Below are 57,671 nucleotides of genomic sequence, written 5' to 3' on the forward strand. Positions count from 1 at the left end.
AGTACTGCACCAATCAATATGATTACAAGTAGACCAGCGACGATGGAATATACCGTATAAGAGATAAAGAAGTTCAAATATTCCCTTCCGTGATAATCTACAAATTGGGATGAATCCTTCTTAACTAACCATATGACTAAAGGACCGACAAAAGCGGTAAAAAAGCTAATTACATATATTAGGGCAGCAAACACTCTTTCATCTTTAGTGGGCATGTGTTCTGTTCCTCCTTTCTTATATGAAATAATACGATTCAAAAAGCAATTAGTTTCATTTCTTACATGTTTTTTTAAAAAAAGTAAGTCTTTTTTCCCCCATCTTAAAACGTTAACGGATAAAAAACCGAATAAGTTGGCCCTTCCCACGCATACAGATTAAATAGTGGATTGTCCACGTAAGAATGGAGGGATATATTTGCTAAATGAATTCCAGGCCTTCATCCTTGGAATCATCCAGGGCTTAACTGAGTTTTTACCGATTTCAAGTACAGGCCATTTATATCTGGGGAGGCACATTTTCCATCTTGACGAAGCTGGCATCTTTCTAGATACTATGCTACACATTGGAACTTTACTTGCTTTATTGGTCGTTTACAAAGATGAAATCATATTCTTATTGAAAAATCCATTCTCAAAATTGACGCTTCTTCTGGTAATAGGAACGCTTCCGGCTGTTATTGCCGGTCTCCTTTTAAGTGATTGGTTTGACAGCCTTTCAAAAACAGGGTTGACGATTGGTTGGGAATTCCTCGTAACCGGAATGATTCTATGGTGGGCCGATGGAGTCAATAAAGGGAATAAGAAACTAGATGATATCTCCATAAAAGATTCCTTTATCATCGGTACCTTTCAGGCGGCTGCAATCATGCCTGCCTTATCACGTTCCGGATTGACCATCGCAGCTGGTCTTTTTTGCAGGCTTGACCGGGCAACAGCCGCCTATTTTTCTTTTTTACTTTCCATCCCTGCTATTTCCGGAGGAATCGTCTTTCAGATGAAACCCATTTTCACGGGAGAGGTTGAAAGGATCCCTTTCATGGCTCTTTTGATTGGGACCCTCGCTGCCGCAATCTTTGGATATATAGCCGTAGTCTGGATGATTGATTTCTTAAAGAAACGATCTTTGAAGGTATTTTCCATGTATGTCTGGGCACTCGGTACGATAATTTTATTCATGCAATTCACTGGACGATTTTAACAAAATAAAATAGCAACTTTTCTTAGTAAAATGCTGACAATCGGGCTCAAAATCAAGTTGAATGCTAACCAAAACCTTCCCAATTTCCACCTTCAAAAAAAAGTTAGAAATTGACGAAAAAAAAGGCAAAAAACCTATTCCCAAACCGTTTATTTTTTAGTATTATACCTTCGTAAGGTTCTTTAGATTTAAATACTTTCTGAAAATAAAAATAGGGAAGGCAAATGGTGCGCCACCGGTTTCCGGTTCTAGTGGGTTCGATTCCCACCCCGAAATTTTTTGATGAACGACTTAAAAAATTTCGAGGGTGGGCAGCGGCTACGCATAAGGACTGCCCTCAAACGGAGGGACGGAAATGTTAAAAAAGAGAGATTTTGCAGATTGTTTTTCTCTTTATGAACACATGACTCATCCAGATGTCTTCCCTTTCGTGCGCCATAAAGTAGATTCATATGAAGAATATGTATTCATTACTAAGCAAACGATTGAGGCTGAAGAAAAAGGTGAGCTCATTTCACGAACAATCTTAGATGAATGGGAAAATCCCGTTGGTTGTATTTCTTTATACGATATTGAAAACGGAGCTGGGTTCCTAGGTACATGGCTTGGAAAACCTTTTCATGGTAAAGGGTATAATGCCGTTGCCAAAGACGCCTTCTTCAAGGAATTATTTTTTGAGCTCGGCATGGAAACGGTTTTTATGAGGATTCGCAAAATAAATATCCGTTCCATTAAAGCAGCCGAAAAGCTTCCCTATGCGATCAAGGCAAATGAAACCAGAAAAGCTCTCTATGATCAAATAAATCAAAAGGAAGACATTTATGATTTATTTGAAATTCCCAAGGATTTATACACCTTGCATATCCTTAGACAGGATAATGATGAAGACCAGCAATTACTTGAAGCTTAATCTTAATAAAGGCATGCCAACTCTTTCTTACGAAAGAAAAGGTACCCTATCATTTATATACAGAAAACGGAAGCGTCCCGGATTTGGGACGCTTTTTTTATGTTTATTTACATTTCCCCCTCTTTTAGCCATATGGAGTACAATTTTTCTGGGCCGAATAAGCATATACCCTATTAATTTACTCAATCTTTTTCTATAATAAATACAATTGACCAATTACTAAATACATTCAAATAGTCATGGAAAGGATCTAATTATGAAAAAAATCATTCTTTTTATCATCCAGCTTTTCCTGTTGGTTATCATTTGTGAACTAGGGATTTATTTATCCAATTTCTTCAGTTTGCCCATTCCAGGAAGCGTAATTGGCATGCTTATATTATTCATTTTATTACAAACTAAAATTTTAAAAGTGGAGTGGGTTGATATTACATCAACCTTTTTAGTCAAACATCTGGCCTTTTTCTTCATTCCGATTTCTGTAAGCTTAATGACCATGGGTTGGCTCTTTCTAAAATACGGACTTCCCTTAGCCCTAACACTGCTAATCAGTTTGATTATCGGGTTCATCGTATCATCCCTGGTCGTCCAAAAGTTCTCCCGTAGAGAAGAGGTTAAACAGCGTGACAACATTCATCACACTTTATAGTATAATGATTACAATCATAGCCTATGCTATCGGTAGGAAAATATACAGTACACATCCTTCACCTTTTACGACGCCTGTTTTTTTTGGAACAGTCACTATTATTCTCGCGTTGCTAATAAGTGGGTTGGATTTCAATGACTATACCCCAGGCAAAGACATCATCACGTATTTCTTAGGACCGGCTACTGTTGCGTTGGCCGTTCCTCTTTATAAAAATAGAGCCATAATCGCAAAATATGCGATACCAGCAATCAGCGGCATGGTTCTGGGTCTTGCCGTGACATTAACCCTTGCCTTAACCATCGCCAAAGCCTTAACACTTCCGCTTTATATCCTTCAGGGATTGGCGGTTAAGTCCATTACAGTTCCTATTGCCGTGGAAATCACCAAAATTTATGGCGGAAACCCTAATATTTCTGCAGCTTTCGTCATTTTAACCGGTGTTTTAGGCACGATGATCGCACCTAAATTGATGGATAAACTGAACGTCACGATGCCTTTCGCCCGTGGCATTGCTTATGGCACAATTGCACACGGACTTGGGACTGCCCAAGCAACACAGGAAAGTGAATTTACAGGAGCGGTCGCAGGTGCGGCAATGGCCCTTTCCGGCATCATCATTTCATGCTTATTTCCACTAATTAATCATTTTCTCTAGCATGATAAAAAATCCACATCGTCATTTGCCGATGTGGATTTTTTATGAAAAGATTCTGACTGAGGACCTAGCCTATTTCCCATCATTCCCAGGCAATTTTGAACTTTTAAACGGATGGTAATCAAGTGTACCAGCGTTGGTCAGGTTAACTGTTATGTTAATTTGGTCAATTGAATTTCCCTTCAAATAATCATTTGGTTCCTTAAAGCCTTTAGCTTGCCAAAATTTCAATTCTTTACGGTATAGAGTTCTCCCCAGACCCAGTGGATCTCCATTCCGTTTTAAGCCTATTTTATATGTCTTTTCAATTTCTTTTCTTATATAGTCTTGAACTACATTTTCAAAGTTCTTTAAAGGTTCTGCATTTGACATTTCCAAGATACTCCCATTAATATGTATATCCAGGTTGTATTTAGCTTCATTATCTTTAATGAACGGTTTGATTTTCACTTTAGGGTGGGATAATGAGATGTAATTTGTGCCGTCACCTTTTTTAAATTCAAGTGGTGTTCTATTCGTATCTTCCGTTACCCAGCGCAATCCTTTTAAATCATCAATGGAATACCAATTTAACGATTTTTTATAATACAGGACAAAAGCTCCGTCAATCATGAAAGTCCTGCGCTTTTTCTTGTCCTCGGTCCAATCCTTTTCACTAAAAGAAATCGTCGGAAGGATCGTAGTTATCGAAACGTCCCTGTAAGTGGAAATAAAGGTTCTCAATGAAATCGGTTTAATATAGGAAATGTTTTCATAAACCGCTTTTGGAAAATGCAGCTCTGAATATAAAGGCGTTAAATTGAAAAAACCTTTAATAGCAAACAATTCCTTCAATGGCTTGTTCGTCGCAAAAATATTACTTGAATACCGAATCAAATTATATCTGAATGCGGCATCAATTATATCATTTATATTGTGCTTTAACGCCCTATCCGTCAACACAAAGGTCGAAACTTGACCAAGGTATAATCGTTGTTGTGCCGACTGATACAAATGGTTTATTGCCTCGGCAATGGATTTCCCTGAATGTTTCCCGACATACACCTTTCCCGGTTCTGTACTCTTGTTTTCTTGCTTGGCTACACCAGATAAGTCAACCAACTGTACATATACCTCATACTTGCCATCAAGATAATCCACTCCTAAAGTAGTCACGTAATGGATATCCTGAATATCCTTATAATCCCAACATCCCGTTAAAAGTGTAAAGGCCGATAAGATGAGAAAAAGCTTCGACAATCGTCGTGTCACTGTTTACTCCCCCTTTTCCGTTTGGTCTAGAGCGCCTTTAGTTCTTTTCTTAACATTCCATGGGATTTTTATAAAAGCATCTGAAACTTTCGAAAGACTTGGAGGTGAAAGTTCATTCATATAAGGTACTCCAAACGACTCGAGAGAGGAAACCCAAAAAGTGACGAATATAAATCCAATAAGTAAACCATAAATACCCAGAATAGAACTAAGTATTAAGATTAATAAACGGATGATTGATACGACCCCTGTCAAAGATTGATTAACCAAGGTGTAGGAAGCCACTGACGTGACTGCAGCGATGACAAGCATTGTTGGAGATGTCAATCCGGCACGAATGGCTGCGTCACCGACGATTAAACCACCAACGACTGCAACAGTCTGGCCAACTGCTTGTGGTAACCGTACTCCCGATTCACGGAACAACTCGAATAACCCTAGCATGAGAAACATTTCAAGCGCAACAGAGACAGGTAGTCCCAATCTGGAGATACTGACTGTTGCAAGTAAAGGAAAAGGCAATTGGTCTATGTTATACGCCGATAATGCCACCCAAAAACCTGGAAGCAATATAGAACACACCAATCCAAAGACTCGTAGAAGCCTTTCTAAAGAAACGAATATGAAAGGAAGGCTTGAATCTTCGGCCGCTTTAATCTGAAGCAATAATGTTGTCGGTGCTATGATGACGGTGGGTGAACCATTCATAAGTACAATGAACCTGCCTTGGTTTAATGATCCCACGCAAAAATCGGGTCTACTCGTATAATGAGTCAGTGGGAACAGCCTGAAATTTGCCTTTGAGATCAACTCCTCAAGCTGTTGATTACTAATCAATACATCAATATCAATTTCATTCAGTCTTTTCCTTACCAGCTTAACAAGTTCAGGATTTATTATGTTCTCTATATACATTAGGGCGACTTTTGTTTGGGTGCTCTTCCCAATGGTAAACTCTTCATAGGATAGCGAAGCTGTTCGCATCCTTTTACGTATGAGAGCCACATTCGTTGCAAGATCTTCCACAAACCCATCCCGTGGGCCCCGAAGAGAAATTTCAAATGATGATTCCTCCGGACTCCTGTTTGGAATGTCTGGTAAAGGTAATGCAAAAAGCTGCTGTGTAACTTGGAAAAAAATAAGGATTTCCCCGCTGAATACCCGTCTACTTATGTCCTCTTTATCAATCGGACTGCAAGAAAGCTCTGTCAAAGTCAAAGAAGGATGAAATGGAGGCTCGAGCTTTTCATGATCATCCTTTTGCTCCAGCATAACGTGAATGTATTGCAATACATTATTATTCAATTCAATTGTATCTACCATTCCGGGGTAATAAAATAAGAGGATGTTCGCTTTTTTATTCTGTTCACTTTCCATTACCCTAAATAAAATATCCGAACTATTCCTGAAAAGCTCTCGAAAAACTTCTTCCGTATAATAGTATGGTTTATCATGGGCGCTTTTGAATCGTTTCATCAGGAACCACCTTTCGTTTAGGTTTCATCTTGGCTGCCACTGTAAATAAAAGAATAAGAATAATGAGCAAAAAGAAAGTACCCAGAAAATAATAGTTCTTTAAGAATGTATAAAAATGAATATCGCTTAAGGGAATTACATTGATAATAATCATCATTATTGCCAGGACCAACAGGATCCCTTTCTTCATATTCGCTGTTTTTACTCTTAATAAATCCGGAAGTAAAAACATCGCCATTGATACCCGAATAAAGGCGCCAGCAATCCATTGATATATGGAAAAAAAGTCTGTATGGGCAATGTACTTCCCGATAGTCAACAAGCGCCATTGTTCATAAGCCGGATATCGCATTTCGCTAGAAAGAATTGGGCCGAACTCAATAATGGCACCGGTAAGCGGGCCAAGGATTAATACCGTGATGATGCCCATCATCCCCAATACCGTTTTCAGTTTAATGGCCTCTCCATTTGAAAGATGATGCTGAAATAATATAACGATAATCAACTCCAGATATCCATTTGCAATGAAGTACATTGATTTAATCCCAAAGAAATAACCCTGCTCAAATAGTGGAAAGAGAAAATCATAGTTTTTTTCGGGTATATTACCAGTAGCTACAAAGATACCTAAAACAATCACAATGGGTAATAAAATCGCTGAATTAATGGCAATGGTCTTAAGGTTAGAATACGCAAGCACGGCACATATACACGCAAAAGGTATAATAATGGCGATTGAAGGTGTTTCTGGCAAGGACGTGGTACGGACCCAGTCAACCATATCTTTAGCCGTCGTCAAGATGATCGTGATCAAATATACTGAAAGCACGAAACATATTACCTTTGTAAACCGTTTTCCCATTCGATTTGCCAACCAGGGAAAAAGATGCTCCGTTTTTTTCTTCTTTAAAATCCAATACAGAAGGAACGCCCAACCAATAGATAAAACACCTGTGAGAACAGCAAATATCCAAGCATCTCTTCCTGCCACATCCAATACCAAAGGAATGATCATAACGTGGTTCAGCAATCCTACCGAAAGGATGACTATCGGTAGTGACGAATTAAAATTAATCTTTGTCATATTTTAAACTCCATAAGGGAAAAGTTTTATCCATAACTATAAAGCATTCATTGTTTTGGAATAATAAATAGCATTTGCAGTGTAATAGGAATATATCCAAAAAGAAAAGTTATAGGGTCTATTTCTAAAAGACACTTCAAGAAAAAACATAAGGGAGCCGCAACGTAATACGTTGCGGCTCCCTTATGTTTTTTCGTTTTTATTGAGTTCATATAAACGTCTTAACTCATAGGTTTTATACAATTCTAACTTTCTTCGTTCAATAGGATGATAACTGATTCCTGCAGTTTTTAACTGCTGAATGAACCATCCTTTCGAGTATTGGTGAGCCATCCTTCCCCCTCCTCTTTTCGAAAAAAGATATGCTTGAGGAAGGGAAATAATAACCTACTTTTTACTTTTCATTACATTCGTCAACAATTCATACATTTCCGCCGCAGTTTTGAACGGACGCTTTTGACGCATTTTCGTTTGGTATGCGTCGGAATTATTGACTAGATCAAGAAGTGCCTGGTTAAAGACTTGATCTGATAATTCCTCTTCCTGAATCACCTTACAGAAGCCTTGCTTTTCAAAGCTTGCAGCATTTAAAATCTGATCCCCACGGGATGCGGCCGCACTAAGCGGAATAAGTAGCATTGGCTTTTGTAGGCCGAGGAATTCAAAAATTGAATTCGAACCTGCTCTTGATACAACAACATCAGCACACGCTAGCAAATCGAATAGTTCTTCATGTACGTATTCAAATGGGGCATACCCTCTTTGCTTAAGTTCCGACTTGACATTACCTTTTCCGCAAATATGAATAATTTGATAATCCTTTAATAATTGATCCAAGTTATCCGTTATCAAGTTATTTATTTTAACCGCTCCAAGGCTGCCGCCCATGACCAATAATACGGGCCTGCTATTCGTGAAACCACAAATGGTCTTGCCTTTTGAAGGTTTACCTGTGAATATCCCATCACGTAGTACCGCCCCAAGGTACATGGCCTTATCTTTTGGCAAGTCCTTTTCCGTCTCTTCAAATGTCGTGAATATTTTAGAAGCAAGCGGCATGGCAATTTTATTGGCTAGCCCTGGTGTATAGTCAGATTCATGAATCGCTATGGGGATTTTCAACATCCTTGCTGCCAATACGACCGGAACCGAAACAAATCCACCTTTTGAGAAAATGAAGTCAGGCTTAGTTCGTTTTAAAATCTTTCTTGCGTCAAAAATCCCCTTTATTACACGGAAAGGATCTTTTGCATTTTCTACAGAAAGGTACCGCCGGAATTTACCAACTGAAATCGTTTCATATCGAATTTCAGGAAATTCCTTTTCAATGATATCTTTTTCAATCCCTTTTTTAGAACCGATATAAGTAACATCCCACTCATGTTTTAAAAATTCCGGGATGATTGCTGCATTAACTGACACATGACCGGCTGAACCTCCACCGGTAAACACTACTTTCTTAGTCAAAATTTCCACCTTCCAAACTTAAAAAATCACTTTCCATCCATAGTACCACATTTCAAGGGTATATTTACTCGAAAATGCAAACAATGATATAGAATAACGTAATAAATGCAATGAGCGATTATTTTTTCATTTTCACTCTGAATATATTATAATCTTAGTATTCTACAATTCTACAGAATACATTGGAGGAACATTACATTGCAAGAAGTTTCTGAATCTCTTAATCAATTTGAAGGAATTGATGCATGGACACAACTAGGAATTTCTATCATTATTTTCCTTCTGGTCCTTTTGTTAAGGAAAGCATTCACTACTTATATTTTCAAATTTTTCCTTAAAATCGCAAAAAAAAGAAAAATTGAATTTGCCGCCAACCTAATGCTAGCCATTGAGCAACCAGTAAGATGGCTCATCGTTTTGATAGGAATCATCATTTCGATGCACTACTTTCCAATTGACATCCCATCAGAAATTATGAGGTCGAAGATATACCGTTCGGTCTTTGTCTTCTTGTTCTTTTGGACGATTTTCAATATCAGCTCGATTTTAACCATCTTGTTCCCTAAGTTAGTTAGTAAATTCGGACTGGAAGTCGATCAAATCGTGATGCCGTTCTTAACGAAAATCATTAAATTGATTATCTTGGCACTGGGAGCATCCATCATTGCGGAAGAATGGGGATTTAACGTCAATGGATTTGTTGCAGGTCTTGGACTAGGAGGTCTAGCCTTTGCCCTTGCTGCAAAGGATACTGTCAGTAACTTCTTCGGTGGAATCGTTATCGTTACCGAAAAACCTTTTACTATCGGCGACTGGATTAAAACACCAAGTGTCGAAGGGACGATTGAGGACATTACGTTTCGTAGTACGAAGGTTCGTACATTTGCGCAGGCTCTCGTTACGGTTCCGAATGCCACCCTTTCGAATGAACCAATCATCAACTGGTCGAAGATGGGCAAAAGGCAGATTGCTTTTCATTTAGGCGTGAATGTCACAACGCCAAAGGACAAGTTGGAAAATGTCATTAAGAGAGTTGAAAAAATGCTTACTGACCATCCCGAAGTCCATCCCGAAACCATACTGGTGAAATTTGATGAGTTCAGCCATACGGGTTTCAACATCTATTTGTATTTCTTCTCAAACGAAACCAACTATGGGGAGTATTTAGCCATCAAAGAAGATATCAACTTTAAGATTTTGGATATCCTCGAAGAAGAAGATGTCCAGATTGCCATCCCTTCTCAGGCATTCATCCTACAAACCGATTCGCATACAGCAGACATGAACGATTTTCAATCCATGCATGACTGACAAAAGGGACTGCCTAAATACCGGCAGTCCCTTTTTATATCTTGCCTTAAATAAAATCAAAATGTTCAAGGGATTTTATGATATAATTCTTTCATTGTGAAAAAATTTCATACACCGAGGTACATCGATGAATCAAACTTATAAAAAGTCAGAAAAGATCCGTTTGTTATTTTATATTTTGATACCTATCCTCATCACCCAAATCAGTCTCTATGCCATGACTTTTTTTGATGTGATGATGTCGGGCCAATACAGTACTGAAGATGTTGCCGGCGTCTCGATAGGAAGTTCGCTCTGGACTCCAGTCTATACGGGATTGAGTGGCATTTTGATTGCCTTGACTCCGGTCGTCTCACAGCTAATCGGATCAAGACGTACAAAATTGGTATCCTTTTCAGTGATGCAGGCCATATACTTGGCCATATCCTTAGCCGTCATAGTTTTAGTCGTCGGGTCATTTGTTTTAAACCCTATTTTGAATGCCATGGATTTGGATTCAACTGTCCACCGGGTCGCGCATGACTATCTGGTTGCCCTATCAATCGGGATTGTTCCATTATTCATATACAATGCCTTAAGATCCTTCATTGATGCACTGGGTCAAACAAGAATTTCGATGGTTATTACGTTGATCGCACTTCCGATAAATGTTGTGTTCAATTACCTTCTCATATACGGAAAATTTGGTTTTCCGAAACTTGGAGGGGTCGGTTCTGGTTATGCCACCGCGATTACCTATTGGTTAATCGCTATCATTGCCATCTTAGTCGTGGTGAAAATGAATCCGTTCTCTTCCTATCTCGTTTTCCATGAATTTTTCAGGGTATCTTGGATTGAATGGCGGTCCCTATTAAAGATAGGCGTCCCTATCGGATTGGCCATCTTTTTCGAAACAAGCATTTTCTCAGCCGTTACCCTCTTCATGAGTAAATATGATACGATCACTATTGCTTCACATCAAATTGCGATGAATTTCGCGTCATTGCTTTATATGATGCCGCTTAGTATATCTATGGCCCTAACCATTGTCATTGGATATGAAATTGGTGCTAAACGATATAATGACGCCCGTGAATACAGCAAGATAGGAATAATCATGGCTCTGTCGATGGCCCTCGTCAGTTCAGCTATCCTATTTTTCTTCCGGGAACCTGTAGCTGCTCTCTACACAAAAGATCACGCTGTAGTTGCACTAACTTCCCATTTTTTGATCTATGCCATCTTCTTTCAGATATCCGATGCCCTGCAGGCACCCATTCAGGGAGTATTACGTGGATACAAAGATGTCAATGTCACTTTCGCTATGTCACTTGTCTCCTATTGGGCACTCGGACTGCCTATAGGCTATCTATTTGCTAAGTTTACGGAAATGGGAGCTTTCGGATATTGGGTCGGTTTAATCTCAGGTTTGGCACTAGGAGCAATAGGTCTGGCCGCTCGTTTACGATACATTCAGCATATAAAATTCAATAAAACCGCTTAAAAAGGTGAAAAAAGGATTTATCCTTTCTTCACCTTTTCTTATCTTTATCTATCCTATTACTTCTTATTGATTTTACCTAGAATATCACTTCCGCCTGTGATTGGAATGACGCTTCCGGTAATGAAATCAGATTGATTTTCGCACAAAAAGGTAATGACTCGTGCAACGTCTCCTCCTGTTCCGGGTCTTCCTACCGGGACCAACTCATCCTTCTCCCCCTTGGCCATAAAAATCTCGGCTTCCTTCCATGCACCTACAATATCCCCTGGACAGACCATATTGACCGTGATTCCATTGGTTGCTTCTTCTAATGCCAATGTTCTTGTTAAAGAGGTCAACCCGCTTTTTGCAGCAGCAAAAGCCGAGCGGTAAATCCAGCCGGGTGCCGTCTCACAACGGTCAAAACCGAGCGTGATGATCCTACCCCATCTTCGCTTTCGCATATGAGGGATGATTTCCTTTGTCATAAAGAAAAAACCATTTAGATTACCGTTCATCATGTAATTCCATTCTTCACTGCTATACTCGGTCATGGATTTTCGTTCATGCAAATAAGGTCCTGCATTATGGATGAAGAAATCTATTCTTCCAAAAGTATCCATAACTACTTCCACCAGGCTCTTGCAATCTTTCTCAACTGAAGCATCGCCTTCAATTGCCAATGCTTTTACTGAGTAATTTTCCCTCAATTCTTGTACCAATGCTTTTGCTTCCTTTTGACTTTTCCGATAGGTGATGACTATTGACGCCCCCATACTTGCTAGGGAATAGGCAGTCCTTCTACCGATTCCCTTTGCTCCTCCCGTAATAACAGCTACTTTTTCATCCACAGGCATCCCTCTTTACCAAATGATTTTTATTTTATATTATACATAGGCACGAGTTATTTTCCTAAAAATTAACATATCGGAAAATGAACCCATGGGTTTGAGCCTGCATAAAATAACAAAAATAACCCTGTCACCAGAAATGCAGGAGAAAGGAATTCAATATGTTTCCTTGGAATTCACTTTTTTCTTTCCAGAAAAACTCAAATCAAAAGGACTTCTTAAAGAATATGCAGCAAAGTGATGTACAGACCTTTATTGAAAAGGTATTTACACAAGTCATACCAGAAAATATGCAAGGAATGACGAACCAAGCTAATAATCCTTTCCAAAAGGATAATAAGCCTTCAGAACACCCCTTACATTCAGAAGTTTTCGAAACGCATTCATTTGTCTTCATAAGAATACCCATCGAGGATGAAGCCTGGCTCAAACAAATGAAACTGAAACATACTTCTAATCAATCAATCGTTGAAGGTATACCAGAAGCATCGGATCGACATGTGATTACATTGCCTGCTCTCGTTAAGAAAAAAGGTGCTGCTGCACAATATAAAGACGGTACATTAGAAATCCGTCTGCCTAAAAGCTTTAATTCGCAGTATTCCGAAATCGATGTTTCAGAATTTTAATTCCTCTAGAACGATTACATGCAATCATTTCTGAACTAACGCAAAAAAGAGTGTACCTCAAATTTCAAGGTACACTCTTTTTATTCTATTAAACTTATTATTTACCGATGAATTGTTGAGTCCAGTAGTTACCTGATTCTACATATCCAACACCGATATGAGTAAAGCTTGCATTCATGATATTTTCACGGTGGCCTTGGCTGTTCATCCAAGCTTCAACCACTTCTTCTGGTGTTTGTTGACCTTGTGCGATGTTTTCTCCAGCTGATGTATAGCTAATTCCGAATTGTTTCATCATATCGAATGGAGAACCGTACGTGGGGCTATTATGATCAAAATAATTATTGTCTTTCATATCTTGAGACTTCGCACGGGCTACCTTGCTCAATTCTGTATCAATTTCAAGAGCTGCTAGACCTTGTTTTGCTCGCTCAGCATTTGTTAGTGTAACTACTTCTTGTTCAAAAGCACTTAATTCTGAGCTTGTCTCTTTTTGTTCCTCATTTGTTTTCTCTGTCGTTACTTCTTCTGTTGTCTCAGGTTTTGCTTCTGGCGCTGTTACTTCTTCTGTTGCTTCAGGTTGTGCTTCTGGTGCTGTTACTTCTTCTGTTGCTTCAGGTTGTGCTTCTGGTGCTGTTACTTCTTCTGTTGCTTCAGGTTGTGCTTCTGGTGCTGCTACTTCTTCCGGTGTTTCAGCTTTTGCTTCCGGTGTTAATTGTACTTGCTGTACTAATTGTTGGAATGCGAAGTGTGAAGTTGGCATTGCAATATTATACTTAGCTAAGTATTGTTCAAGTACTTTTTGTATATCTTCCTGATTGATAGATTTATATGTTACTTGTTTCACAGTTTCACAGCTTGCCGCTTCAGTTTGGCTAGCACCCGCTCCTGTAAAAATTATAGCTGCAGCAGCTGCTGCTGATATGAACATTTTCTTTTTCATTTGTATTTCCTCCCATTAATTCGTTGATGTGTCTTGGCTCTGGAAATATCATATCATGCATTTTTTGTAATAAAGGCACCATCAATTTCCAGAGCCCTATCCAACAACAATTGATTGGAAGGAATATTATCCTAGTTTCATAGTCATAGAGAAAAACCTTATTCTATCAATGTTTTGCTTTTTCTTACATATTCATATATTTTCCATGATTTTTTTGTCAATGGAAGATACTTATTACCATTACCATGGAATACTAATAACTTTTAGTTGACAACTTGTATAAACCCTTATTGATATGACTTTTTTTACTTTTATATTACAAATATTTCGTATGAAACACGTTTATAATGTTCCTTTTTCTTTCTTTTTTGAAAAATAATGATAGACTCAATTGAATTTAAAAAAGGTTCGAGTTTTACCGAACCTTTTTTCACTACGAGAAGTTGTGACAAAAAAATCATTTTCAATGATCACTTTCTTCATGATCCATCTCATCCATGTTTTTGGAACCACCATTTTCCTCGGGTGAGCTTGGAGTTCCGATTATGAATTCCTTCTTAGGCATATTGTGCATATCCCTGGCCGTTACATGGGCATATACATAATAAGTTCCTTCTTCATTAAAGGACTTTTCCAATTCATAGATTCCATTTCCTTTATGGGTGGCGGCTATTTTTTCATGATCCTCACTATTTGCCAGCCATATTTCAAAACTCACATCATCTGCATCCTTCACTTCTTCTTCACCATAGGTCACTTTTGCCTTGAATGTTACTGGCTCGTCCCTTTCACCTTTAGTAGGTTCGACCGTTAGATCTACATTCAGCAGTTTTGGAATCTCTTCTTCTTTACCACAACCAGCCAGTATGGCTAAAGCTACACACATTCCAATCATCATTTTTTTCATTGCCATTCCCCTTTTTTATTAATTCCATTCATCTACTATAGTCGGTAGCACTATGCTAACTTTTGTACCTATCTGTTCCTCACTTTCTATAGTAATTTTACCTTTTTGCTGCTCAACCAATTTCTTGACGATGGAAAGCCCCAGCCCCGAGCCCCCATCAAATCGGCTTCGTGCTTTGTTCACTCGATAAAAGCGTTCCATCACATGATGAATATCTGATGCCGGTATTCCTCTTCCAGTATCTCCGATGATTAGCTCACACTCTTCTTTTTGCTGGGTCAATGTTAAGTAGATGGTGCCCCCCGTTTCCGTATATGTAATGGCGTTATCCAGGATATTATGAAGAACTTGTTCTACTCTTCCTTCGTCACCCATAATAATCGGGTCAGGATCTAGTTCAACCTCCAACCGGATTTGCCTTTCTTTCATAATAGGCTCATATTTAACCAACACTTCTTCTATGAATTGGGCAAAGGCAATTGGCGTACTATGAAGACCACTTTGTTCACTGTCCAACTTAGCTAAATTCATTAAATCCCTTAAAAGTTTTTGCAGCCTTTGCGTTTCCCTTGAAATGAGTTGAAGGTATTTTTGTTTTTCTTCTTCATCTTTCACAATGCCATCCTTAATGGCCTGCGTATATCCTAAAACGTAGCTCAATGGTGTTCTAAGCTCATGTGCTACATTTTCGAGGAATTCTTTTTTTCTTTCTTCTTCTAAATAAATGGACTGTGCCATCTCATTGAATGCTTGAGCCAAACTCCCTATTTCGTCTTGGCTCTTGACTTGAAGCTTAATATTATAATCACCATCCGAAACGCGATTGGCAGCGTGTTCCATTTCCTTGATCGGCTTGACCAACTTTTTCAACCATTTTGTCATAAAGAAAACCACAACAATTAAAAATAAAAATGCGGCCCCCAACCATTTTGCTGCAAACTCTCTAAGTAAATCGGTAATCGAATCAACGGGAATATATGTATAGATGATGCCTTCAAGGCGATCTCCATCGTTTAAAGGAATAATTGCCGCTACAATATTCTTATCGAACCTTTTCTCATACCCTTCTTTTTCTACGGCTTGTCCGGCCAATAGGAGTTGCCTTTCTTCTTCTGAAATGAGGGTGTCATAATCGATTTCAAAGGGCAGGCAAGCACTTAATTCCCTTGGGTTGCTGACAACAAAGACTTCACTATCATTTTTACTATTGAACCATTCTACCTTTTCCACGAAATCTTCAGTGATTTCCCCTCCGGAATAGTCCACACCAAGCAAGCTGGCTTCATTAACTAAATCTGTTTTAATTTTTTTTACATATAAGTTTTTGTAATAATATTGTGATAGCGAGTATGCGAATAGAACCGATAGAATAATTGCGGCAATAATCGTTACCCATATTTTAATAGATAGGGACGGTCGCTTATTCCACATGTTTTTCCTCGATTTTATAGCCAATGCCCCATACCGTTTGAATATAGTCGTCAGTCTTCAATTTCATCCTTAACGTTTTGATATGGGTATCTACCGTACGTAAAGAACCCCCATATTCTCCGCCCCAAATGTTCTCGAGGAGCTGCTCGCGGCTCAGCGCTTGATTTTGATGACGGATGAGGAATACGAGCAATTCAAACTCCTTCAATGTCAATATCACTTGCTTCCCCTCTAGAGACACAGTTCTGGAATCAAGGTTGACGTTAATTTCACCCAGCTGAATGCTATTTGTATCTTCTCGTTTCAATGACATTTTCCCTGCTCTGCGTAGTACAGCTCCAACCCTGGCCACCAGTTCACCTGGATTAAAAGGTTTCACCAAATAATCATCGGCGCCTATCCCTAATCCTTTTACCATATCCCATTCCTCACCTTTTGCACTGACAAAAATGATAGGGACTTCAGATTGTGAGCGGATTTTTTCACATATGGAAAAACCGTCCATTTCTGGCATCATGATATCCATTAAGATCAAGTCTACATCATGAACTTCAAGCAGGGATATGGCCATTCTCCCATTATCCGCTTGAAGACATTTATATCCTGAGTTAAGCAAATACATTTCTACCAAGTTACGCATATCTTCTTCATCATCAACGATTAAAATGGTGTAATGATGCATGTTATCTACTCCCTAACCAACATTTGAAATGGACCTTCACCGACTTTTGCCGTTTTCTTGACCTCCATGGTTTCAGTATCCACTATATACACTTCATCACTGTCATACCCTGCCACTATCAAATCCTCCTTGAAGTTTCCCATTTCAAAAGGATTGACACCTACAACAAGGCTCTTGATCACTTCATATTTGTCATTCAATTTATATAAAGAACTTGAACCATGACTCAGAATAAAAATCCCGTCATCATTTTCAATGAATTTTATTGGCATAGTCGCCGCCTTAATCCTTTTCTTCAACTTTCCCGTCTCTGTCGAATAAATATAGAGATTTTCTTCTACCTTTTTTCCCTCACCATGACCGCCTATCCAAATTTCTTCATTTTCCTCCCTTACTAAAGCGCCTGTGGAGGAACTCTTTATCGTAAACTCCCGATCAACTTTTTTTGTTTCAAGATCAATCACCGAACAGATGGTATCCCCAAAATTAACGACAAACAAATTATGTGATTGCTTCCCTTGAAGTACGGTTAAGGGGCTTTGACCAACCCTGACCCTGTCTTGCTCCTTGCCTTCTTCATCTAAAAAGGAAATGGAATGATTCAATTGGTTCACAGCCACAATCCCCTTGTCTTCTTCTAGCATAAGCATATTGACGATCCCCTTCCCTGAATTCCAGCTGTTTATGTGTTTACCAGCGGATAGGGAAAAGATTTCAATCGTCGACATCTCCTTTCCATACAGAAGGAGCGTATCTTTGTCCGCTAAGAGCAAAGCTCCTGTAAAGGGTTCAGAAATATCCCAACTGGCAAAGCGCTGATAGTTTTCATCCAGGAACGTCAAGCTTGTATTTTTAATGTTGACAGTAGCCAAAAAAGATTTATCCAGGTTTATTTTGGTATACGTTTCATTGCTGTCGCATCCACAAAGCAGGGCAACGGCAAGCAAAAGGGGAATGACCCGCATCATGACTTTGACTCCTCATTCGTTTAAAAGCTATTTTCAAATATTCTAACAATAAAATGTGAAAAAAGTATGAAGCAAAAAAGAAAAATGATGAACAACTCCCGCTTCACTTTGAAGCCAACAGTCGTTCCTGTACCGTATGGTAAGCTGAAATGATTGCTGTCTTTTCTGCATCGGTAAGAGAGGATTCCCTCACCCGATTGACACTTAAATGAAATTTATCATGAATTGGCTTCCTTGCCCGAGGATGGGCATTTTCATCCAAGAGTTCACGTCGGATAAGTTCTGACAGAACTTTTGACGGTTCTTCTTCCCCCTTCAATACCCTCCTGTTATTCCATAGGCTTAGATAAGCCTCCAATATTGTCTCATCATTCATTAAATTTTTCATCCATTTCCCTTCCATCCATTACTAATTTATACATATTAAAAATCATCTTCGTAAAGACTATAAGTATATTTTAACTTTATTACTTCTAAAGGAGTGAGTGAATTGTCTCAAGTATATCGTTGTCCGAATTGCAGGACAAATAAATCCCGTTTCAATCTCATTGAACAGGTTCCCACCCCTGTTAAGAAAGATCCGCAATCCGGTGAGATTGTCGAACAGTACTCAAATGATGCCCTTCAGCCGTTTCACCTAGCCTATAATGGTCCTGAAGTTCGAGTACAGTGCGCAGCATGTGGGCTTATTGAAGATGAGAAAACATTTGCAGCTTTTGGACTGCAGTCATAAAAAAATCAGGCCCATGCTTTAAGGGGCCTGATTTTTTTATTCTTTTCCGACTGCCATTTTTGCTCGATCAATGGCGATTGGAATAGCTTTCCCGTCCTCATATCCTTCATCAAGTAAAGCGTTCGCTATCTCAATGGCTTTTTCACGGACATCTGCATCAAGATTTTTCATTGAATTAGGATAATCGCTTTTGTTCCACGGCATCCATAACCACCTCCTCGATAACTAGTCCTCCTCTTTTCCCGGTTTCGATTGGTGGTAAACGCCTATATCGCCGCTTTCACTTCCAAAGCTTTTAACTCATTGATTATCTTCTCTTTATCCAGTTTTTCGCCGATTATGACGATATTCAAAGGCATTTTAATCATTTCATTCATATACAATGGCATCCCATAAGAATATTGGAATAAGTAAGGATGCTGCGAATGCGTGAAGGAAAGATATCCTTTCATCCTGTATACCGTTTCAGGGAGGGCCCTGAGCCAATCCTCAAAGTCGGTTTGATTAATGGTCCCTGTAAAAGTATGCACGATTGCACTTAAATGAAGATGGCTATGTACTTCGAGCTTTTGATGGTTTTTATGTTGGTTCCTATGCATTTGTTGCAGGGAACCTATAGATACGGCTGCATATTCCGTCAATAAACATACGGCTTCTGGATTCAACCCCTGAATGGAATAGATGAGTTGGGATGCTTCCATTTCACTTACCAAATCCGCTTTATTTAATAAGATGAAATCTGCGTGGTGTATTTGCTCGGACAACAACTGTCTAAGCTGTGGCGAGAGCTGTTCTCGGTCACGCCACCTCAATAAATCGACCACCGTGATAATCCCTTTATACTCTAACTTATTAGCAAAAAATGGTGACATGATTCCATCGAGTACTTCTACTGGATGTGCTGCACCTGTTGTTTCAATATAAACGGCATCTAGATCATTTTCGGTCAACAATTCTTGCAGCTGAATTTCAAGCTTGTCCTGAAGGGTACAACAAATGCAACCATCAAACAATTCCTTTAACGGTACGTCATCGCCAATCAAACCACTATCCACCGATACACTGCCAAGTTCATTTAAAAGCACGGCCACTTTTCTACCCGCTTCACTTTCCTGCTTTAATATATTTCGAAGAAGCGTCGTCTTCCCGCTACCGAGAAAGCCGCCTAATATATATACTTCGGTCGTTTTCATTAGTATCTTCTCCTATAATGTACACGATTTTTATTTCCGTTAAAATTTTATCATACTTTTCCCGCTTAAGCACCCTACGGGGCCACATAAAAAAACCAGCCCGAAAGCTGGTTTTTTCACACTTTTATTATGCCTGAACTTCATCTTTTTCATATATCGGAACCCAGCCGGCCGCTGTAACGAAAATACGGACCGCGACTGTTCTTCTATCTTCCGCTAGCGTGAAGTAGTGACGAGTCGATTCAGGTACGCTGATCAAATCTCCAGGGTTAAGTCGGACATCGAACCATTTTCCCTCGCTACCCTGGATGGCGAAGATACTCGTTCCCCCAGCGATGAACCGTACCTCGTCATCTTCATGATGGTGTTCCTGCTTGAAGTTCTGCAACAATTGGTCCAAATTCGGATTGGAATCGGATAATGTGATAATATCATGCGCTTTATATCCTCTTCTTTCCGAAATTTCTTTAATCTCTGACTGGAAAGCATCAAGAATCTCTTGTTTATCTTCATCCGTAAGATCATATTTTTCCACCAGATGGGCTGGCAATTTTGAAATATCCCATTGTTCGTAAATTACGCCTTGAGTCTCTAAAAAGCTCTGAACCTCTTCATTTGTTTCAATTACTTCATTTGTTTCTTGGAATCTAATTGTAGCCATTATTTTTCCTCCTTTATATTTTTAGCTGAGCGAACCTGTCAATATCTTTTGCTGGTTAAGTAACAGCTGATATTGAAACAGGAATTCACATGCTTCTAAGATTTTTTTTGCTTCCAACCCGCTTTTTCCCCATACGGTTATACCATGATTTCTGATAAGCACCGCTCCTGAGTCTGCATCGACATAGGGACTGAATGTCTCAGCCAACAACGGAATATCTGCATGGTTATGGATGATGGGTATCTTCAATTCTGCATCTTCCTGCCATCGTCCAGTAGCCTTGATAATTTCATGATGACAAAAAGTCACTTCCCCAACTTCACTATATAACTCGGAAATCACGTTATTTTCTACTGTATGGACATGGAGGACGCAATTGGCATCCGTTTTCCGATAAATCTCTGTATGAAGAAGAGTTTCAGCGGAAGGTCTGAGCTCGGTCATTTCGACTGGTTTTCCTGACAAATCCACCAAAATAAAATCGGAATCTGTCTGCTTGCGTTTATCCTTGCCACTTGCGGTTATATAAAAAGAAGGGCTATTAGCCTCACGGATCGATAAATTTCCACTCGTCCCCATGAACCAATCTCTCTCGGCTAGTTCTCCCTTTATTTGCGCTAGTTCCTGCCACTCTTTTGAAGCTGTCACCCTTACACCTCCTGCATTTTTTTTAGAATATCAATCACATCATGGAAAGTTTCAAACTCTTTATGGGGAATGGCTTCTGTGCGGCACTTTTCAAGGAGCCTGTCACGGGCAATAACAAAATCTGCCTGTTTAGCCGCTTCAAAGTCGGTAACGGAATCTCCAATCACCAATTTATACTGATCCTTTGTAGAAAGCTTTCTCATAATCGTAGGTTTACAGCAACCACACCCATGATTACATTGGTCATCACAAGTATGCGGCCACTCAATCATAATTTCTTCCTGACTGAAGTCGGCATGATTACAGTAGACATTCTCTACAGGTAAGAGGTCATTCAAAAGAGGTTCAACGAAAAAGTCCATTCCACCACTGACAATATAGAGAGGAATATCTGATTTTTTTGTAAATTCCACAAAATCACTGAACCCTTGGCGAATACCCGCTGTCTCCTTCACATATTGAATGATGTCCTCCTTTAAATCGCTATCCAGCAGGGAAAACATTTCCCCTACACCGTGGGAAATGCTGATTTTTTGCTGAAGAACACCATCTTTTAATGCCTCCCAGCCGGGCGGGGCAAACTTCTTCATGATTGAGATGATATTATCCGAGTTGGTGATCGTTCCATCAAAATCACAGAAAATGATCGGTTTGACCATGATTATAGCCCTCCCCATAGGGCCAGTGCTTTTTGAAGTTCCTCATCTTCCTCAGCCGCGATTGACAATGATTTTCCGGAAAGGACAGCTTCTACTGCGGAACGGAAGGCCTTAGCTCCGCCTTTTGCACCATCCGGATGACCATGGACGCCCCCACCAGCATTGATCACACTTTCTATCCCAAAATCCTTGATGAGATCTGGAACCATGCCAGGATGGATACCTGCCGATGGAACCGGGAAAGTCCTTTTCCAAGATGTTTCATTTCTCGTCAATCCTTCAGCAATCGCCAATGTCTCTGCTTTATCGAGTGCCACATTTCCGTATGGAGAGGGAAAGAGGGATAAATCTGCACCTGATATCCTCACCAGTTTTCCAAGGAGAAGCGGATAGCTGAGTCCATAAAATGAAGATGAAGCTAATGCTCCGCTATATGCCGGATGAGCCATGATCGGTAAGTTGATCCGGTCATTTTCGCGTAAAGCCTGTAGAACATCCAATCCATATGTATGAACATTAAATAACAAGGCATCTGCGCCGGCTTCGGCTGCCAGTTCAGCTTTATCCAATAGTTCTAGTGTTTTTCCTGACAGGTTCACAGCATATAAGGTTCGATGTCCCGTTGTCTCATAGATACCTTTCAAAATGGCCTTTCCGGTTTTGACTCTATCGATGAAAGGCGTCTGATCTTGGTCAAAAAGAATCTCATCGTCCTTGACAAGATCGACTCCTCCCAATGCCTGTTGCTCCAATTGTTCATTATGAAAGGCAAGGTCTCGACCTAACACACCTTTAAAAATACTCATCACTAGGGGGCGGTCAAACACATCAATTTTTTCCCTGATCCCACTAATTCCGAATCGAGGACCTGGAAAGGCTTTTTGAATATCGCCGACAAAGTCCAAATCCATCAATTTGATTTCCCCATCCAATGACAATTTACCAAATACTGTCGTCAAGATAGCCGGTAGATCATTAGAAAAATTACCTGCCGGGTAGGCAATCCTGATTGTTGAACGGTACACTTTTTGACCGAAATAGAGATTAACTCGCTCTTCTTCGGGAAGGGGTGTTACGGAAACTACCCTACCTTTATGTTTTTCCAGTTGCTGTTGCACCAAGTGAGGAAGTTCAGTCCATGTCCCTACAGTCAATCCTAAAGCAATGCCTTCTGCTTTTTTCTCATGCTCTCCTTTGAAGTCATGAAGTAAATACGTAGCGATTATTTCGCTCATCTGATCACTCCCAATACGTAAAAGTCATTCTTAAAGTTGTCATTGTTGGTCTTTCCTTTAACAAGCTTCTAACCATCTGCGAACAAAGTTGCACTCCAATTCTCTGTTAAAAATGTAAAAGCCCCTTCCTAAAGAAGAGGCTTTGAAAAAGCCATCTTCTTATCTCCCAGCTCTATAGCTGCAAGAATTAGCACCGTGCCTTACGGAATCAATAAAATGATCCGGCGGTATAATCTCCGCCCCATTTCACAATGGTATTACAGTCGGTTGCTGGGCTTCATCGGGCTAGTCCCTCCACCTGCTCAAAATAAGAAAATGCTATTATATTTTCGTTTATGTATCTTAACTAAAAATTTAGAATTCTTTTTTATATTCTTTCACGCAATTCATACTTTGTCAATAGGTATAATGTTCAAACTATTCAATATCTCACTGATTTTCTTTGAATATATTCAATGTACGAATTCTTTCTACCGCTTCTTGGAGTCTGTCTTCTGAAGTGAGAAGTCCCACCCTGACGTATCCTTCACCAAATTCACCGAAACCATTTCCTGGTGCAACTGCTACATGGGCATGTGCCAGTAAATGATCTGCAAAGCTCGCTGAAGTAAATCCTTCCGGGACCTTTAGCCAAGCAAAGAAGGAAGCATCTGGAGCCTGGACATCCCATCCAATGGATCGTAACCCTTCAATAAATACATTTCGTCGTCCTTCGTACATGTTCACGAGTTCCTTCACACACTCTTGTGAATCCAGTAAAGCGCATGCCGTGGCTTCTTGTATTGCGGGAAAAAGGCTGACGTAAAGATGATCCTGCAATAATTCAAGCGATTCGATGACACTCTGGTTGCCAACCGCAAAGCCAACCCTCCACCCCGCCATGTTATATGTTTTAGAAAGGGTGTAAATTTCTATCCCCACTTCTTTTGATCCTTCTGCTTGAAGGAAGCTTACCGGTTTTTTCCCATCGAACCCAATTGCACCATATGCGAAATCATGAACCACACATATCGAGTGTTCTTTTGCCATGGAAACCGTTTCTTCGAAGAATTCTGCTGACGCCGATGCTCCTGTGGGATTATTGGGATAATTCAAGAACATCATCTTCGCTTTGTCAAAAACCTCTTTATCTATTTCCTTATAATCGGGAAGAAAATCATTTTCTTCCGTCAAGGGCATAATTTCCGTTTTAGCTTGGGCTAACGCTACACCTGACAGGTAATCTGGATAGCCCGGATCAGGCACTAAAATTGTATCGCCTGGATTCAATAAGCATTGCGGTAATTCGACTAGACCAGCCTTTCCACCGAAAAGAATCGCCACTTCCGTTTTAGGATCTAGCTTGACGCCATATTCACGTTCATAAAAGAGGGCCGCAGCTTCTTTTAAATAGGGAAGCCCCCTAAAAGGAGAATATTTATGATTCATGGAATTTCCTGCTGCTGTCTGCAGGCTCTTCACGATATGTTCAGGAGTCGGTTGGTCTGGATTTCCCTGCCCAAGATTAATGACATCCTTGCCTTCTGATGTTATGTTATTAACTTTTTCGACTAAAGAAGCAAAAAACTGCTTTGGAAGCTCTTGAAGAAGTCTGGATTTTTCGAATTGCACCATCTTTGCACCTTCTCTGAAATTTCTTGAAATTATAGTCACAAATGATATATGTTTATCTTAATCTTGTAAAGTACTTTTTTACATATGGAGGTTTTAAATGATGAAATGGAAAATCGCCTGTTTACAAATGGACATTGCCTTTGGACAGCCAGATATAAATTTCCAGGTGGCAAAACAATGGATTGAAAAAGCTGTACAGTCTAAACCGGACATCGTCATGCTGCCGGAACTATGGACAACCGGCTATGACTTAACGAGATTACATGAAATTGCAGACGAAGAAGCAGAACAAACCATTACCTTTCTAAAAGCCCTTGCAAAAAAACACCACATTAACATAATCGGTGGCTCGATTGCAAAGAAAACTAAGGAAGGCATCTATAACACAATGCTCATCATCGATAAAGAAGGCAAACTGGTTAAAGAATATGATAAACTCCATCTGTTTCAATTGATGGATGAACACCATTACTTACAACCTGGCAAAAAAGATGGCTTATTCTCCCTCGATGAAAAGATTTGCGCCGGATTCATTTGCTATGATATCCGTTTTCCAGAATGGCAACGGGCCCATACGGTACGAGGTGCGGAGGTTATCTTCGTGACCGCCGAGTGGCCAAAGCCTAGGCTCCATCATTGGAGGGCACTGTTAATCAGCAGGGCAATCGAAAATCAAGCATTCGTTGTGGCTGTGAATCGTTCCGGTTCTGACCGAAATAATCATTTTGCCGGACATTCCATCATCATCGACCCGTGGGGAGAAATCATTTGTGAGGCTGGTGAAGAAAAAGAACTTCTACTCGGCACCCTTGACTTAGAAAAAGTAGGAGAAGCAAGAAATAAAATACCCGTTTTCGAAGATCGGCGGCCCGAGTTTTATTAATTTACCATTGACAAACTATTTGAAATATTGATATCATTCATTCGAGATTAATTTTCTGAAAATAAATACAATACTCTTATCAAGAGCAGGCTGAGGGATAAAGGCCCTATGAAGCCCAGCAACCGACTGTAATACCATTGTGAAATGGGGCGGGAATTCCGCCGGATTATATCCACAGAGCACGGTGCCAAATCCACCAGAAAGAATTCTTTCTGGGAGATAAGAGGTTCGAAGTGAAGCTTCTGCCTCTTTCTATGGGAAAGGGGCCTTTTCATATTTTTTAATGTACTTGGAGGGATAACAATGACTCAACCATCAAATTTCAAGCTATTGACAAACGAAACGGCAATTGACCTAACGAAGAAACTTGGGTTACTGCATTCAGATGACTCATTACTATGTAATGAAATCGGTGACGGAAATTTAAATTATGTTTTTCACGTTACAAATCCCGTAACAAATAAAGGAGTCATCATCAAACAAGCAGTTCCTTACGCAAAGGTTCTTGGTGAAAGCTGGCCATTGACTTTAAAAAGATCGGCTATCGAAGCGAATGCATTAATTCAATTCAGAAGCTATTGTCCCGAACTTGTCCCACAAGTCTATTATTCTGATGAACAGCTTGCAATCACCGTCATGGAAGATTTATCACACTTGAAAATCGCCCGGACCGGATTAATTGAAGGAGATCATTTCCCTCTATTATCCAAACACATTGGTGAATTTGTTGCAAAGACCGCTTTTTATACGTCTGATTTTCATTTGGAACCGGCAGCGAAAAAAGAGGTTGCCCGGAACTTCACGAATCCAGAACTCTGCAAGATTACTGAGGTTTTCATTTTCACGGATCCTTTTTTGGAGGAACATCCAGGCGAGTTTGAGCTTGAGTTGCTGGAGGCTGCCAAGTCTATATGGAAAGATGCTGATTTAATACTGGAAGTGGCTAAGTTAAAACAAAGCTTCGAATCCGAGCAGGAGGCCCTTCTTCATGGCGATTTACATACGGGAAGTATATTTGCAAGTGATACAGAAACAAAGGTAATTGACCCTGAATTCGCTTTTTATGGTCCTGTTGGATTTGACCTTGGACAATACATGGCGAATCTCCTATTCCAGGCAGTAACACGCGAGGCCACTGGGAAGGAAGAAATCTTTACTCATCTTCAGGAATTTTGGAATACATTTGAAGAAACCTATACGAACCTGTGGAATTCTGAAAATAAAAGTCCTTACAGTAAGATCGAAGGTTATCTTCCATATGTACTCAACAAGTTTAAAGGTGATGCATATGGCTTTGCAGGATGTGAACTAATTCGAAGAACCATTGGCCTATCTCATGTTGCTGATTTAAATGGCATTGAGAATAAAGAAACTAGAATTACAGCTAAAACGGCTACCTTGAAAATCGGGGCCCATATAATCAAAAATCGGAAAGAACTGAATATTTCAGCAGTGATAGAAGCCGTAAAGCAATATACATTGCCTTCCTATTCAGCCCTATAAGGAGATATACATATGACAACTACAACGCCACTACCCTATTCCGTCCAATGGAATGATACCCATATTACCTTATTGAATCAACAGGCCTTGCCATCAAAAATAGAATTCATTGAACTTTTTACGGTTAAAGATGTATATGACAGCATCTTGACCTTGAAGGTCCGTGGTGCCCCCGCTATCGGGCTAACTGCAGCATTTGGCGTTGCTCTTGGTGCAATCCAGGAAAATACCACGGATTTATGGCAATTTAAACACAATGTCACGAAACATGTTACTACACTCGCTTCTTCAAGACCAACAGCGGTCAACCTTTTTTGGGCACTGAAAAGAATGGAGAATACTCTACAAGCAGCCAATAGCATAGCTTCAGCCAAAAGCGCTCTTGTTGCTGAAGCAAAAAAGCTATTTTCAGAGGATGTGGAGATGTGCCGAAAAATTGGTGAATACGGATTGTCTTTATTCAACGAGGGTGATTCTATTTTAACCCATTGTAATGCTGGGGGGATAGCCACTGCAAGGTACGGAACTGCCCTCGCACCTTTCCACCTGGCCAAGGAAAGATCCTTTCCTATAAAGGTCTATGCCTGTGAAACGAGACCTGTCTTGCAAGGGGCACGACTCACCGCATGGGAACTTATGCAAGCTGGAGTGGACGTTACATTAATCTCGGATAATATGGCAGCCCACACCATTCATCATAAAAAAATCGAAGCCATTATAGTCGGAGCAGACCGTATTGCGGCAAACGGTGATACAGCCAATAAAATTGGTACATTGGGTTTGGCGATATTAGCTAAGCATTACGATATTCCTTTCTATGTAGCAGCACCATCAAGTACATTCGATTTATCTCTCGAGTCGGGTATCTCCATCCCAATCGAAGAAAGGAATGGGGATGAAATCACTTCTATACAAGGAGTCAGGATAGCACCAGAAAATGTGAAGACATTCAATCCTGCTTTTGACGTTACGCCCCATTCTCTTATTACAAGCATCATTACCGAAAATGGCATCATTTCACCTGATTACAGGAGTAATATCCCGCTTTTTGTAAAATGAAATTATTTATAAAGGATTGATCAAGGGGCTGTCCCAAAAGGTGTAATTACACACCGAAATTGAATAAATAGTAAAAGGCAGAAACGTTGATTTAACAACATTTCTGCCTCTTTATTTTTGCGAAATTCACTGGAATAAGGACTTATTAGACAGCCCCTTCATTCTTTTCACGATTAACCTTGGAAACCCATTCAGTTGCTCCTGTTATATTTATTCTGACGAGGTTCTTTTTGATAGATATAATCGCAGAATTTAGTCAGAGTGGCATCTAGCCTTCTTTGATTTTTCTGCCGCTTTTCGGTAGTAATTATTCTTAGCCTTGTATGAAAGTTCATGTTCCTCAAGCAGGGTTTACCGCTCGTTTTCTTCAAATTCTACTTCATCATGGATACCCTTCCATTCCCCACCCATTGGTACTTCTTCCATGGTCACCTTATGGATTACACACACACCTAAGTCAAGCACACGAAAAACGGCCCATCAGCAATAAATGCTTGCTGATGGGCCGCTTGTTTTTATAAAAGATTATTTGATTTTCTTTTTCAATACTTCCACCGCTTTTTTCACTTGAGTATCATTTTTAAGGATTTTATCCCTAATGACTTCCATCAATTTAACGGTTGTATCGTCTTTAATGACACCTGTTTCTTTGATCTTATGATCCTTTTGGAATTCCTTGACCGCTACCTTTGTTTCTTCATCGAAATACTTATCCACTTTTCCTGGATTATACCCGGCTTCTTTCAGCATTTTCTCCGCTGCTTCTACTTCACTCGAGGAATCCGATACTTTCAATCCTTTATCAGGAGAGATATATGGAAGATTGGCATACTCGGGAAGCTTGACTTTTATATCCGGTTCAATCCCTTTTTTATGGATCCAATTGCCTTTCGGAGTCAGCCATTTTTGTGCTGTATACTTAAAGTTGGAACCATCATCAAAGTCTGCGGCTTTTTGCACGGTCCCCTTTCCGAATGATTTTACCCCTACAAGCTGAATACCCGCAGATTCACTAACAGCGGCGGCAACGATTTCAGATGCACTTGCACTTCCATCATCAATTAATACGACCACTGGTAGCTTCAACTCACCATTATTCTGGGATTTATAGACTTCTCTTTTTCCTTTTCGATCCTCGACCTGAAGGATGACTTCCCCATTCGGGATAAATAAGTTTGCCATCGCGATCGCTTGGTCAAGCAATCCACCCGGATTTCCACGTAAGTCCAATATTAGGCCTTTCATCTTTTCTTTATCCATGTCTTCAAGTGCCGTATTCAGCTCTTCCACCGTATGCTCAGAAAAACTTGTAACCTGCACTTTGGCAATCCCATCATCAAGCATCTCTGAATAAACCGTTTCAATCGGAATGGTATCACGCTTAATGGACAAAGTAATCGGTTCCTTTTCACCCGCCCTTGAAATGGCAAGCTCCACTTTTGTTCCCTTTTTCCCCCTGATTTTCAAGACAGCTTCCGAAGAACTTAAGCCATCAAGGCTTTTGCCATTGACACTTAGTATAATATCATTAGGCCGGACTCCGGCTTTTTCAGCTGGTGATCCTTTAATAGGGGAAACCACCATGATCTGTCCATCCTTCTCTTGGATTTCAGCACCTATTCCTTCAAAGGAAGAAGAGATGCTCTCATGGAAACTGGAGGCTTCTTTCTTATCCATATAAGAGGAATAAGGATCATCCAACGATTCTATCATTCCATTTATAGCTCCATCCACGAGCGTGTTCTCATCGATTTCTTCATAATAATTATCTTTGATCGTATCATATGTAGAATATAACTTTTCAAATTCAGGATGATTACTCGGTGCAAGTGACTCTACTTTTTCATCGCCAAAGGTCAACGCGATTGTAGTTATCCCTGCTGTCAAAAATATGAGTAAGAAAATCCCCATAATAAACGTAAACTTTTTTATTTTCACAATTTTGCCTTCATCTTTGGGCTGTTGTTGATTTTCTTCTTCCACTGAAGCCTCACCACTTTCATTCTTCATGACAATATTAACTAATACATCCTATTTTATCAGCTTTCTAGCAAATCGGAAAACTTTAGTTATCAAATTTTTTGAATGATATGTAAGTGCCTACCATCTTGCTCCAATCCAGCTTTCTTATAGAGACCTTTTCTTTATCCATATTCTATATACGTGCAAAAATACGGACTCCGTGGAATGGAAGAAACTAAATATCTTAATTTCTTCCATTCCTGGCTACCCGTAAATCCAACGTTTATGGTCAGTCTTGAATCGCTGCCTCTAAAGAAACCTCAATCATCTCATTGAATGTTGTTTGGCGCTCTTCGGAGGTTGTTTCCTCACCTGTTAAAAGATGGTCGGAAATCGTTAAAACGGATAATGCTTTACGACCAAACTTAGCAGCAAGTGTATATAATGCAGCTGATTCCATTTCTATAGCAAGGATTTGGTACTTGGCCCACTTTTCCAATTCACTATTATCATTATAGAATTGATCTGCGGTAAATACGTTTCCGACTTTCAATTGCAACCCTTTGTCCACCCCTGCATCATAAGCTTTTTTCAATAAATCAAAATCAGCAGTAGGAGCAAAATCAACGCCACCGAATGTCATGCGGTTCATTTGTGAATCTGTAGAGGCACTCATAGCCAGGATTACATCTCTGACCTTCACATCTTTTTGAATGGCACCAGCTGTCCCAACCCGGATAAGTTTTTGGACATTATAGCTATTCATCAATTCATTTACATAAATCGAAATCGAAGGGACACCCATTCCTGTACCTTGAACGGAAATGCGTTTTCCTTTATAAGTTCCTGTATACCCAAACATATTACGAACTTCATTGTATAATTTAGCATCCTCTAAAAACGTCTCAGCAATATATTTTGCACGTAACGGATCCCCAGGAAGCAAAACCGTTTCCGCAATTTCATTTTCTTTAGCACCAATATGTACGCTCATTCTTAAAATTCCCTCCTTGAAGTGGTTGAAATGACATTCCCAATTACTATAACATACCAACCCCATATTAGGAAAATAGAACTTCTTTATCTACTGCAGGAAGTAGGATATAACACTCTTTAAGTGATCGGTGGAACGCAGCAAAACGGCGGAAACCCGCCGTCTTTTTGGTTGATTTTAAGGAGTAATGGCAAGAAAACTGCCCATTGATTGATGATACATCATTCATCGACTTCCTCATCAATAATGCATTTTTCAAGAAGGTATTCGAATGTGATGTCAGCAAGATCTTCAACTTCAGATTCTTTTGGAAGATAGCCCCGCTTTAATAATTCTTGGTAAAAGAATTCCGCTATCTCTTCAGTATCAATAAAAACCTCAATTTCTCGCAAATCATCGCCCCCTTAATTAAAGATGTATGAATGTATAGGTATAAATATGCCAGTAGGGCATTTTCTCTCAAAACTTACGCATATCCTACACTTTAATTCGTTGATTCAATTTCTTAGAGATGAGTCTTCATCGGCTCGTGCTAAAGTGTATACATCCCTTTTCAAGACCTTTTATTTCGTATGCTCTTTTTTGTGACCTGGGTAAATTTCTTCCGCCGCCTTCTCAATTTTAGCAAGAGCTATTTTCATGATATGTTGATATTCATCATCGCCAAATTGATGAAAAAGCTTACAATAATCATTATATAAATCCAACAGTCCATCAATCATTTCCATTTTTTCATTTTTTGTCATAGTCATATCTCGCTCACCTTTACCAGGGTTGTTTTGTTTAGCAATGATAGTAAGCTCGTTATTCTTATTAGAAAGGAGCAGCCCCAATTTTTGAATGATTGCATCTGCACGTTTGGCATCGGCTACTAAAGTCAATTCTTCTTCATGCGCTTCCAGCCATTCCCCATCGGAGATACGTGATAATTCATATATCACATCTTCCCAGGCATTCTCTTTATAGCGCCAAATCTCCGTTCGATAGCCAATTATCTTAAAATAATCATATTCATATCCATCGACCTGGACTAAATCACCGATAATATATTTATATTCGATATCGATTTGTTCCTGTTGATAAAGGATTTCTCCTTCGTATTCAGTTATAGACTGTAATGTCTTTTCAATATATAGGCCTTCGCTGTAATTTACTTCATACACATAAGAACCATCGAGATATTTTATATCGGTTATATTCCCGACTGTCCCATACATTATAATTACGACTGTATCGCCTAATTTGAATTTTGGCTGATTTTTCTTGCCCATAAGAGACATCCCCCAATATGGTCCTTATCGTTTGATAGTAAATTATATGCATGAACAAACAAGGTGGTTAATGGAAAAGAGGGGGCATTTGACTCATTTAGATAGGTTATGCGAGAAACTTTTATTATGGTAACCTATCAAAAAAATAGGGCAAGACAGGAAAACCGCCTCTTTAAATGAGACGGTTTGTTGTCGGAATCGTCAAGATCACTTCTGTACCTTGTCCATATTTACTTTCGATTTGAAATTTCCCTTTGAGTTCATCCATGATTTGGATGCAAGTTGCCACTCCCAAACCATTTCCTTTTAACTTTGTCGTATAAAAGGGCATCCCGATATTTTTTAGATTCTCAGGTTTAATCCCTTTTCCATCGTCTCGGATCTTCAATTGTACATAATGAGGTGAAGTATCGACGGTCATTTCAATCTGCCCTTTTGACTCAAACGATTCGCAGGAATTATTCAGGACATTAAGGATAACCTGACGCAACCGGTTTTTATCGGAATAGGTATGTACGGGTTCTGTCAATGTATTAACGAGTGTGACATCTTTATATAGAGTAGAAGCCGAATAGACAACAACCAGTTCATCAAGGAATTCCTTCAGATCCAAATTCTCCATTTCAAGCTGGTGGGGTTTAGCTAAATCAAGGAGTTGTGTAACAAAAACGTTCACTCGATCTACTTCCCCAAGCATGACATCACTGTACTTTTCAATTAACTCTTTTTCATAATCCTGCTTCTTCAACAGTTGGAGAAAACCCCTGATGGTCGTCAATGGGTTCCTGATTTCATGCGCTACCCCTGCGGCCAGCTGTCCGACATATTTTAACTTTTCGGTACGGACGATTTCTCTTTCCCTATCCTTAATCGTATCCATCATCCTTAGAAACGCATGATTCAACTTCTCCATTTCTACAAAACTTCTTTTATCAGAGACCACGAACTCTTTTCCCTGGATAAAATCTTCCGTCACTTCCACTAGATTATGTACTGGTTTCACCAGAGATTTCGTAAGTAAATAGACGCCTAGAATGATGGACATAAATACAATGGTGTATATAGAGAGATAGCGTGATAAAAGATCATTTAACGGCTGATATACTTGTTTTTTGTCAGCACCCACTACCACAAACCATTTATTTTCCGTTTGGGCTATCGGTTGAACGTATTGAATGGAATATATCTTTTCTCCATTTTCTGCACTATATAAATTATTAGAATTAGCGGATTCCAATAACTTTTCTTTTGTAAGGCCCATATCTTCCAATGTCGTATTAGAACTCTCATGAATGCCATTCGGGTCTTTTTTGGAAATCATAATGCCATCCTGATTGATCATATAAAAATTCACAGGGTACTTTTCACTAATGTCATTGGCCTTTTTCTCCATCATATCCCAAAGGCCTGATATCCGAAAGGCCGGGGACACAACACCGATCATTTTCCCTTTATTATCATTTACCGGTGCACTTAAGGCTATAATAGGTTCAGCAAATGCTTTCGTTTTATATACATCCGATAGGAATTCATGCCCCTTTAGCCCTTCTTGAAACCATATTCTATTAGCTAAGCTTGTTCCGACCATTTTATTTGAGGTATCAGCCATGACCGTACCTTCCAAATCTAAATATACGGCACCAAAGTATTCACCTTTTGCTTCTGTGAATCTTTTCAATTCATCAGTCTTCTCCTCTTTAGAAGAATCAGGATTGATCAATACCGTATTCGTACTCATTAAGTTAACATCACTAATCCGTTCATTTAAATAACTGTACATTTCATTTACCATATTAAGTGAACCTGAATTCAATGTACTCTTCGCTTCTTTAGCTAGCAAGGAGCGTTGCGATTCATAAGAAATGATTCCCAATATCAAAACGGGTAAGCTCGATATAATTAAAGAATAAAACAAAATTCGGGCTTGAAGGCTTCTAAACATCCTTCGGCTCCCCCTATTCCTGTATCTATAGCAGTCCTTCTTCTATTTGGACATATTGATCCCATAATCGATCGAATATAGTCATACTATCTAAATAGTCTCCATTTAACTCCAAGTAACTGCTCACTTCATGATAATCATCCGATTGCTTTGGAAAACTGTGATCTTCGTATGCATGGTTTGCGAATTTTGTAATTTCATCAATTTCCTTTGGCTGTCGATATTTCATTAAAAATAAGTAAAACGGTCTCATGTCGAGCCCCCTTATCAAAATACTATGATTTAAATCTTAATATATCGGAAACTAACGCTTACGTCTACACCTATACAAGTCTTGATTGTTAATTACCCTTTCAACTATAAATTCCATCTAGATACTTTACCACGATTTTTGTGTATATAGAGTAAATCTTCAGGCGCTGATAAATGTTTTATTATCCAGTTTACAAAAGATAATTTGCTGGTTACCCCTCCAATTTTTCATAATTTAACTAAAAGTTCATTTTCAGTTCATTTAGTTACATTACAATGAAATAGAAAGTGATGACGAGCTTAAATGTGATGTCCGCATTTCACATTGCAGCTCTAAACTATAAGGGGGAAATAATTAAATGAATTCTTTTTTACGCCCAATAACTGATTGGGTTTCAACTAAGAAAGGTATGTGGATTACAATTGTCACATGGCTGGTCTTAATGATTGGGTTAAGTGCCGGTCCGGCAGTAAGTGATTACAAAGTGACAAACTTTCAATCCTTACCCGACGATGCACAATCCATTATTGCAAATGAAAAATTAGAAAAATACTTCCCTAATGATCAAGGGACGCCTGGTATTCTTACCTTTCATAACGAAAATGGTAAGGTGAACTTAGAAGAAGTTACAAGCATTATGAATAAAATCATCGGTGCTAAAATTGAGGGTGTCGATGAAATCGTCAATATCTCTCAATTACCGCCAGAAGCAATCGAAGGGTTCAAGTCAGATGACCAGTCTACGATCATCATTCCAATGACTTTAGACCCTGGTCTTGATAGCCGCCAAATTGGCGAAACCGTAGATGCTATGGCTGAGGTTGGAAATGACGTTACAGAGGGTATGTCTGAAACTTCCTTCCGTATTACTGGTCCTGCAGGAATTGCTGGAGATACGCTTAAGTTGTTCGAACAAGCAGATTTCGTGTTACTATTTACCACAATAGTGATTATTTTAATCCTGCTCATCGTTATTTACCGTTCTCCATTATTGGCTTTTATCCCACTATTAGCAACAGTAATTGTATACCAAGTAGTGAATCAAACACTCGGATTAATGGGTGCTGGTGGACTTGAAATCAACAATTCAACTACATCGATAATGAGTATTTTGCTGTTCGCGGCCGTGATTGACTATTCATTATTCATATTCTCTCGCTTCCGAGAAGAACTGAACCACCATGAGACCAAATATGAGGCAATGAAACATGCGATGCGTGCTACAGGATTGCCAGTATTCTTAGCAGGCGGAACAGTACTCGCCGCAATGCTAGTATTATTCTTTGCAAACTTCCGTGATTATCAAAACTTTGCGCCAATTTTTGGAACGACAATGTTTGTCATCATGTTAGCATCCATTACACTTGTCCCAGCGCTGTTCACCCTATTCGGGCGTAAAGCCTTCTGGCCGAAAGTACCGAAGTTTGGTGAAACGAAAGAAGTGAAACATCGCTTCTGGGGACCCGTTGCAAAATTCGTTGTAAATAAACCAGGCCTTTCTGGCGGGATTATCGCCATTTTAATGGTTGTGTCAGCGTTAAATGTATTTAACCTTGATTTTGAATTTGATACAGTGAAATCTTTCCCAAAAGATTTACCTTCACGTGAAGGCTACGAAATCGTCGAAGCGAAATACGACAAAGGTGAATTGGCTCCAACATCCATTTTATTCGAAGGAAAAGAAACGTTATCAGAAAAACAGATCGAAGCATTACGGACAACGCTCGAATCTGAAAAAGATGTTACATCAGTTCGACTAACAAATGTATCTGACGACGCGAAAGTAGTAAAATATAGTATGACGCTTGACCTTAACCCTTATTCTGTCGAAGCAATCGATATGATGAAGGAGTTAATTGAAAACGATGATGAAATCCTAAGTAAAGCAGATATATCCGGTGAAGTGTATTTTGGTGGAATTACTCCGAAACTTGTTGACGAGCGTGATGTCAATAATCGTGATATTTGGGTGATCGTCCTACTAGAAACATTATTAATTTTAATCCTCCTATTCGTGTTAACGAAGTCAGTAAAAATGTCGGTTTATATGATGGCCACCATTTTACTTTCATTCTTGGCGGCATTAGGATTAGGTCTGTTCCTCATTGATGTTCTGTTCGGTTATGAAGCAGTAAGTACACGTGTACCTGTTTATGCGTTTATCTTCTTAGTCGCTCTCGGGATAGACTATAACATTATTTTAATATCCCGTTTCTTAGAAGAACGCAAAACAAAAAAAGTGAAACAGGCTTTGGAAATCGCTATTCGGAATACAGGTGGGGTGATTTCATCTGCTGGTTTAATTTTGGCAGCCACCTTTGCGGCATTGACTACGATGCCAATAGCCGATTTATTCGTCTTTGGATTCATCGTTGCCATCGGTATTTTAATGGATACATTCTTAGTGCGTGGAATGCTATTGCCCGCATTAATATTATTCTTTGAGAAAGATAAGAAATAAAAGAAAAAACAAATATACAAGCCATACGCAGAGACTTCCACATGTCTCTGCGTTCTTACCTGTTTACATGCATGTAAGTATAGATTTCATGAAAGCGAACCCATGTACATATAAAGCAAAAAATGGTTTGAGGTGATTGTATTGAAAATAATGGTTTGTGATGACGACAAACATATATTACAGCTGGTAAGTATTCATTTAATGCGGGAAGGATATGATGTCATAAAAGCTAATGATGCGAAAGAGGCGCTTTACTTATTAGAAGAAGTAGTTCCTGACTTAGCCGTAGTTGATGTGATGATGCCCGGGATGGATGGCATTGAGTTGACAAAAATACTCAACCAAGATTATAAAATTCCTGTTCTACTGTTAACGGCAAAAGATCAATTAGAAGATAAAACGAGAGGGTTTCTAGCAGGTTCCGAAGATTATGTAGTAAAGCCCTTTGAACCTAAAGAGTTACTATTTCGGATTGCCGTCATCCTTAGAAGATTTGATAAGGACAGCCAAAATATCATTCGGATCGGTAATGTGACGATTAATCGTAAAATTTTTGAAGTGTCAACCGAATCAGAAACACTGATCATGCCCTTAAAGGAATTTGAATTGCTATCATTACTTGCAAATCGGCCCAATTATGTCATCGAGCGATTTACCATCATGGAACAAATATGGGGACATGATTATGAAGGTGACGGCCTGACCCTTAATACACATATCAAACGCCTGAGAAACCGATTGGATCGTCTAGGGGCTAATATCGAAATAAACACAATCCGTGGTTTAGGATATAAATTAGAGGTTCAACATTCATGAAAACCTTGTATCAACAGTTCATTATCACTACGTTAAGCCTTATGCTATTCAGTACAATTGTCGGCTTTTTTTTAACAAACACGTATTATCATCTGGTTACTAAGGAACAAAATGATGAAAAGAATGTCGCCATAGCACAAAATATTACACGATATATCGAGAGTACGCCTGATTTGGATTTAGAACATTATTTATCGACACTTGGCGATATAGGGTATCAATTTTATGTTGTCGGGGAATCTGGTTATTCTCAGTTCTTTGGAGGGGCATTTAAAACGTCAGAATTACCCCCTTCCGCCAAAGAAACGGTATTTAAAGGAAATATCTTTCATGGTATGGAGAACTATCCAAATCAGTCATTCATGACAGGTTTTTTTACGAATAAAATTATCAATACTGTCGGTGTCCCCTTTATATATAATGGCGAACAGTATGGGGTCTTCCTTCGGCCCAATATTGGCTTATTATTTTCTGAAGTGCATACAATATTGGCTTGTTTGATCATATCCATGGCGATAATCAGCCTGATTGGAATGCTATTTGTTGCGAAACAATTAATACGACCCATTACACAATTAACGGAAGCCACTAAACAAATATCAAAAGAAAATTATGACCTTCTACTGAAGGTTAAACGACGCGATGAAATTGGACAGCTTGCATCAAGTTTCAATCAAATGACGAAGCAATTACAGGAAACAGATCGATCAAGAAAAGAATTCATAAGCAATGTTTCTCATGATTTCCAATCGCCGCTATTAAATATCCAAGGATATTCTGAACTATTGAAGTCACCCAGCATTACAGAAGAAGATCGCCTAACATACACATCGATTATCGAGACAGAGACTAAGCGATTATCTCTCTTAACTAAGCAATTACTACTGCTAACCTTTTTAGATCAGCCTACACGTGCATTAAAACGCTCCTCATTTGCATTGGATGAACAACTTAAGACGCTGATTCAAAAATATTTGTGGCTCATTGAAGATTCGGGCATCGAACTATATTATAAAATTGCACCAATCCGTTTCAATGGTGATGAAGGTCTATTGGAAACTGTCTGGGATAATTTACTTACAAATGCTTTAAAGTACAATAAACCGAACGGTTCCATTAAAATTATAGTTGAAGAAACAAACGATGATGTTTTCATTCAATTTCGAGATACCGGTATGGGGATTAAAGAAGAAGAACTTTCTCATTTGTTCGAACGTTTTTACCGAGCGGACGCTTCTAGGACAAAAGAAGGCACTGGTCTGGGACTGGCAATTGTCAAAGAGGTAGTGGATTTCCATCGTGGCAGCATACGTGTTTCAAGTCAATTCGGAAAAGGAACATGTTTTTTCATCACTTTGCCTAAACTATAAATAGGCTAACTACGCACCTAGATCAACATATACCTAAAGCCACCAGGATTAAGATATGGTGGCTTTAACTATAATAATCCATCCTTTTGAACATTCGTACACCCTCCCTTCCGCGTTACTCAACCAACTAAAGTCAAAATAAAAACGAACGTGGAAAAGTTTTTCTAAACTTATAAAATAAGGAAAGTATCTTATTCTAGTCTAAGCCTATTAATTATTACATGGAACTTGCTGCAGAAGAGATCGTCGGACATTAGTGTGAAAGAGTTATAGTGGACAATATTAGGGGCTTTTTCTGCAGAAAACCTCAGCTATCCTTGCACTTATAATCAGTCCGTTTAGCCGATTTTATCTAGTTTCAATTCAAAAAAACATCTATCCAATCCCGAGGATCAGATAAATGTTTTATCAAAAATCATAGTTTTTATTTTTTATAGAATTCGCTCCTCCTAAGAAAAGTCAAAATAATTCCGTTTCAGCATTCGCTTCATCTTTAATAGTTCCTCATACGTAGTCTGCTTATCTAGCTGTTTCGTATCAATTAGAAACAACTGGTCTTCAATTTCTTTCACGACTTCATCCCGTTGAAAAAGGGCATTGCAATTTTCACAATGGGATGATGGCGTTTCGGTAATCTCAACAGCCTTCGTTCCATCCGGTAATTCCCAATAAACTGTACCCTTTATGGAAGAGAGTTTTCCTGTTTCACACCACGGACATACTTCCATTTTACTCCCCTTCTTCCTTTTTGCTTTGTGGAGCTATTTTTTTATTTGCTGTGCCTGAAATTTTTTTTCTTTTAGCTGGTCACGTTTTTCGCGTTGGTTTTTTAAAGAGGCATGTTCTGGGTTGGTATGGTATTTTTCACGACGGTTCATCCGTTTCAGGCCTTCAGGTACTAAATTAAATTGTTTGTCGTTCATAAGACCCGCTATCCCTGAATCTGACTGTTTTGCTTCAACATCGGGATAAATCCCCTTGAAATAATCATCGGCAAGTCCCGGTGTGTACTGCTCCGGTTCCGGATAGGTCGTGATTACACCTTCGAAATTCCGAAGCACTGTCTTGGTTGGGGATTGAGAGAGGATGTAATTTGGCTGTAAAGTGATTTTCCCTCCCCCTCCAGGTGCATCAACAACGAATGTAGGTACTGCATAACCGGATGTATGACCCCGTAAGCCTTCGATGATTTCGATTCCTTTAGATATTGGGGCCCGGAAATGACCAATTCCTTCTGACAAATCGCATTGATAAATATAGTAAGGGCGTACACGGATCTTGACAAGGTCATGCATTAGCTTCTTCATGATAGGGACACTATCGTTAATGCCCGCTAAGATTACAGCTTGGTTTCCAACTGGCACACCCGCATCCGCGAGCATCTCACACGCTTTCTTCGACTCTTCCGTTATTTCTATCGACGTATTGAAATGCGTATTTAACCAAACCGGGTGATATTTTTTTAGAATATTACACAGGTTTTCAGTGATACGCTGAGGAAAAACCACTGGAGCCCGTGTACCGATCCTGATTATTTCAACATGGGGAATGTCTCGCAAATTCTTCAAGATATATTCGAGGATGGTATCGTTGATCAATAATCCATCACCACCGGAAATAAGCACATCCCTGACCGCTGGTGTATCCCGAATATAGCCGATTGCTGCATCTAATTGTTTCTTTGGAACGCCCATGCCAATTTGACCTGAAAAACGCCTTCTCGTACAATATCGGCAATACATCGAGCACTGGTTCGTCACCAGGAAAAGCACACGGTCGGGATACCGGTGAGTCAATCCCGGTACGGGTGAATCCTCATCTTCATGTAGTGGATCCTCCATATCATACTTAGTTTTATGCATTTCTTCCGATATGGGCACGGATTGCATCCTTATTGGACACCTAGGGTCCTCTTTATTCATAAGTGACGCATAATAGGGGGTAATGTTTAAGGGAATCGTTTTGGTGGAGATTCGCACCCCTTCCTCTTCATCCGGAGTAAGGTCGATTACTTTCTTCAAATCATCCACAGTTCTTATTGTATTTGTCAATTGCCACAACCAATTGTTCCATTGTTCATCAGTTACATCTTTCCATAACTCTATATCTTTCCAATGACGATCTGGTTTATATAAATCAAATAACATAGCCATACCTCCTAAGTCTTGATAGTAGTATTTAATGCAAGAAGGGTGCCAAAATTGCCCAAAAACTAAATATGAACGCTAAAAAATCCGGTTATATACGATATACCGGATTTTTTAGCGTTCAAGTATGTTTCTTGATTTTATATTGGAGGGTCTGCCTCGGGATGTCCAATAGCTTTGAAGCTTGAAAGACATTTCCTTCGGTTTGCAAAAGTGCCTCTGATATAAGTTTGGTTTCCATTTCCTTCATGGCTTCCCGCAGCGGCAATACCTTCTCTTTAGGAACTGTGCTCTTTTTTAAAAATGGGGGCAAGTCACCCGCTGTCAAGACTTCACTTTCGGCATGTATCATCATGAACTCAATCGTATGCTTGAGTTCCCTTACGTTACCTGGCCAATGATAGGCATGTAGGATTCCCTTGGTCTCTTCATCGATTCCTTTTACGGAGCGATTCATCTTCTCGTTAAAGTTTATAATAAAATGCTCCGTAAGCAATAAAATATCCTCTGGACGATCTCTTAGCGGCGGTAGCTCATAGCTCAAAACATGTAAGCGATAAAATAAATCCTCACGGAGCTTTTTCTCCGTGACAGCCGTCTTCGGGTTTACATTCATCGCAGTCATGATCCTGACATCTACCTGAATGCTTTTTGCCGCCCCTATCCTCCTAACGGCCCCATCCTCAAGTACACGAAGCAGCTTCGCCTGTAAATCAATGGGCATCGATTGCAGTTCATCAAGAAATAGAGTCCCTCCATTCGCCAGCTCAAATAATCCCTGGCGTTCGACAGCTCCCGTGTAACTACCTTTCGAAGTCCCAAATAAAAGCGAGTCCAATAAATTTTCAGGTAGTGCCGCACAATTTTGTGCAATGAAGGGCTTTTTTCGCCTATTGGAGTTGTGATGTATACTTTGGATGAAAAGTTCCTTTCCGACACCACTTTCACCATAAACTAAAACCGAAGACGATGACCGGGCAGCCTTTTTCCCTTGTGCAATCAACTTTTCAAATGGTGGATCTTGGGTTAGAATATCAGCAAAAGTGTATAACGTACCATTCGTGGCTACTTTTTTTTCTTTACTTGTCGTCGTTTTAAGAGAGCTTTCCAAGTCTGCTAAGCGTTCCGATAATTGTTTCAGGCTAGAATAATCTTTCGCAATTTCTATTGCCCCCATTATGAAACCGTCTACATATATAGGCAGGGTTGTATTGAAGGTCTCAATGATTCGACCATGTGCATTTACATAAGATTGTCTATGATGGTAGATGGGCTTTTCGGATTGGATGACACGCAGCAAGGTCGAAGATTTATGATTTAAGGACGGAAACGCTTCAAGCAGTGGTTTTCCAAGCACTTCCTCTACCTTCATTCCATCATGGTTGGCCGCCACTTCATTATAAAAGATCGTTTGACCTTTTGGATCGATTACATGAATTCCCTCATCAATGCTTGCCAGAATCGCTTCTAAGACCTGATTTGTATTAAAACATTCACTGATCAATGTCTTCCCCCTCTCTCACATTCCTTCCATCATATATATGAAGTAGTGCCGAAAACTTGTCATATGCATGCCCGAAAATGGGCATTCATGTATAATTCTTCACCCATAAGTTCATATCCTCCAATTTATCGAAAATGAAGCAGTTATTGGCTAATCTACCCCTGTAATAATAGCCTTGCTGATGCAATGCTGCATTCATTCCGAATGATAGCGCCCTTGCGATAGAATAGATACAATAAATGTCATGTGAGACGAGGTGACTCTCAAGCTTCTCAATCAAGTGCTTCATTAATCCATACTGCCGATGATCGGGCAGTGTTGCACAATCCGTTATTTCCGCATTACGGTAGAAGTCATTTATTTCAGCGGATGCCGCACTGACGATTACTCCATCATGTTCGTACATGTAATAGACCGTCCCGCTTTTCATGCACTTCCTCACATATTCTGGTTCATTCATCGGGGTTGGGTAAATTTCAAATACTTTTCCGTACAATTCAGCAAGCTTCACCGCATCTATTTCCTCCGCCTTCCTTCCTATATAGGTGGATGGGGGGGCCTCTAGCTCTACTTTTGTTGGAAGTTTCTGTACATTTTCTAGAATTTCATCCTCCTTGATCCAATGAGAACTGGCCCTTCGCTGATCTTGGGTATATTTAACAAGGAAGTGGCAATCACTTCCTAAAAAGAACTTATCGATGCTTCCCTCATATAAAAAACCTTTGCTCAGCAGCTCCAGTACATTTTCCGTTCGTGCCTTGAATATGATTTTCTCCGCTGATATATTATCAGCTGCTTTCAAAGATTCTTCGACGCAATCTTGAAAATGGCCCAAATAGTCTTCGACCCGTACGCGCTTATTAAAACGATCCATCATTATGTGTAGTGTAGAATGGGACAATTGAATTCTTTTTTCAACAATATCCATTCGGCTCTCTCCTTCCTTCTCTATCTAATAGTGTAACAGAAGGCCTGACCCTATTTTAGGAATCAGACCCGGTACCCCTTATATGTCCCTCCACTCCACACCATTCCAAAATTGTTCGTGCAATGATTTCGGCCGATTCCAACATTTTATCCACTTCTATATATTCATTGGCATCATGGGCCAATTTTGTTTCGCCTGGTCCGAAAACCACTACCGGTATGGAACCGACCGAAGATAAATACCCTCCATCCGTTCCCCAAGGGGAAGCTTCCACAGTCGGCTGTTCTCCCATGACTTTTTCATAGTGGGTGGACAATGCCTGAATCAACGGATGATCCAATTCCAGGATTCCCGGTATCCATCTAGCTCCGAACCATTCCAATTCAATTGGTTTTTCCTTGAACCAATTATCCTTACGATTCAAATCGTCAATCTTGTTTTTCAAGGAGAGTTGTGCCGCTTCCATGGTTTCCTTAGGGGCAACTCCAAATCTACCTTCTAGAATCGCTGTATCAGGCACAGAAGAAGGCCAATTCCCACTTTGGATGCTCCCGATATTAATGGGAATGGGGATGGGGATATTATGATAAAGTGGATGATCCATCTTTTGGTTACGTTCCTTTTCAAGGTTCTTGATTTCCTCGATTACAAGATAAGCTTTATCTATCGCGCTTTGTCCTTCATACCGGGTTCCCCCGTGTGCTGATTTGCCTTTTATTTTCAGTCGAAACCACATCGATCCTTGTTGAAGGGGGAAAAATTTCATGTTCGTTGGTTCTGGAATGATCGCTCCATCAGCTTTATATCCTCTCAATACAGCTGCGAGCGAACCCGCCCCACCGCTTTCCTCTTCGATTACACTCTGAAATATCACGTCGCCCTTCAACCTTATGCCTGTTTCAACGATGGATTCGAGCGCTAATAATAATGAAACATTCCCGCCTTTCATATCCGTCGTCCCCCGCCCATACACTTTCCCATTCTCTATTTTTCCACTGAATGGATCATCCTTCCATGCTGATCTATCACCTTCAGGAACGACATCGATATGACCGTTCAATATAAGCGACCTGCCGCCGCCACTTCCCTTCCTAACCGCGACAAGGTTTGGATTCCCTTTAAAATCTTTTCGGTCACAATAAAAATGAGGATGATTTCTTAGTGCACCATCCCCAATCTCCCATAGGTCGATGTCAAGACCGATCTGCCGGCACTTTTCGACGACGATGGCTTGTGCACTCCCTTCCTGCCCGCGTTTGCTGGGTTCCTGCACTAATTTTTGAAGTAATTTAATGCCATCATTTCGATGCTCTTTCAACCATGCACTGATTTGCTCTTCATACATGCCCTCATACTCCTCTCTCATTCTTTTACTATACAAAGCTTGCTAGACACTTTAACATCGGCTTCCGTTCTTTTCTTGACTTCTTCTATTGTAGTGGAAGCGAATAAATCAGTTAATAGGAGACCTTTTGGAGTAACAGAAAAAACGCCCAGTTCCGTGATAACCTTATGTACACATCGTTTCGCCGTTAATGGCAATGTACAGTTCTTCATTAATTTGGAGATACCGTCTTTGTCGGTGTGCTCCATTAGGACAATGACTTTTTTCGCCTTTGCCGCAAGTTCCATTGCCCCACCCATTCCAGGTACTCGCTTACCGGGAACAATCCAATTTGCCAGATCCCCATATTCACTTACTTGAAGAGCGCCTAAGATCGTAACATCAACACGGCCACGGCGAATCATCCCAAAGGCGAGTGTACTATCGCAATAGGATGCTCCTTCCCGGATGGTTATGGGGAGGCCTCCTGCATTACAAAGATGTGCGTCTTCATGGCCCATGGCTGGAGAGCTTCCCATACCAACAATCCCATTTTCTGCTTGAAACATCACTTGATGATCGGCTCGTAGATGATTCGGCACTAAAGATGGAATGCCGATACCCAAATTGACCAGCATGCCATCCCTAATTTCAGCTGCCGCTCTTTTGGCTAATCGATTTCTCGCCTCGGCTCCCAAACCCATTTCCAATCGACTCCTTTTGAAGGAATGATATAATCTACAAAAGCACCAGGTACAATGATTTTCTCTGGATCCATGCTGCCCAGAGGAACGATTTCCTCGACTTCCACAATCGTGATTTGACCTGCCGTTGCCACGAGTGGGTTTGTATTTCGAGCACTTTTGTCGAATATGAGATTGCCATAGGGATCTGCTTTTGCTGCAAAAACGATAGCGATATCGGCAGTCAATGCAGGTTCCACTAGGTAATTTTTCTCCCCGATTTTGACGGTTTGTTTCCCTTTCCTGACGATATCATTATCCAGACCAATATCGGTTAATATTCCGCCAAGACCCATCCCCCCTGCACGGATTCGTTCAACCAGTGTACCTTGCGGAGAGAACTCCACTTCCAACTCTCCATTATTCATGGATAGTCCGGCATTCGGATTGGAACCGATATGAGAAACAATGATTTTTTTTGCCCGCCTTTGAGTAACCAGCCTACCTATTCCGATATCAGGGAAGCCAGTATCATTTCCGATTAAAGTTAAGTGTTGTATACCCGTCTCCAAGATTAGATTGATGAGGCCCGGAGGAGTGCCAATTCCACCGAACCCGCCAAAAAGAATGGACTGACCGTCTTCAAAGAGATGCAGGACATCCTCAAAACGGCAAACTTTATGGAATGCATTATCATTCAATTCTGTTCACTTCCTTATTTAAGACGGCAGATATCCAGGGAGGATCTTATCTTTAAATTCACGGAGGGTTGAGTCCAGTCTCCTTAGCAATTCAGCACTCTCTTCCTTTGTAATGATTAAGGGCGGAGAAATGATGATGGCTGCCCCGTTAATGCCATCAAGCCCCGCTGATGCAGGGTATAAAATAATCCCATTGTTCATCCCCGCCTTTATAATTTCAGCAGTCACATCTAAAGTTTTTGGAAAAGGTTCCTTCGTTTCTTTATCCTGGACAAATTCCATCCCGATTAATAAACCCCTACCGCGGAGGTCCCCGATAAACGAGTATTTCTTTGCAAGCTTTTTTAAACCGTTGAATAACTCCTTCCCTCTTTTAGCAGAGTGTTCTACGAGATCGTTATCCTCCATATATTCCAAAACGGCAAGCGCTATGGCACACGACAATGGATTGGCACTAAGTGTATGTCCGCCCATGATTGAACGGGAACCATTCATGATGGGTTCCAACACTTTTTCCGTCATGGCAGCGGCAGCGATAGGCGTGTACCCCCCGCTTATCCCTTTCCCAAAAGTAATGATATCCGGTTCTACTCCCCAATGTTCAGAGGCTAGCATCTTACCTGTCCGACCGAATCCAGTCATAACCTCATCAGCAATGAATAGAATGTCATGTTCCTCACAAATTTTCTTTAGTTTCTGAAAATAACCATTAGGCGGAACGATTGCCCCACCTGCTGCACCGATAACTGGCTCACATATAAATGCTGCGATGTTATCTGCGCCAATGCGCCGGATGGATGATTCCAACTCCAAAGCACAGGCCATCCCACACGTTCGGTGATCTAATTGATATGGACAACGGTAACAATAAGGAGGAGCAACAGAAGGGTATGATTCAAGTAGAGCGGTAAATCGCTCTCTGCGTATAGGATGACCAGACATTGAAAGAGCGCCGATCGTAATGCCATGGTAGCTCATCCATCTGGATATTATCTTTTGTTTCCTGGGTTTCCCTTTTTCCTGCCAATGCTGGATGGCAATCTTTAGTGCAGTTTCGGTCGCTTCTGAACCACTATTAACAAAAAAACTATAGGGGAGCTTCCCATTGGTTAAATCCGCTATTTTTCGGGCAAGCTTCTCTGCTGCCTCGCTCGTGAACTGGGAACGATACACAAATGACACTTGGCTTGCCTGTTGAACCATGGCATCTGCAATTTCTTGCACCCCATGACCAATATTGGAGGTTACAGCACCGGAAGATGCATCCAGATAGTCCTTCCCTTCTTTATCGTATAAATAGACGCCCTTCCCATGACTAATTGTCGGATAGGCGACGCCAAGGAACGGCTTGATCAATGAAGACTGCTCCATGCCCACACTCTCCTTCTACCACCAATTATGGCTTATGCTAAAGTGTATGTCCCCACTAGGGAAATCTTGCTAAGGAATTGTTGCAACTCTTTCAAACTATTTTTATAGGAAGGTTTTAGAAGGATGGGGAATCTATTCACCGTGGGGAAAGTAAGGAAATACGACAAAAAAAAGTGTATCCACGAGAGATACACTTTTTTTCTTATAATGAGCTATTTAGTTTGTCTTGACGAATGGAATCTATGAAGCTTTCATCCTTTAAAATGGCCAGCACACTTTTATAAAAAGCCGCTTTGTCAATGACTGAGGTATGTACGTATTCATATTCTTTTAATGATGGATGACGCAAGACATGTTTCATGCAAGAAAGACAGACTTTTTTAGTACCTAACTTATAGTAATTCAAGTTGCTTGCATCCCCATTAGAAGTGTCTTCGTTACAAACGAAACAGGTATGGCTTACCCGGCCTTTTTTATTATACTCGGATAAAGCGCCTTCTAAACGAATGGATGCGGGAATTGTTAATAACACATAATCACCTTTTCTATTTTAAATCTCTTAGTATTATATCAGAAAAATAAAGAATTTGAACTATTAGCCTCATATTCCCTAATAATGCTTGTAAAATAGGAAAATGAACAGGGATAAAACCCTATTTTACCCAAAAACAGGGACCGATACAGCCAATGACCGATAATCTCGGTTCATCCTCTTAAGTTGCCCTATATATAGGTAGTCTGACGATAAGTCCATCTATTTTTCAAGAGAGGATGGTCACTTTCGCGTTACCGTTCCTCACGGTCATCTTAACACTTTCGCCCATCGGTATAGTAGCAAAAGGATGGACATGACCAAAGTTTGCATTCGCTATGACAGGGATACCATTCAGTTCCCTCTTAGTTGCAATGATTTGCTGAAGGGCGTAAGGTGTCATCCCTGAATCCTTTTGAAATCGACCTATGATAACTCCCTTGATACCATCTGCATCAGGCAACTGTAGCAAGGATTGTAAATCCCGATCGAAACTAAAAGGATGGCTTTCTTCATCATCCTCAATAAAAAGAATGCGGTCCCGTAACGATGGCATATACTCCGTCCCCTGCAAAAGATTTATCGTACAAAGGTTGCCACCTAAGATGGTACCAGCTGCTTCGCCCTCCTGTATGACCATATATCCCGAATTCGGATGGAAGGAACGGTCCTCCTGCTCCAGATGCCATGAATCATCGCTCCAGGTTTCACTTTGTTCTAAATCAAAGCCATCATCCATAAGAACCGCTTTCTTAAAGTAGTCCATTGTATAGTCCAGCCCAGTCTTCATCCCAAAAGTAGAGAAATCAGGACCAGAATATGTAGTCAAACCAGTTTTTTGATAAATGGCCAAACCGATGGCCGTAATATCACTATAGCCCATCAAAACTTTAGGATTCTTTTTTATTAAATCGTAGTCGATATATTGTAGCAATTGATTGGCATTATATCCACCTACGCCAGCAAGGATTGCCTTTACAGACGGATTTCTAAACGCATCATGCAAATCTTCAACCCTGTCCTCAATCGAATTCGAGAAAAAGTCATCATGTACCAAAGCTGTTTTACCGTATGTAACTTTAAAACCGAGGTCCACCAATCTTTCCTCTGCCAGTCTGCGTTGCTCACCTTTTACAATCGCAAGACTTCTCGATGGTGCAATAACCCGGATTTCATCCCCGCGTTTTAAACGAGAAGGTTTCATATCTCTTTCCCCCTAAATATATTACATCTTAAATTATTTTAGCAGATATACAGAACAAAAGAAAATCATGGCTCATTATTGATTATAACACAAAAGAAACATATGTTCTTAATCGAATCCCTTTTAAAACTCCACCCTTGAGCCAGTCCCTAGCCAAGGCTTAATCTTGGGTAATTCTGTCATAAGGAATGGCCTCCATAAGAAAAGACCAGCTGATAGCTGGTCTTTTAGTGTTTTATATTTAGCAGCAGAATGATGCGCCGATGATAACCAACAGAATGAATAAGACAACGATTAATGCGAAGCCTGAACCAAAACCGCCACCGCATCCGCCACCGTATCCTCCGCCGTAACCATAACCGCCGCCGCAGCCGCCACCATATCCTCCACCATATCCGTACATAAAGTTTCACTCCTTCTTGATTTCTGTTTTCTCTTTACACCCTTACCATATGTCGATATGCCCGCCTTGGTCTGTGTATTTGCCCATTTTTTTTTATTTAAGCAAAAACTCCTCCATTCTTCTATATAAATCCCCCTCAATAAAACGTGTAATCAATTGATTTTAAAAACGGGAAATGAAACCAAACCTTATTGTATTACCTTAAATTTGCGATATAATAAGGTTAAAATATGCTTTTCGTCCTATACTTACCACACCAACCTACAATAATGTTAATCGGAGGAAATGAATTGAAAAAAGTCTCGAAATCCCTCATCCCATTCGCAGGAATTGTCCTCACACTCCTTCTCATTTACATCCTTCAAAAAGTTCCAAAAACATACGGTTCCGATGAGAACTTAAATGTATACCAAAAATACCAGGATGGTCAGCCGATTGACTATCTGATTATTGGCGATAGCATAGGCAGGGGGTCCGGGGCTGAAAATCCGAGTCAAACTTGGTTTAAACAACTGGAAAATAAAATGAGCAAGCACCATTCAGTTCCCTTTAAAGGGGATTACGTTGTTCAAAGCGGCTCCACTGCTTTTGAAGGTCTTTATAAGCTCTCTCAAAAAAAAAGAATGGGCCATAAGGATTTGATTTTCATTGTATTCGGTGAAAATGATCGTAAATACATGAATGTGGACGATTTCAAAATGACGTACGAGGCTCTGATTAGAAAAGCAAAGCACCTATATCCTCATGCTGAATTGTTCACGATTACGGAAAGTTGTTTGGAAAACGAGGAATTTGCGAATGCTATCGGTCTGTTATCTGACTATTATGGGGCCACCAATATTGACATGCGTCCAGTTTTCAATTCTTCAGGGTTCACTGACAAGGAATTGACGAAAGATTTGATTCATCCAAATGGCCTTGGCTATCAATTATATGCAAATACGATTCACGAAAAGTTTATTGAAAATGCACAAAAAGAAAAACCTGTCGCTAGTCTTCCTCCTAAATTTCATCAAGGCTCCGAAATGAATTTAAGAGATAATGACAACTATGATTCAATGGTGGGGTTTAGACCAAGAGGCGGTTATTACACAAGTGATGACACAGGGAGTTATATTGAATACCGATTCGAAGGAAATATACTTGGAGTTAAATTACTCAGAAGCCCAGATGGCGGAGAAGTTGATGTATTCATTGACGGCAAACTGAATACATCCCTTCATACGTGGTGGCCCTTTGCCCGCGAAAGGTATTTATTCATCGCCAATGGCCTTTCTCCCGGTCCTCACACCGTGCGTTTTGTAGTTTCAGGGAGAGAAACCTCCAAGGACCTCCCTACCACACATGTGCGGCTTTCTTCCATCATCACCAATGATTCAAACCACTAAAACAAGTAAGCCCCTATCACAGGATGATAGGGGCTTACTTGTTTATTAAAGAAACAGTTTCTTATATTCACCGTATCCTTCTTTTTCAAGATCTTCGAGTGGGATGAATCTTAACGAAGCAGAATTGATGCAATATCGTAACCTGGTTGGTCCTGGTCCATCATCAAACACATGTCCAAGATGGGAATCGGCCGTTTTTGAACGCACTTCGATCCTTCTCATGCCATAACTTGTATCCAAATTTTCCACAACTTCACCATCATCCAGTGGCTTGGTAAAGCTTGGCCAGCCACAGGCGGAGTCAAATTTATCTTTGGAAGTGAATAGCGGTGTACCGGAAACAATGTCCACATACAGTCCATCTTCATTCAAATTCCAATATTCATTATGAAAAGCAGGCTCTGTCCCGCTATTTTGTGTGACTTCATATTGAATGGGTGTTAATTTTTTCTTCAAATCATCTTTACTGCTCATTTCTTTTCCCCCCAATGATGTTTTTGAAAAGCCTTGCGCCCGGAGCCAACTGAATATCTCTCGTAGTGCTCTGGTTGCTTTTTATAATAATGCTGGTGATACGTCTCTGCCGGATAAAAGGTTTTGGCCGGTAAAATGGGTGTGGCAATGGGCTTAGAAAAAATGCCGCTCTCCTGTAGGTTTGCCCTGGAAGCTTCCGCTATTTCCCGTTGCTTTTCGTCGTGATAGAAAATGGCCGTTTGATAGGAACTGCCACGATCAAAGAACTGGCCTCCAGCGTCTGTTGGATCAATCTGTTGCCAAAATAATTCAACTAAATCTTTATAAGGGTAGATGGAAGGGTCAAAGGTAATCTGGACAGCTTCATAATGTCCCGTCGTTTCCGAGCAAACCTCTTTGTATGTAGGATTCTCCGTTGTCCCCCCTGTATAACCGGAAATGACAGATTCAATACCAGGCTGTTCATCGAAGGGTTTTACCATACACCAAAAACATCCTCCAGCAAATGTTGCTTTGTCTAAATGGTTGGTCAACTGTAATATCCTCCTTTTTTGGAAAAGTTCTATTGAATGCATTTTAAACCTTTTATAAGGTCATGTAAAATCATCTGCTGTCTAAACTTCTTTTGTTGATGAAAACTGGACTGATTAAAAAAACCAATCAAATTTGAGTATACGAAAGACACATGCCCAAGCATGCTACCATATGATGTCTTCATAATGATTCAAATGAGAGGTGATAGACATGAACCATAAAGACAAACATTTACAAAAGGCCATGAATTATGATGCATTATCCTGCTACTATAAATATACTAACCCACATTTACATGATTATTATTATCATAAACACTTAAAGAGCATGGAAAAAGCCATGCAACCAATGAGAAGTGAACAAATCAATACGGTAAAACCGGCACAGGTCCGTATTTTACATGCAGCTCCAAAAGCACCTGCGGTCGATGTATATGTAAACGAAATGCGCATCCTTCAGAATTTCGCTTACAAAGACAATAGCAACTATTTATCTTTACCCCCGGGTAAATACCAAATTGATATATATCCTGCCGGACAAACCACGTCCACCTTCCTTAGCCGTAAAGTCGATCTGGAAAGTGAAAAACTGTATACCGTCGTTGCTACAGGATCCAATGAAATGCCAAAACTACTTACTTTCGAAGACAATCCTTATGTCCCCCAAAATGAATCCAAGGTTCGATTTGTCCACTTGTCTTTTGATACGTCACCGGTGGATATCGCTGTAAAGGATGGCGATGTCGTATTTTCAAGACTTCCGTATCGCAAAGCAAGTGAATACCTGAATCTCTACCCCATGCAAGTCGATTTTGAAGTAAGGAAAGCCGATTCGAAAGAAGTAGCCCTCTCCTTACCCAATACAGATATTCAGGCAAATACCCCATTATCCATTTATATAATCGGCACCAGTCAGGGTCAACCTGGCTTAGAAACACTTATCTTAACACCTTAATACAAAAAAAGATGAAAAGCCAGGATGCATTTGACCTGGCTTTTCATCTTTCATTTTCACTTATTGTAAAGAAGAGGGGACAGTTAATAAAAATGAAATATCATCATTCTTTAAATCAAATTCATTAGCCTTGACCCTGACGTCACTTTTTAATTTCATGTCCTGTAAAGACACATATATGTTTTCCTCATCGGGATTTATGGTGACCCAATCCGGCATTTTATACCGTTCATTAATTAAGTTCATCACATATGAAACAGGAAGGTTCATCTGGCCAATCGCAATCGATTTTTGTTTCAAAACCAAATCCCCGTTCTTTTGCGCAATGGGTTCGAATGTTAATTTCATTTCCACTTCACGGTTGAAAAAAGGCATTTTCCCGTATAACTCCACTTCATCCCTTAAATACACTTCATAATGTATCAATCCAGTCAAGCCTTCTTTATCAAGATACTGGTTGATTAATCGGGTCAAATCTTCCCGGTTTGTATGAATCTGAAACTGGATATCTTCTTCCTTAGTTACAACTGGCTTCATATCTGAATCTTTTGCCGGTAAATTAATTAAAACCAGGATTGAAAGGATGACCAGGATGTTAACGGCTAATAAAGTAATAAACAAAGTCTTCCATTTGACTTTTGTCATTCTTGGTCATCATCTCCTTTGGCGCTAGCTTCCATTGTATCCTTTCCGATTGTTAAAACTTCCATGTTATTATAGATTCTTTCTGCAATCAATTCATATCCCCGATCATTGGGATGGAAGTAATCTTCCGTATATAGCAAGTCTTCTTTGGAATTTTGGAAAATATCATCTATTTCGATAAAATATGCAGAATCATATTCGGTGATAATCTTTTTTCCGCTATCATTCCAATCATTCATGATTTCATCTAGTTCATAAAAATCAGCAAACCACTTTGAAAATGGGTTATACACGCCCACTAAATAAATCTGTGCCTGTTGATTTTCAGAGCGCACCTTATCCAATATCTGTCTTAATCTTTTTTCATACCCTATTTTAGCTGAATCGAATTGGTTCAGTTCCAAGTTGGAGAAATTCTGTTTAAATACTCTCATGATATCATTTCCACCAATCGTGACGACAATGGAATCGGCTTGTTCAATATCTTCTTGAACACGGGATTTATCCAACCTTTTTAATAATTGGTCGGTCCGGTTTCCCCGAACTCCGTGATTGATCATCTCAACTGAAGTAATAGATGGCTCTTTCTCAAGATTTTTCTGCAAGTAAGGGAGATAGCCCCCATTATCTTTACTATCGCCGACACCTTGAGTTAGGGAATCACCTATTGACACGATTTGAACAGGATCCGGAAAAAAGCTGGCTGGAATGGTTTCCTTTTTGCTTAATTCAACAACATTATGCTGCTGAACGAGTGGCTGTTCTGAAGTAGTCCTCTGAGAGCAACCTGAAATCCAAACTAGGCATATAAAAAGACAGGTGATTTTGTGTCTCATAACCTCACCTTCCCTACCTAAATATTATATCATGGGGAAAATATAAAATTGAATCAATTTGACCTTTACTTGTCGGTTTTATTTGTATTTATCACTGTATAGTATGAAAAAAAGCTGGGAATTAAAGCTTATCCCATGAATTTTAGCATGTACCTGATGAGTAAATTCATTCTTAGTAACAGCTATTTGTTCCATACGTCATTCCGTGATTACTATAGAAACTAAAAAACTATTGAACAGGTCATTCTCCTGTTCAATAGTTCTGTAGTATTTTTATATGCTTAATCATCTCATCAAAAGGAATATCCTGAAGTCCCGTGTAATCCCGGATGACTTTTCCCTCTTGATCCATTAGATAAAACCTTGTCTGGTGAATCACCTGATCTTCATTGTCAGGCTTCAATACAATCGTTTTAAAGTTATCCTTGGCAAATGCCTCGATTTCATCTTGACCATAACCAGTCAAAAAGTGCCAATTTTTGTAATCGACGTTGAACTGGTCGCCAAATGCTGTCAAGACATCAGGCTTGTCCACTTCAGGATCCACGGAAAATGACACGAACTCAACATCTGAAATTCCCTCATCCTTCAGTTTTTGTTGCAACTTCACCATATTGGCAGTCATGGGGAGACAAACATCCTCACAATTTGTGAAAATGAAATCGGCTACCCAGACTTTTCCTTTTAAATCAGTTTTGGAAAAGGGTTCCCCATCCTGGTCCACATAACTAAAATCTTCGATATCCCAATTTTTCGCATCAGGCACCCCAGTTGAACCACATGCTGCCAGCATCAACAATACCCCAATGCCCATAGCTGCCTTCAACAAATGCAGCTTCCTCATCCATACCCCGCCTTTTATGTATAAATATTCTGTCACTTCTTTCATTCTACCAGACCACCAGTAGGAAAACAGCCACTATTTTTATCATAAAATGAACATTTGACTACATTACTTAGCTATCATCTCCTGCTCTTTAGGAGGTACTAAAAGCGAACATCAATCCCAGTAATACATGATGGCCATGGCACCTTCGCCAGTATGTGTGCTGACCACAGCCGTTGTAGCTTCTAACTTAATATCCTGGACCCCTGAAATTTCAGTAATCGCTTTGCGAACTTTATCGGCCATTTCATAGCCATTTGCATGAACGAAACCAATGCCTTTGACTTGTTTTCCTTGTGTATCTTCTTTGAATTTCTTTGAAATGAATTTTACAACCTGTGATTGGCTCCTTGCTTTTGAAACGGGATTCAGCACGCCTCCGTCCAGAAGTGCAATCGGTTTAATATGCAAAAGAGATCCGATGAATGCTGATACTTTGCCAATCCTTCCGCCTTTCACAAGATTGTCCAGCGTTTCAATGACAATGATTAGACTCGACTGTTTTCTAATGGTCTCAAGCCGTTGCATTATTTCTTCGGTGGTTTTGCCTTCATTCGCCATCTTGGCAGCCTCTATCACTTGGAATGACATGGCTTTTGAGATGAATTCCGAATCATAAACGGTAACTTTAGCATCCGACATCCCTGCTGCACTTTCAGCCGAACGTACTGTACCACTCATTCCACCAGTCATATGGATTGAAATAATCTCACTGCCATCCTTTCCAAGTTCATTATATACTTCTAAAAAAGTCCCTACTGCCGGTTGAGAGCTTTTAGGGAGTTCTTTTGACTGATTCATTCTTCTTAAAAATTCATCCTGTTCAATTTCCACTTTATCCAAAAAGGTCTCTCCATCAATATAGATCGACAAGGGGACCATTGTAATGCCATAATACTCAAATTCTTCTGGGGTCATATCCACTGTTGAATCCGTTACAATCTTCACTTTATTCATCTTTACACATCCCTAAATTAACGTATCTATTGTATTATACCTATTCAAAGTACGCTTTCAAACTAAAGCTTATATTTTTTTCAGAATAATGATTCTCTTGGACACATATACGTTGAAAATCAGAAGAAAACTTTGTAAAAAGGCATATATCTTATTTGGATCTAATCAACTTTATGGCTGAATGATGCCGATTCAATAACTTCAGCCATAAAAAATGACCCGAAGGAATAAATCCTTTGGGCCATTTTTTTATATGCCATCTTCATTATTAAGAGTTTCTTCCAGCAAGCTCTCCCGTTTTACCCTTCGTCGATAGACAATTTTAGAAAGCGAAATGCTAACTTCGTAAAGTAACAGTAAGGGAACCGTGACCAAAAAATCCGACATGAAATCTGGCGGTGTGATGGAAACAGCAATGACCACGAGAACAAAGTAAGCATACTTTCTTAATTTTTGAAGCACGTAAGGGTTGATAAGACCGATGGAGGTCAGGAACATCGTAACGACTGGTAGCTCGAATAAAAAGGCAAAAGGAATCGTCATATTGAAGACAAATGAAAAATACTTATCTGCGGTGAAATTGGTTATGAACATGCCTTCACCCAGCTCAATTAAAAATTGAAGGATGGTCGGAAAAATGACAAAATAACCAAAAGCAAGGCCTCCAATAAACAAGATGAAAAGAGCTGGAATATAGGCAAGGGTGGCCCTCACTTCATTGGGCATTAAAGCTGGCTTAACGAACAACCAAATTTGAAGTGCTATAATCGGAATCGTTGCAGCAATGGCAACTACTCCTGAAAGCATGAAGTAAATCCAGATGATATCACTTGGACCTAAGACCATTAATTCGAATTCAAGATCCTTAACAAACCAATAGTAGATTTTTTCCACATAAATAAAACTGACAATAAAAAAGACGAAAAAAGCTACAGTCGTAATGATTAGCCGTTTTCTCAATTCATCGAGATGATCGATGATATTTAATTCTTTATCTTCCAAAATAAATCACGCCTTCATTTGAAAATCCGTTTCTTTGCTACAGAACAAAAGACGTAAGAAGGTCC

The 57,671-nt window shown here is 39.8% G+C and carries 61 protein-coding genes and 2 riboswitches (1 of these 63 running past the window's edge); of the genes, 16 read left to right on the forward strand and 45 right to left on the reverse strand.

Annotated features, from left to right (window positions below; translation table 11 throughout):
- Positions 1 to 215, reverse strand: partial view of a DUF4870 domain-containing protein gene (locus ACQKL6_RS03260; RefSeq protein ID WP_402868896.1) — the 5' portion only. Its footprint begins 106 nt before the window's first position; only the first 215 of its 321 coding nucleotides appear in the window; it begins with the start codon at positions 213 to 215; its stop codon lies off the left edge, out of view.
- Positions 216 to 414: 199 nt separating this feature from the next.
- Between ACQKL6_RS03260 and ACQKL6_RS03265 the strand changes: the two genes are divergently transcribed.
- The 4 genes from ACQKL6_RS03265 to ACQKL6_RS03280 all read left to right on the forward strand — a co-directional run bounded on the left by ACQKL6_RS03265 (position 415) and on the right by ACQKL6_RS03280 (position 3,414).
- Positions 415 to 1,197, forward strand: coding sequence for an undecaprenyl-diphosphate phosphatase (locus ACQKL6_RS03265; protein WP_402956903.1), 783 nt, complete (start codon positions 415 to 417; stop codon positions 1,195 to 1,197).
- Between the two features lie 355 nt (positions 1,198 to 1,552).
- Entirely contained in the window at positions 1,553 to 2,107 is a 555-nt protein-coding gene (locus ACQKL6_RS03270) for a GNAT family N-acetyltransferase (protein ID WP_402956901.1), read from the forward strand.
- Between the two features lie 256 nt (positions 2,108 to 2,363).
- Positions 2,364 to 2,756, forward strand: coding sequence for a CidA/LrgA family protein (locus tag ACQKL6_RS03275; protein ID WP_402868903.1), 393 nt, complete (start codon positions 2,364 to 2,366; stop codon positions 2,754 to 2,756).
- On the forward strand, positions 2,731 to 3,414 hold the full coding sequence (locus tag ACQKL6_RS03280; protein ID WP_402868905.1) for an LrgB family protein: 684 nt from the start codon (positions 2,731 to 2,733) through the stop codon (positions 3,412 to 3,414). The genes ACQKL6_RS03275 and ACQKL6_RS03280 overlap by 26 nt, the downstream gene beginning before the upstream one ends.
- A gap of 72 nt (positions 3,415 to 3,486) precedes the next feature.
- Here the strand turns inward: ACQKL6_RS03280 and ACQKL6_RS03285 are convergent, their stop codons facing one another.
- From ACQKL6_RS03285 to ACQKL6_RS03305, 5 genes are all read right to left on the reverse strand, one after another.
- A complete protein-coding gene (locus tag ACQKL6_RS03285; RefSeq protein ID WP_402988262.1) occupies positions 3,487 to 4,665 on the reverse strand; it encodes a Ger(x)C family spore germination protein in 1,179 nt (392 codons plus the stop codon).
- Between the two features lie 3 nt (positions 4,666 to 4,668).
- Positions 4,669 to 6,141 carry a spore germination protein gene (locus ACQKL6_RS03290; protein WP_402988258.1) on the reverse strand — a complete coding sequence of 491 codons (1,473 nt, stop codon included), beginning with the start codon at positions 6,139 to 6,141 and terminating at the stop codon, positions 4,669 to 4,671.
- Positions 6,116 to 7,225, reverse strand: coding sequence for an endospore germination permease (locus ACQKL6_RS03295; protein ID WP_402988254.1), 1,110 nt, complete (start codon positions 7,223 to 7,225; stop codon positions 6,116 to 6,118). Before ACQKL6_RS03295 ends, ACQKL6_RS03290 begins: the two co-directional genes overlap by 26 nt.
- Before the next feature lie 183 nt (positions 7,226 to 7,408).
- Positions 7,409 to 7,558 carry a YflJ family protein gene (locus ACQKL6_RS03300; protein ID WP_402988248.1) on the reverse strand — a complete coding sequence of 50 codons (150 nt, stop codon included), beginning with the start codon at positions 7,556 to 7,558 and terminating at the stop codon, positions 7,409 to 7,411.
- 54 nt (positions 7,559 to 7,612) lie between these two features.
- On the reverse strand, positions 7,613 to 8,701 hold the full coding sequence (locus ACQKL6_RS03305) for an undecaprenyldiphospho-muramoylpentapeptide beta-N-acetylglucosaminyltransferase (protein ID WP_402988243.1): 1,089 nt from the start codon (positions 8,699 to 8,701) through the stop codon (positions 7,613 to 7,615).
- Positions 8,702 to 8,890: 189 nt separating this feature from the next.
- On the opposite strand from ACQKL6_RS03305, the gene ACQKL6_RS03310 reads away from it, so the two are divergent.
- Positions 8,891 to 10,003, forward strand: a complete 1,113-nt coding sequence (locus ACQKL6_RS03310; RefSeq protein ID WP_402868914.1) for a mechanosensitive ion channel family protein — start codon at positions 8,891 to 8,893, stop codon at positions 10,001 to 10,003.
- Between the two features lie 127 nt (positions 10,004 to 10,130).
- Positions 10,131 to 11,486, forward strand: coding sequence for an MATE family efflux transporter (locus ACQKL6_RS03315; RefSeq protein WP_402956883.1), 1,356 nt, complete (start codon positions 10,131 to 10,133; stop codon positions 11,484 to 11,486).
- 56 nt (positions 11,487 to 11,542) lie between these two features.
- Here ACQKL6_RS03315 and ACQKL6_RS03320 read toward each other — a convergent pair whose 3' ends face one another.
- Positions 11,543 to 12,316 carry an SDR family oxidoreductase gene (locus tag ACQKL6_RS03320; protein WP_402868917.1) on the reverse strand — a complete coding sequence of 258 codons (774 nt, stop codon included), beginning with the start codon at positions 12,314 to 12,316 and terminating at the stop codon, positions 11,543 to 11,545.
- Between the two features lie 227 nt (positions 12,317 to 12,543).
- Here ACQKL6_RS03320 and ACQKL6_RS03325 point away from each other — a divergent pair, with 227 nt between their 5' ends.
- On the forward strand, positions 12,544 to 12,945 hold the full coding sequence (locus tag ACQKL6_RS03325) for an Hsp20/alpha crystallin family protein (protein WP_402868918.1): 402 nt from the start codon (positions 12,544 to 12,546) through the stop codon (positions 12,943 to 12,945).
- A gap of 97 nt (positions 12,946 to 13,042) precedes the next feature.
- Here ACQKL6_RS03325 and ACQKL6_RS03330 read toward each other — a convergent pair whose 3' ends face one another.
- The 6 genes from ACQKL6_RS03330 to ACQKL6_RS03355 form a co-directional block, all read right to left on the reverse strand.
- Complete coding sequence (locus ACQKL6_RS03330) at positions 13,043 to 13,888, reverse strand: CAP domain-containing protein (RefSeq protein ID WP_402988238.1); 846 nt, start codon at positions 13,886 to 13,888, stop codon at positions 13,043 to 13,045.
- 463 nt (positions 13,889 to 14,351) lie between these two features.
- Positions 14,352 to 14,795 carry a FixH family protein gene (locus ACQKL6_RS03335; RefSeq protein WP_402868922.1) on the reverse strand — a complete coding sequence of 148 codons (444 nt, stop codon included), beginning with the start codon at positions 14,793 to 14,795 and terminating at the stop codon, positions 14,352 to 14,354.
- Between the two features lie 18 nt (positions 14,796 to 14,813).
- A complete protein-coding gene (locus ACQKL6_RS03340; protein ID WP_402988233.1) occupies positions 14,814 to 16,226 on the reverse strand; it encodes a sensor histidine kinase in 1,413 nt (470 codons plus the stop codon).
- Positions 16,216 to 16,908 carry a response regulator transcription factor gene (locus tag ACQKL6_RS03345; protein WP_402956871.1) on the reverse strand — a complete coding sequence of 231 codons (693 nt, stop codon included), beginning with the start codon at positions 16,906 to 16,908 and terminating at the stop codon, positions 16,216 to 16,218. Before ACQKL6_RS03345 ends, ACQKL6_RS03340 begins: the two co-directional genes overlap by 11 nt.
- A 5-nt stretch (positions 16,909 to 16,913) precedes the next feature.
- Complete coding sequence (locus tag ACQKL6_RS03350; protein ID WP_402988230.1) at positions 16,914 to 17,876, reverse strand: YncE family protein; 963 nt, start codon at positions 17,874 to 17,876, stop codon at positions 16,914 to 16,916.
- A gap of 103 nt (positions 17,877 to 17,979) precedes the next feature.
- Positions 17,980 to 18,264 carry a hypothetical protein gene (locus ACQKL6_RS03355; RefSeq protein ID WP_402988227.1) on the reverse strand — a complete coding sequence of 95 codons (285 nt, stop codon included), beginning with the start codon at positions 18,262 to 18,264 and terminating at the stop codon, positions 17,980 to 17,982.
- A 102-nt stretch (positions 18,265 to 18,366) separates the two neighbouring features.
- Here ACQKL6_RS03355 and ACQKL6_RS03360 point away from each other — a divergent pair, with 102 nt between their 5' ends.
- Positions 18,367 to 18,609 (forward strand): DNA alkylation repair protein, encoded by a 243-nt coding sequence (locus ACQKL6_RS03360; protein WP_402868932.1) that lies wholly within the window; start codon positions 18,367 to 18,369, stop codon positions 18,607 to 18,609.
- Between the two features lie 36 nt (positions 18,610 to 18,645).
- Here the strand turns inward: ACQKL6_RS03360 and ACQKL6_RS03365 are convergent, their stop codons facing one another.
- The 7 genes from ACQKL6_RS03365 to ACQKL6_RS03395 all read right to left on the reverse strand — a co-directional run bounded on the left by ACQKL6_RS03365 (position 18,646) and on the right by ACQKL6_RS03395 (position 24,619).
- A complete protein-coding gene (locus ACQKL6_RS03365) occupies positions 18,646 to 18,813 on the reverse strand; it encodes a hypothetical protein (protein ID WP_402869899.1) in 168 nt (55 codons plus the stop codon).
- A 62-nt stretch (positions 18,814 to 18,875) separates the two neighbouring features.
- Positions 18,876 to 19,802 (reverse strand): CobW family GTP-binding protein, encoded by a 927-nt coding sequence (locus ACQKL6_RS03370; RefSeq protein WP_402868934.1) that lies wholly within the window; start codon positions 19,800 to 19,802, stop codon positions 18,876 to 18,878.
- Between the two features lie 127 nt (positions 19,803 to 19,929).
- On the reverse strand, positions 19,930 to 20,463 hold the full coding sequence (locus tag ACQKL6_RS03375) for a cupin domain-containing protein (protein ID WP_402988224.1): 534 nt from the start codon (positions 20,461 to 20,463) through the stop codon (positions 19,930 to 19,932).
- A gap of 21 nt (positions 20,464 to 20,484) precedes the next feature.
- Positions 20,485 to 21,111: a methylthioribulose 1-phosphate dehydratase gene (locus ACQKL6_RS03380; protein ID WP_402956865.1), complete on the reverse strand. Its 627-nt coding sequence runs from the start codon at positions 21,109 to 21,111 to the stop codon at positions 20,485 to 20,487.
- A gap of 2 nt (positions 21,112 to 21,113) precedes the next feature.
- Positions 21,114 to 21,770: a 2-hydroxy-3-keto-5-methylthiopentenyl-1-phosphate phosphatase gene (locus tag ACQKL6_RS03385; protein WP_402868939.1), complete on the reverse strand. Its 657-nt coding sequence runs from the start codon at positions 21,768 to 21,770 to the stop codon at positions 21,114 to 21,116.
- Between the two features lie 2 nt (positions 21,771 to 21,772).
- Positions 21,773 to 23,005 carry a 2,3-diketo-5-methylthiopentyl-1-phosphate enolase gene (gene mtnW / locus ACQKL6_RS03390; protein WP_402956863.1) on the reverse strand — a complete coding sequence of 411 codons (1,233 nt, stop codon included), beginning with the start codon at positions 23,003 to 23,005 and terminating at the stop codon, positions 21,773 to 21,775.
- Positions 23,006 to 23,161: 156 nt separating this feature from the next.
- Positions 23,162 to 23,319: riboswitch (SAM riboswitch) on the reverse strand.
- Between the two features lie 115 nt (positions 23,320 to 23,434).
- On the reverse strand, positions 23,435 to 24,619 hold the full coding sequence (locus ACQKL6_RS03395) for a pyridoxal phosphate-dependent aminotransferase (RefSeq protein WP_402988221.1): 1,185 nt from the start codon (positions 24,617 to 24,619) through the stop codon (positions 23,435 to 23,437).
- A 100-nt stretch (positions 24,620 to 24,719) separates the two neighbouring features.
- On the opposite strand from ACQKL6_RS03395, the gene ACQKL6_RS03400 reads away from it, so the two are divergent.
- From ACQKL6_RS03400 to mtnA, 3 genes are all read left to right on the forward strand, one after another.
- Positions 24,720 to 25,502, forward strand: coding sequence for a carbon-nitrogen family hydrolase (locus ACQKL6_RS03400; RefSeq protein WP_402988809.1), 783 nt, complete (start codon positions 24,720 to 24,722; stop codon positions 25,500 to 25,502).
- A 73-nt stretch (positions 25,503 to 25,575) separates the two neighbouring features.
- A riboswitch (SAM riboswitch) is annotated at positions 25,576 to 25,728 on the forward strand.
- 71 nt (positions 25,729 to 25,799) lie between these two features.
- Positions 25,800 to 27,005: an S-methyl-5-thioribose kinase gene (mtnK, locus tag ACQKL6_RS03405; protein ID WP_402988807.1), complete on the forward strand. Its 1,206-nt coding sequence runs from the start codon at positions 25,800 to 25,802 to the stop codon at positions 27,003 to 27,005.
- A gap of 12 nt (positions 27,006 to 27,017) precedes the next feature.
- Positions 27,018 to 28,064: an S-methyl-5-thioribose-1-phosphate isomerase gene (gene mtnA / locus ACQKL6_RS03410; RefSeq protein WP_402988218.1), complete on the forward strand. Its 1,047-nt coding sequence runs from the start codon at positions 27,018 to 27,020 to the stop codon at positions 28,062 to 28,064.
- A gap of 525 nt (positions 28,065 to 28,589) precedes the next feature.
- Here the strand turns inward: mtnA and ACQKL6_RS03415 are convergent.
- The 7 genes from ACQKL6_RS03415 to ACQKL6_RS03445 all read right to left on the reverse strand — a co-directional run bounded on the left by ACQKL6_RS03415 (position 28,590) and on the right by ACQKL6_RS03445 (position 34,486).
- Positions 28,590 to 30,074 carry a S41 family peptidase gene (locus ACQKL6_RS03415; protein WP_402868947.1) on the reverse strand — a complete coding sequence of 495 codons (1,485 nt, stop codon included), beginning with the start codon at positions 30,072 to 30,074 and terminating at the stop codon, positions 28,590 to 28,592.
- Positions 30,075 to 30,315: 241 nt separating this feature from the next.
- The gene (deoD, locus tag ACQKL6_RS03420) at positions 30,316 to 31,020 is read right to left on the reverse strand and encodes a purine-nucleoside phosphorylase (protein ID WP_402868949.1); all 705 of its coding nucleotides are present in this window, start codon (positions 31,018 to 31,020) and stop codon (positions 30,316 to 30,318) included.
- A 67-nt stretch (positions 31,021 to 31,087) separates the two neighbouring features.
- Positions 31,088 to 31,279 (reverse strand): hypothetical protein, encoded by a 192-nt coding sequence (locus ACQKL6_RS03425; RefSeq protein WP_427650576.1) that lies wholly within the window; start codon positions 31,277 to 31,279, stop codon positions 31,088 to 31,090.
- Positions 31,242 to 31,412 (reverse strand): YozD family protein, encoded by a 171-nt coding sequence (locus tag ACQKL6_RS03430; protein WP_402868951.1) that lies wholly within the window; start codon positions 31,410 to 31,412, stop codon positions 31,242 to 31,244. The genes ACQKL6_RS03425 and ACQKL6_RS03430 overlap by 38 nt, the downstream gene beginning before the upstream one ends.
- A gap of 171 nt (positions 31,413 to 31,583) precedes the next feature.
- Positions 31,584 to 32,291 (reverse strand): hypothetical protein, encoded by a 708-nt coding sequence (locus ACQKL6_RS03435; protein WP_402868953.1) that lies wholly within the window; start codon positions 32,289 to 32,291, stop codon positions 31,584 to 31,586.
- Positions 32,292 to 32,463: 172 nt separating this feature from the next.
- Positions 32,464 to 34,233, reverse strand: coding sequence for an ATP-binding protein (locus ACQKL6_RS03440; RefSeq protein WP_402956826.1), 1,770 nt, complete (start codon positions 34,231 to 34,233; stop codon positions 32,464 to 32,466).
- Positions 34,234 to 34,258: 25 nt separating this feature from the next.
- On the reverse strand, positions 34,259 to 34,486 hold the full coding sequence (locus tag ACQKL6_RS03445) for a YozE family protein (protein WP_402988212.1): 228 nt from the start codon (positions 34,484 to 34,486) through the stop codon (positions 34,259 to 34,261).
- Positions 34,487 to 34,844: 358 nt separating this feature from the next.
- Here ACQKL6_RS03445 and ACQKL6_RS03450 point away from each other — a divergent pair, with 358 nt between their 5' ends.
- From ACQKL6_RS03450 to ACQKL6_RS03460, 3 genes are all read left to right on the forward strand, one after another.
- Complete coding sequence (locus ACQKL6_RS03450) at positions 34,845 to 36,947, forward strand: MMPL family transporter (RefSeq protein WP_402988209.1); 2,103 nt, start codon at positions 34,845 to 34,847, stop codon at positions 36,945 to 36,947.
- Positions 36,948 to 37,088: 141 nt separating this feature from the next.
- Entirely contained in the window at positions 37,089 to 37,763 is a 675-nt protein-coding gene (locus ACQKL6_RS03455; protein WP_402868959.1) for a response regulator transcription factor, read from the forward strand.
- Positions 37,760 to 39,133: a HAMP domain-containing sensor histidine kinase gene (locus ACQKL6_RS03460; RefSeq protein WP_402868961.1), complete on the forward strand. Its 1,374-nt coding sequence runs from the start codon at positions 37,760 to 37,762 to the stop codon at positions 39,131 to 39,133. Before ACQKL6_RS03455 ends, ACQKL6_RS03460 begins: the two co-directional genes overlap by 4 nt.
- A 449-nt stretch (positions 39,134 to 39,582) precedes the next feature.
- Here the strand turns inward: ACQKL6_RS03460 and ACQKL6_RS03465 are convergent, their stop codons facing one another.
- From ACQKL6_RS03465 to ACQKL6_RS03515, 11 genes are all read right to left on the reverse strand, one after another.
- A complete protein-coding gene (locus ACQKL6_RS03465) occupies positions 39,583 to 39,861 on the reverse strand; it encodes a YokU family protein (RefSeq protein ID WP_402988206.1) in 279 nt (92 codons plus the stop codon).
- 33 nt (positions 39,862 to 39,894) lie between these two features.
- A complete protein-coding gene (gene ablA / locus ACQKL6_RS03470) occupies positions 39,895 to 41,280 on the reverse strand; it encodes a lysine 2,3-aminomutase (protein WP_427650579.1) in 1,386 nt (461 codons plus the stop codon).
- Between the two features lie 121 nt (positions 41,281 to 41,401).
- On the reverse strand, positions 41,402 to 42,784 hold the full coding sequence (locus ACQKL6_RS03475; protein WP_402988200.1) for a sigma-54 interaction domain-containing protein: 1,383 nt from the start codon (positions 42,782 to 42,784) through the stop codon (positions 41,402 to 41,404).
- Between the two features lie 85 nt (positions 42,785 to 42,869).
- Positions 42,870 to 43,712, reverse strand: coding sequence for a putative beta-lysine N-acetyltransferase (gene ablB / locus ACQKL6_RS03480; protein ID WP_427591781.1), 843 nt, complete (start codon positions 43,710 to 43,712; stop codon positions 42,870 to 42,872).
- Positions 43,713 to 43,767: 55 nt separating this feature from the next.
- Positions 43,768 to 45,057: a peptidase gene (locus ACQKL6_RS03485; RefSeq protein WP_402956812.1), complete on the reverse strand. Its 1,290-nt coding sequence runs from the start codon at positions 45,055 to 45,057 to the stop codon at positions 43,768 to 43,770.
- A gap of 17 nt (positions 45,058 to 45,074) precedes the next feature.
- On the reverse strand, positions 45,075 to 45,740 hold the full coding sequence (locus ACQKL6_RS03490; protein ID WP_427591780.1) for a 3-oxoacid CoA-transferase subunit B: 666 nt from the start codon (positions 45,738 to 45,740) through the stop codon (positions 45,075 to 45,077).
- Positions 45,707 to 46,420 carry a CoA transferase subunit A gene (locus ACQKL6_RS03495; RefSeq protein WP_402868974.1) on the reverse strand — a complete coding sequence of 238 codons (714 nt, stop codon included), beginning with the start codon at positions 46,418 to 46,420 and terminating at the stop codon, positions 45,707 to 45,709. Before ACQKL6_RS03495 ends, ACQKL6_RS03490 begins: the two co-directional genes overlap by 34 nt.
- Positions 46,421 to 46,438: 18 nt before the next feature.
- Entirely contained in the window at positions 46,439 to 47,791 is a 1,353-nt protein-coding gene (locus ACQKL6_RS03500; RefSeq protein ID WP_402868976.1) for an aspartate aminotransferase family protein, read from the reverse strand.
- Positions 47,792 to 47,993: 202 nt separating this feature from the next.
- Positions 47,994 to 48,323: a hypothetical protein gene (locus ACQKL6_RS03505; protein WP_402868977.1), complete on the reverse strand. Its 330-nt coding sequence runs from the start codon at positions 48,321 to 48,323 to the stop codon at positions 47,994 to 47,996.
- A 229-nt stretch (positions 48,324 to 48,552) separates the two neighbouring features.
- The gene (locus ACQKL6_RS03510; RefSeq protein ID WP_402868979.1) at positions 48,553 to 49,527 is read right to left on the reverse strand and encodes a S66 family peptidase; all 975 of its coding nucleotides are present in this window, start codon (positions 49,525 to 49,527) and stop codon (positions 48,553 to 48,555) included.
- A 241-nt stretch (positions 49,528 to 49,768) separates the two neighbouring features.
- Positions 49,769 to 49,930, reverse strand: a complete 162-nt coding sequence (locus ACQKL6_RS03515; RefSeq protein WP_402868981.1) for a YjcZ family sporulation protein — start codon at positions 49,928 to 49,930, stop codon at positions 49,769 to 49,771.
- Positions 49,931 to 50,220: 290 nt separating this feature from the next.
- Between ACQKL6_RS03515 and ACQKL6_RS03520 the strand changes: the two genes are divergently transcribed.
- A complete protein-coding gene (locus ACQKL6_RS03520; RefSeq protein WP_427650581.1) occupies positions 50,221 to 51,318 on the forward strand; it encodes a GDSL-type esterase/lipase family protein in 1,098 nt (365 codons plus the stop codon).
- A 45-nt stretch (positions 51,319 to 51,363) separates the two neighbouring features.
- On the opposite strand, the gene msrB is transcribed toward ACQKL6_RS03520, so the two are convergent.
- Together msrB and msrA are read right to left on the reverse strand one after the other, a co-directional pair.
- Entirely contained in the window at positions 51,364 to 51,792 is a 429-nt protein-coding gene (gene msrB, locus ACQKL6_RS03525) for a peptide-methionine (R)-S-oxide reductase MsrB (protein WP_427650583.1), read from the reverse strand.
- Positions 51,789 to 52,274, reverse strand: coding sequence for a peptide-methionine (S)-S-oxide reductase MsrA (gene msrA, locus ACQKL6_RS03530; RefSeq protein ID WP_402869865.1), 486 nt, complete (start codon positions 52,272 to 52,274; stop codon positions 51,789 to 51,791). The genes msrB and msrA overlap by 4 nt, the downstream gene beginning before the upstream one ends.
- Positions 52,275 to 52,536: 262 nt before the next feature.
- Here msrA and ACQKL6_RS03535 point away from each other — a divergent pair, with 262 nt between their 5' ends.
- Entirely contained in the window at positions 52,537 to 53,280 is a 744-nt protein-coding gene (locus tag ACQKL6_RS03535; RefSeq protein ID WP_427650585.1) for a DUF4397 domain-containing protein, read from the forward strand.
- Positions 53,281 to 53,340: 60 nt separating this feature from the next.
- Here ACQKL6_RS03535 and ACQKL6_RS03540 read toward each other — a convergent pair whose 3' ends face one another.
- The 5 genes from ACQKL6_RS03540 to tatC form a co-directional block, all read right to left on the reverse strand.
- On the reverse strand, positions 53,341 to 53,925 hold the full coding sequence (locus ACQKL6_RS03540) for a YpmS family protein (RefSeq protein WP_427650587.1): 585 nt from the start codon (positions 53,923 to 53,925) through the stop codon (positions 53,341 to 53,343).
- Complete coding sequence (locus tag ACQKL6_RS03545; RefSeq protein WP_402868991.1) at positions 53,922 to 54,761, reverse strand: SGNH/GDSL hydrolase family protein; 840 nt, start codon at positions 54,759 to 54,761, stop codon at positions 53,922 to 53,924. Before ACQKL6_RS03545 ends, ACQKL6_RS03540 begins: the two co-directional genes overlap by 4 nt.
- 253 nt (positions 54,762 to 55,014) lie before the next feature.
- On the reverse strand, positions 55,015 to 55,605 hold the full coding sequence (locus ACQKL6_RS03550) for an SCO family protein (RefSeq protein ID WP_402869866.1): 591 nt from the start codon (positions 55,603 to 55,605) through the stop codon (positions 55,015 to 55,017).
- Between the two features lie 156 nt (positions 55,606 to 55,761).
- Positions 55,762 to 56,604, reverse strand: a complete 843-nt coding sequence (locus tag ACQKL6_RS03555; protein ID WP_402868993.1) for a DegV family protein — start codon at positions 56,602 to 56,604, stop codon at positions 55,762 to 55,764.
- 249 nt (positions 56,605 to 56,853) lie between these two features.
- Entirely contained in the window at positions 56,854 to 57,606 is a 753-nt protein-coding gene (tatC, locus tag ACQKL6_RS03560) for a twin-arginine translocase subunit TatC (RefSeq protein WP_403079419.1), read from the reverse strand.
- Positions 57,607 to 57,671 lie beyond the last annotated feature (65 nt).

Source organism: Peribacillus sp. NPDC097197, from assembly GCF_050278025.1.
Classification (GTDB): Bacteria; Bacillota; Bacilli; order Bacillales; family DSM-1321; genus Peribacillus.

Coding starts and splice junctions, on each gene's coding strand:
- ACQKL6_RS03270 (WP_402956901.1), top strand. CDS start 1,553: ATGTTAAAAAAGAGAGATTTTGCAGATTGTTTTTCTCTTTATGAACAC.
- ACQKL6_RS03275 (WP_402868903.1), top strand. CDS start 2,364: ATGAAAAAAATCATTCTTTTTATCATCCAGCTTTTCCTGTTGGTTATC.
- ACQKL6_RS03290 (WP_402988258.1), bottom strand. CDS start 6,141: ATGAAACGATTCAAAAGCGCCCATGATAAACCATACTATTATACGGAA.
- ACQKL6_RS03295 (WP_402988254.1), bottom strand. CDS start 7,225: ATGACAAAGATTAATTTTAATTCGTCACTACCGATAGTCATCCTTTCG.
- ACQKL6_RS03300 (WP_402988248.1), bottom strand. CDS start 7,558: ATGGCTCACCAATACTCGAAAGGATGGTTCATTCAGCAGTTAAAAACT.
- ACQKL6_RS03315 (WP_402956883.1), top strand. CDS start 10,131: ATGAATCAAACTTATAAAAAGTCAGAAAAGATCCGTTTGTTATTTTAT.
- ACQKL6_RS03325 (WP_402868918.1), top strand. CDS start 12,544: ATGCAGCAAAGTGATGTACAGACCTTTATTGAAAAGGTATTTACACAA.
- ACQKL6_RS03330 (WP_402988238.1), bottom strand. CDS start 13,888: ATGAAAAAGAAAATGTTCATATCAGCAGCAGCTGCTGCAGCTATAATT.
- ACQKL6_RS03335 (WP_402868922.1), bottom strand. CDS start 14,795: ATGAAAAAAATGATGATTGGAATGTGTGTAGCTTTAGCCATACTGGCT.
- ACQKL6_RS03340 (WP_402988233.1), bottom strand. CDS start 16,226: ATGTGGAATAAGCGACCGTCCCTATCTATTAAAATATGGGTAACGATT.
- ACQKL6_RS03345 (WP_402956871.1), bottom strand. CDS start 16,908: ATGCATCATTACACCATTTTAATCGTTGATGATGAAGAAGATATGCGT.
- ACQKL6_RS03350 (WP_402988230.1), bottom strand. CDS start 17,876: ATGATGCGGGTCATTCCCCTTTTGCTTGCCGTTGCCCTGCTTTGTGGA.
- ACQKL6_RS03355 (WP_402988227.1), bottom strand. CDS start 18,264: ATGAAAAATTTAATGAATGATGAGACAATATTGGAGGCTTATCTAAGC.
- ACQKL6_RS03365 (WP_402869899.1), bottom strand. CDS start 18,813: ATGCCGTGGAACAAAAGCGATTATCCTAATTCAATGAAAAATCTTGAT.
- ACQKL6_RS03370 (WP_402868934.1), bottom strand. CDS start 19,802: ATGAAAACGACCGAAGTATATATATTAGGCGGCTTTCTCGGTAGCGGG.
- ACQKL6_RS03375 (WP_402988224.1), bottom strand. CDS start 20,463: ATGGCTACAATTAGATTCCAAGAAACAAATGAAGTAATTGAAACAAAT.
- ACQKL6_RS03385 (WP_402868939.1), bottom strand. CDS start 21,770: ATGGTCAAACCGATCATTTTCTGTGATTTTGATGGAACGATCACCAAC.
- mtnW (WP_402956863.1), bottom strand. CDS start 23,005: ATGAGCGAAATAATCGCTACGTATTTACTTCATGACTTCAAAGGAGAG.
- ACQKL6_RS03395 (WP_402988221.1), bottom strand. CDS start 24,619: ATGGTGCAATTCGAAAAATCCAGACTTCTTCAAGAGCTTCCAAAGCAG.
- ACQKL6_RS03400 (WP_402988809.1), top strand. CDS start 24,720: ATGAAATGGAAAATCGCCTGTTTACAAATGGACATTGCCTTTGGACAG.
- mtnA (WP_402988218.1), top strand. CDS start 27,018: ATGACAACTACAACGCCACTACCCTATTCCGTCCAATGGAATGATACC.
- ACQKL6_RS03415 (WP_402868947.1), bottom strand. CDS start 30,074: ATGAAGAATGAAAGTGGTGAGGCTTCAGTGGAAGAAGAAAATCAACAA.
- deoD (WP_402868949.1), bottom strand. CDS start 31,020: ATGAGCGTACATATTGGTGCTAAAGAAAATGAAATTGCGGAAACGGTT.
- ACQKL6_RS03435 (WP_402868953.1), bottom strand. CDS start 32,291: ATGGGCAAGAAAAATCAGCCAAAATTCAAATTAGGCGATACAGTCGTA.
- ACQKL6_RS03440 (WP_402956826.1), bottom strand. CDS start 34,233: ATGTTTAGAAGCCTTCAAGCCCGAATTTTGTTTTATTCTTTAATTATA.
- ACQKL6_RS03445 (WP_402988212.1), bottom strand. CDS start 34,486: ATGAGACCGTTTTACTTATTTTTAATGAAATATCGACAGCCAAAGGAA.
- ACQKL6_RS03450 (WP_402988209.1), top strand. CDS start 34,845: ATGAATTCTTTTTTACGCCCAATAACTGATTGGGTTTCAACTAAGAAA.
- ACQKL6_RS03460 (WP_402868961.1), top strand. CDS start 37,760: ATGAAAACCTTGTATCAACAGTTCATTATCACTACGTTAAGCCTTATG.
- ACQKL6_RS03465 (WP_402988206.1), bottom strand. CDS start 39,861: ATGGAAGTATGTCCGTGGTGTGAAACAGGAAAACTCTCTTCCATAAAG.
- ablA (WP_427650579.1), bottom strand. CDS start 41,280: ATGTTATTTGATTTATATAAACCAGATCGTCATTGGAAAGATATAGAG.
- ablB (WP_427591781.1), bottom strand. CDS start 43,712: ATGGATATTGTTGAAAAAAGAATTCAATTGTCCCATTCTACACTACAC.
- ACQKL6_RS03485 (WP_402956812.1), bottom strand. CDS start 45,057: ATGTATGAAGAGCAAATCAGTGCATGGTTGAAAGAGCATCGAAATGAT.
- ACQKL6_RS03490 (WP_427591780.1), bottom strand. CDS start 45,740: ATGGGTTTGGGAGCCGAGGCGAGAAATCGATTAGCCAAAAGAGCGGCA.
- ACQKL6_RS03500 (WP_402868976.1), bottom strand. CDS start 47,791: ATGGAGCAGTCTTCATTGATCAAGCCGTTCCTTGGCGTCGCCTATCCG.
- ACQKL6_RS03510 (WP_402868979.1), bottom strand. CDS start 49,527: ATGAAACCTTCTCGTTTAAAACGCGGGGATGAAATCCGGGTTATTGCA.
- ACQKL6_RS03515 (WP_402868981.1), bottom strand. CDS start 49,930: ATGTACGGATATGGTGGAGGATATGGTGGCGGCTGCGGCGGCGGTTAT.
- msrB (WP_427650583.1), bottom strand. CDS start 51,792: ATGAGCAGTAAAGATGATTTGAAGAAAAAATTAACACCCATTCAATAT.
- msrA (WP_402869865.1), bottom strand. CDS start 52,274: ATGGTAAAACCCTTCGATGAACAGCCTGGTATTGAATCTGTCATTTCC.
- ACQKL6_RS03535 (WP_427650585.1), top strand. CDS start 52,537: ATGAACCATAAAGACAAACATTTACAAAAGGCCATGAATTATGATGCA.
- ACQKL6_RS03540 (WP_427650587.1), bottom strand. CDS start 53,925: ATGACAAAAGTCAAATGGAAGACTTTGTTTATTACTTTATTAGCCGTT.
- ACQKL6_RS03545 (WP_402868991.1), bottom strand. CDS start 54,761: ATGAGACACAAAATCACCTGTCTTTTTATATGCCTAGTTTGGATTTCA.
- ACQKL6_RS03550 (WP_402869866.1), bottom strand. CDS start 55,605: ATGAGGAAGCTGCATTTGTTGAAGGCAGCTATGGGCATTGGGGTATTG.
- ACQKL6_RS03555 (WP_402868993.1), bottom strand. CDS start 56,604: ATGAATAAAGTGAAGATTGTAACGGATTCAACAGTGGATATGACCCCA.